Annotated in this window: 53 protein-coding genes (1 of these 53 running past the window's edge); 21 read left to right on the top strand and 32 right to left on the bottom strand. The window is 70.7% G+C overall.

Going from position 1 to position 56,999, the window contains the following annotated elements; translation table 11 throughout:
- Together IMZ11_RS05710 and IMZ11_RS05705 are read right to left on the bottom strand one after the other, a co-directional pair.
- A protein-coding gene (locus tag IMZ11_RS05710; protein ID WP_228638183.1) for a DNA translocase FtsK crosses the window boundary here: on the bottom strand, positions 1 to 397 show its 5' end (the start). Its footprint begins 2,144 nt before the window's first position; 397 of the gene's 2,541 nt are visible here — the first part of the coding sequence; it begins with the start codon at positions 395 to 397; its stop codon lies off the left edge, out of view.
- A gap of 65 nt (positions 398 to 462) precedes the next feature.
- Positions 463 to 1,224, bottom strand: a complete 762-nt coding sequence (locus tag IMZ11_RS05705; protein ID WP_228638182.1) for an NAD(P)-dependent oxidoreductase — start codon at positions 1,222 to 1,224, stop codon at positions 463 to 465.
- Positions 1,225 to 1,390: 166 nt separating this feature from the next.
- Between IMZ11_RS05705 and IMZ11_RS05700 the strand changes: the two genes are divergently transcribed.
- From IMZ11_RS05700 to IMZ11_RS05690, 3 genes are all read left to right on the top strand, one after another.
- Complete coding sequence (locus tag IMZ11_RS05700) at positions 1,391 to 2,908, top strand: aldehyde dehydrogenase (NADP(+)) (protein ID WP_228638179.1); 1,518 nt, start codon at positions 1,391 to 1,393, stop codon at positions 2,906 to 2,908.
- A gap of 110 nt (positions 2,909 to 3,018) precedes the next feature.
- Positions 3,019 to 6,255, top strand: a complete 3,237-nt coding sequence (locus IMZ11_RS05695; protein ID WP_228638177.1) for a BTAD domain-containing putative transcriptional regulator — start codon at positions 3,019 to 3,021, stop codon at positions 6,253 to 6,255.
- Positions 6,256 to 6,425: 170 nt separating this feature from the next.
- On the top strand, positions 6,426 to 7,982 hold the full coding sequence (locus IMZ11_RS05690; protein ID WP_228638176.1) for a DHA2 family efflux MFS transporter permease subunit: 1,557 nt from the start codon (positions 6,426 to 6,428) through the stop codon (positions 7,980 to 7,982).
- Here the strand turns inward: IMZ11_RS05690 and IMZ11_RS05685 are convergent.
- The 4 genes from IMZ11_RS05685 to IMZ11_RS05670 all read right to left on the bottom strand — a co-directional run bounded on the left by IMZ11_RS05685 (position 7,975) and on the right by IMZ11_RS05670 (position 11,801).
- Entirely contained in the window at positions 7,975 to 8,484 is a 510-nt protein-coding gene (locus IMZ11_RS05685) for a DUF402 domain-containing protein (RefSeq protein ID WP_228638174.1), read from the bottom strand. The two genes, IMZ11_RS05690 and IMZ11_RS05685, sit on opposite strands and share 8 nt — an antisense overlap.
- Before the next feature lie 114 nt (positions 8,485 to 8,598).
- On the bottom strand, positions 8,599 to 10,284 hold the full coding sequence (locus IMZ11_RS05680; protein ID WP_228638172.1) for a ribonuclease J: 1,686 nt from the start codon (positions 10,282 to 10,284) through the stop codon (positions 8,599 to 8,601).
- 136 nt (positions 10,285 to 10,420) lie between these two features.
- Positions 10,421 to 11,338: a 4-hydroxy-tetrahydrodipicolinate synthase gene (gene dapA, locus IMZ11_RS05675; protein ID WP_228638170.1), complete on the bottom strand. Its 918-nt coding sequence runs from the start codon at positions 11,336 to 11,338 to the stop codon at positions 10,421 to 10,423.
- Positions 11,339 to 11,564: 226 nt separating this feature from the next.
- The gene (locus IMZ11_RS05670) at positions 11,565 to 11,801 is read right to left on the bottom strand and encodes a hypothetical protein (RefSeq protein WP_228638168.1); all 237 of its coding nucleotides are present in this window, start codon (positions 11,799 to 11,801) and stop codon (positions 11,565 to 11,567) included.
- Positions 11,802 to 12,006: 205 nt separating this feature from the next.
- Here IMZ11_RS05670 and IMZ11_RS05665 point away from each other — a divergent pair, with 205 nt between their 5' ends.
- The 5 genes from IMZ11_RS05665 to IMZ11_RS05645 all read left to right on the top strand — a co-directional run bounded on the left by IMZ11_RS05665 (position 12,007) and on the right by IMZ11_RS05645 (position 15,438).
- Positions 12,007 to 12,747, top strand: coding sequence for a GntR family transcriptional regulator (locus IMZ11_RS05665; RefSeq protein ID WP_228638166.1), 741 nt, complete (start codon positions 12,007 to 12,009; stop codon positions 12,745 to 12,747).
- Positions 12,748 to 12,799: 52 nt separating this feature from the next.
- Entirely contained in the window at positions 12,800 to 13,474 is a 675-nt protein-coding gene (locus tag IMZ11_RS05660; RefSeq protein WP_228638164.1) for a RadC family protein, read from the top strand.
- A 111-nt stretch (positions 13,475 to 13,585) separates the two neighbouring features.
- The gene (locus IMZ11_RS05655) at positions 13,586 to 14,065 is read left to right on the top strand and encodes a GntR family transcriptional regulator (RefSeq protein ID WP_228638162.1); all 480 of its coding nucleotides are present in this window, start codon (positions 13,586 to 13,588) and stop codon (positions 14,063 to 14,065) included.
- 68 nt (positions 14,066 to 14,133) lie between these two features.
- Entirely contained in the window at positions 14,134 to 14,616 is a 483-nt protein-coding gene (locus IMZ11_RS05650; protein ID WP_228638160.1) for a GntR family transcriptional regulator, read from the top strand.
- A gap of 345 nt (positions 14,617 to 14,961) precedes the next feature.
- Complete coding sequence (locus tag IMZ11_RS05645) at positions 14,962 to 15,438, top strand: DUF4142 domain-containing protein (RefSeq protein WP_228638158.1); 477 nt, start codon at positions 14,962 to 14,964, stop codon at positions 15,436 to 15,438.
- Between the two features lie 362 nt (positions 15,439 to 15,800).
- On the opposite strand, the gene IMZ11_RS05640 is transcribed toward IMZ11_RS05645, so the two are convergent.
- Positions 15,801 to 16,673, bottom strand: coding sequence for a DMT family transporter (locus IMZ11_RS05640; RefSeq protein ID WP_308066754.1), 873 nt, complete (start codon positions 16,671 to 16,673; stop codon positions 15,801 to 15,803).
- A gap of 124 nt (positions 16,674 to 16,797) precedes the next feature.
- Between IMZ11_RS05640 and IMZ11_RS05635 the strand changes: the two genes are divergently transcribed.
- The 4 genes from IMZ11_RS05635 (at position 16,798) to IMZ11_RS05620 (ending at position 20,612) form a co-directional block, all read left to right on the top strand.
- Complete coding sequence (locus tag IMZ11_RS05635; protein ID WP_228638153.1) at positions 16,798 to 18,237, top strand: PLP-dependent aminotransferase family protein; 1,440 nt, start codon at positions 16,798 to 16,800, stop codon at positions 18,235 to 18,237.
- 85 nt (positions 18,238 to 18,322) lie between these two features.
- The gene (locus IMZ11_RS05630) at positions 18,323 to 18,919 is read left to right on the top strand and encodes a CGNR zinc finger domain-containing protein (RefSeq protein WP_228638151.1); all 597 of its coding nucleotides are present in this window, start codon (positions 18,323 to 18,325) and stop codon (positions 18,917 to 18,919) included.
- 38 nt (positions 18,920 to 18,957) lie between these two features.
- Complete coding sequence (locus tag IMZ11_RS05625; RefSeq protein ID WP_061257650.1) at positions 18,958 to 19,560, top strand: GNAT family N-acetyltransferase; 603 nt, start codon at positions 18,958 to 18,960, stop codon at positions 19,558 to 19,560.
- Positions 19,561 to 19,742: 182 nt separating this feature from the next.
- Positions 19,743 to 20,612: a 1,4-dihydroxy-2-naphthoate polyprenyltransferase gene (locus tag IMZ11_RS05620; protein ID WP_228638149.1), complete on the top strand. Its 870-nt coding sequence runs from the start codon at positions 19,743 to 19,745 to the stop codon at positions 20,610 to 20,612.
- Positions 20,613 to 20,644: 32 nt separating this feature from the next.
- Here IMZ11_RS05620 and dapB read toward each other — a convergent pair whose 3' ends face one another.
- The 13 genes from dapB to rimP all read right to left on the bottom strand — a co-directional run bounded on the left by dapB (position 20,645) and on the right by rimP (position 34,990).
- Positions 20,645 to 21,382, bottom strand: coding sequence for a 4-hydroxy-tetrahydrodipicolinate reductase (gene dapB, locus IMZ11_RS05615; RefSeq protein ID WP_082777092.1), 738 nt, complete (start codon positions 21,380 to 21,382; stop codon positions 20,645 to 20,647).
- 98 nt (positions 21,383 to 21,480) lie between these two features.
- On the bottom strand, positions 21,481 to 22,791 hold the full coding sequence (locus IMZ11_RS05610; RefSeq protein ID WP_228638147.1) for a pitrilysin family protein: 1,311 nt from the start codon (positions 22,789 to 22,791) through the stop codon (positions 21,481 to 21,483).
- On the bottom strand, positions 22,788 to 25,085 hold the full coding sequence (locus tag IMZ11_RS05605) for a polyribonucleotide nucleotidyltransferase (RefSeq protein ID WP_061257654.1): 2,298 nt from the start codon (positions 25,083 to 25,085) through the stop codon (positions 22,788 to 22,790). The genes IMZ11_RS05610 and IMZ11_RS05605 overlap by 4 nt, the downstream gene beginning before the upstream one ends.
- A 387-nt stretch (positions 25,086 to 25,472) precedes the next feature.
- The gene (gene rpsO / locus IMZ11_RS05600) at positions 25,473 to 25,742 is read right to left on the bottom strand and encodes a 30S ribosomal protein S15 (RefSeq protein ID WP_061257655.1); all 270 of its coding nucleotides are present in this window, start codon (positions 25,740 to 25,742) and stop codon (positions 25,473 to 25,475) included.
- 180 nt (positions 25,743 to 25,922) lie between these two features.
- A complete protein-coding gene (locus IMZ11_RS05595; RefSeq protein WP_228638311.1) occupies positions 25,923 to 26,870 on the bottom strand; it encodes a bifunctional riboflavin kinase/FAD synthetase in 948 nt (315 codons plus the stop codon).
- 93 nt (positions 26,871 to 26,963) lie between these two features.
- Positions 26,964 to 27,863 (bottom strand): tRNA pseudouridine(55) synthase TruB, encoded by a 900-nt coding sequence (gene truB / locus IMZ11_RS05590; protein ID WP_228638145.1) that lies wholly within the window; start codon positions 27,861 to 27,863, stop codon positions 26,964 to 26,966.
- A gap of 60 nt (positions 27,864 to 27,923) precedes the next feature.
- Positions 27,924 to 28,952, bottom strand: coding sequence for a bifunctional oligoribonuclease/PAP phosphatase NrnA (locus IMZ11_RS05585; protein ID WP_228638143.1), 1,029 nt, complete (start codon positions 28,950 to 28,952; stop codon positions 27,924 to 27,926).
- A 20-nt stretch (positions 28,953 to 28,972) separates the two neighbouring features.
- Entirely contained in the window at positions 28,973 to 29,458 is a 486-nt protein-coding gene (gene rbfA / locus IMZ11_RS05580; RefSeq protein WP_061257658.1) for a 30S ribosome-binding factor RbfA, read from the bottom strand.
- Between the two features lie 53 nt (positions 29,459 to 29,511).
- On the bottom strand, positions 29,512 to 29,811 hold the full coding sequence (locus tag IMZ11_RS05575; RefSeq protein WP_061257659.1) for a DUF503 domain-containing protein: 300 nt from the start codon (positions 29,809 to 29,811) through the stop codon (positions 29,512 to 29,514).
- 70 nt (positions 29,812 to 29,881) lie between these two features.
- Positions 29,882 to 33,004: a translation initiation factor IF-2 gene (gene infB, locus IMZ11_RS05570; protein WP_228638141.1), complete on the bottom strand. Its 3,123-nt coding sequence runs from the start codon at positions 33,002 to 33,004 to the stop codon at positions 29,882 to 29,884.
- Positions 33,005 to 33,196: 192 nt separating this feature from the next.
- Positions 33,197 to 33,436: a YlxR family protein gene (locus tag IMZ11_RS05565; RefSeq protein ID WP_308066753.1), complete on the bottom strand. Its 240-nt coding sequence runs from the start codon at positions 33,434 to 33,436 to the stop codon at positions 33,197 to 33,199.
- A 40-nt stretch (positions 33,437 to 33,476) separates the two neighbouring features.
- Positions 33,477 to 34,478, bottom strand: a complete 1,002-nt coding sequence (gene nusA, locus IMZ11_RS05560) for a transcription termination factor NusA (RefSeq protein ID WP_082777093.1) — start codon at positions 34,476 to 34,478, stop codon at positions 33,477 to 33,479.
- Between the two features lie 11 nt (positions 34,479 to 34,489).
- Complete coding sequence (gene rimP, locus IMZ11_RS05555; RefSeq protein WP_228638137.1) at positions 34,490 to 34,990, bottom strand: ribosome maturation factor RimP; 501 nt, start codon at positions 34,988 to 34,990, stop codon at positions 34,490 to 34,492.
- 124 nt (positions 34,991 to 35,114) lie between these two features.
- Here rimP and IMZ11_RS05550 point away from each other — a divergent pair, with 124 nt between their 5' ends.
- Together IMZ11_RS05550 and IMZ11_RS05545 are read left to right on the top strand one after the other, a co-directional pair.
- The gene (locus IMZ11_RS05550) at positions 35,115 to 35,651 is read left to right on the top strand and encodes a hypothetical protein (RefSeq protein WP_228638135.1); all 537 of its coding nucleotides are present in this window, start codon (positions 35,115 to 35,117) and stop codon (positions 35,649 to 35,651) included.
- Positions 35,648 to 36,115, top strand: a complete 468-nt coding sequence (locus tag IMZ11_RS05545) for a ferritin-like domain-containing protein (protein WP_228638133.1) — start codon at positions 35,648 to 35,650, stop codon at positions 36,113 to 36,115. The genes IMZ11_RS05550 and IMZ11_RS05545 overlap by 4 nt, the downstream gene beginning before the upstream one ends.
- A 174-nt stretch (positions 36,116 to 36,289) precedes the next feature.
- On the opposite strand, the gene IMZ11_RS05540 is transcribed toward IMZ11_RS05545, so the two are convergent.
- Positions 36,290 to 38,032: a proline--tRNA ligase gene (locus tag IMZ11_RS05540; RefSeq protein ID WP_228638131.1), complete on the bottom strand. Its 1,743-nt coding sequence runs from the start codon at positions 38,030 to 38,032 to the stop codon at positions 36,290 to 36,292.
- A gap of 82 nt (positions 38,033 to 38,114) precedes the next feature.
- A complete protein-coding gene (locus tag IMZ11_RS05535) occupies positions 38,115 to 38,774 on the bottom strand; it encodes a hypothetical protein (protein ID WP_228638128.1) in 660 nt (219 codons plus the stop codon).
- Between the two features lie 121 nt (positions 38,775 to 38,895).
- Here IMZ11_RS05535 and IMZ11_RS05530 point away from each other — a divergent pair, with 121 nt between their 5' ends.
- Positions 38,896 to 39,876, top strand: a complete 981-nt coding sequence (locus tag IMZ11_RS05530) for an acyl-CoA dehydrogenase family protein (protein ID WP_228638126.1) — start codon at positions 38,896 to 38,898, stop codon at positions 39,874 to 39,876.
- A gap of 37 nt (positions 39,877 to 39,913) precedes the next feature.
- Here IMZ11_RS05530 and IMZ11_RS05525 read toward each other — a convergent pair whose 3' ends face one another.
- Complete coding sequence (locus tag IMZ11_RS05525; protein WP_228638124.1) at positions 39,914 to 40,384, bottom strand: hypothetical protein; 471 nt, start codon at positions 40,382 to 40,384, stop codon at positions 39,914 to 39,916.
- A 273-nt stretch (positions 40,385 to 40,657) separates the two neighbouring features.
- On the opposite strand from IMZ11_RS05525, the gene IMZ11_RS05520 reads away from it, so the two are divergent.
- Both IMZ11_RS05520 and IMZ11_RS05515 read left to right on the top strand, forming a co-directional pair.
- The gene (locus IMZ11_RS05520; protein WP_228638309.1) at positions 40,658 to 41,992 is read left to right on the top strand and encodes an FAD-dependent oxidoreductase; all 1,335 of its coding nucleotides are present in this window, start codon (positions 40,658 to 40,660) and stop codon (positions 41,990 to 41,992) included.
- A gap of 31 nt (positions 41,993 to 42,023) precedes the next feature.
- Positions 42,024 to 43,205, top strand: coding sequence for an aldolase (locus IMZ11_RS05515; RefSeq protein WP_228638122.1), 1,182 nt, complete (start codon positions 42,024 to 42,026; stop codon positions 43,203 to 43,205).
- 24 nt (positions 43,206 to 43,229) lie between these two features.
- On the opposite strand, the gene IMZ11_RS05510 is transcribed toward IMZ11_RS05515, so the two are convergent.
- The 3 genes from IMZ11_RS05510 to IMZ11_RS05500 all read right to left on the bottom strand — a co-directional run bounded on the left by IMZ11_RS05510 (position 43,230) and on the right by IMZ11_RS05500 (position 45,527).
- Positions 43,230 to 43,910 carry a copper homeostasis protein CutC gene (locus IMZ11_RS05510; RefSeq protein ID WP_061257669.1) on the bottom strand — a complete coding sequence of 227 codons (681 nt, stop codon included), beginning with the start codon at positions 43,908 to 43,910 and terminating at the stop codon, positions 43,230 to 43,232.
- Between the two features lie 62 nt (positions 43,911 to 43,972).
- The gene (locus tag IMZ11_RS05505; RefSeq protein ID WP_228638120.1) at positions 43,973 to 44,527 is read right to left on the bottom strand and encodes a GNAT family N-acetyltransferase; all 555 of its coding nucleotides are present in this window, start codon (positions 44,525 to 44,527) and stop codon (positions 43,973 to 43,975) included.
- A gap of 247 nt (positions 44,528 to 44,774) precedes the next feature.
- Positions 44,775 to 45,527, bottom strand: a complete 753-nt coding sequence (locus tag IMZ11_RS05500; protein WP_228638118.1) for a GntR family transcriptional regulator — start codon at positions 45,525 to 45,527, stop codon at positions 44,775 to 44,777.
- 991 nt (positions 45,528 to 46,518) lie between these two features.
- On the opposite strand from IMZ11_RS05500, the gene IMZ11_RS05495 reads away from it, so the two are divergent.
- Together IMZ11_RS05495 and IMZ11_RS05490 are read left to right on the top strand one after the other, a co-directional pair.
- On the top strand, positions 46,519 to 47,169 hold the full coding sequence (locus IMZ11_RS05495; protein WP_228638116.1) for a flavin reductase family protein: 651 nt from the start codon (positions 46,519 to 46,521) through the stop codon (positions 47,167 to 47,169).
- On the top strand, positions 47,166 to 48,320 hold the full coding sequence (locus tag IMZ11_RS05490) for an acyl-CoA dehydrogenase family protein (RefSeq protein WP_228638114.1): 1,155 nt from the start codon (positions 47,166 to 47,168) through the stop codon (positions 48,318 to 48,320). The genes IMZ11_RS05495 and IMZ11_RS05490 overlap by 4 nt, the downstream gene beginning before the upstream one ends.
- Here IMZ11_RS05490 and IMZ11_RS05485 read toward each other — a convergent pair.
- The 4 genes from IMZ11_RS05485 to IMZ11_RS05470 all read right to left on the bottom strand — a co-directional run bounded on the left by IMZ11_RS05485 (position 48,317) and on the right by IMZ11_RS05470 (position 53,160).
- Positions 48,317 to 49,138: a RimK family alpha-L-glutamate ligase gene (locus tag IMZ11_RS05485; RefSeq protein ID WP_228638112.1), complete on the bottom strand. Its 822-nt coding sequence runs from the start codon at positions 49,136 to 49,138 to the stop codon at positions 48,317 to 48,319. The genes IMZ11_RS05490 and IMZ11_RS05485 overlap by 4 nt on opposite strands.
- A 76-nt stretch (positions 49,139 to 49,214) precedes the next feature.
- Positions 49,215 to 50,120, bottom strand: a complete 906-nt coding sequence (locus tag IMZ11_RS05480) for an SDR family oxidoreductase (RefSeq protein WP_228638110.1) — start codon at positions 50,118 to 50,120, stop codon at positions 49,215 to 49,217.
- A 113-nt stretch (positions 50,121 to 50,233) separates the two neighbouring features.
- Entirely contained in the window at positions 50,234 to 51,751 is a 1,518-nt protein-coding gene (locus IMZ11_RS05475; RefSeq protein ID WP_228638108.1) for a glycoside hydrolase family 3 protein, read from the bottom strand.
- A 32-nt stretch (positions 51,752 to 51,783) separates the two neighbouring features.
- Positions 51,784 to 53,160, bottom strand: a complete 1,377-nt coding sequence (locus IMZ11_RS05470; RefSeq protein WP_228638106.1) for an alkaline phosphatase — start codon at positions 53,158 to 53,160, stop codon at positions 51,784 to 51,786.
- Between the two features lie 167 nt (positions 53,161 to 53,327).
- Here IMZ11_RS05470 and IMZ11_RS05465 point away from each other — a divergent pair, with 167 nt between their 5' ends.
- Positions 53,328 to 54,017, top strand: coding sequence for a TetR/AcrR family transcriptional regulator (locus IMZ11_RS05465; RefSeq protein WP_061257676.1), 690 nt, complete (start codon positions 53,328 to 53,330; stop codon positions 54,015 to 54,017).
- Positions 54,014 to 54,694, top strand: coding sequence for a DNA alkylation repair protein (locus IMZ11_RS05460; RefSeq protein WP_228638104.1), 681 nt, complete (start codon positions 54,014 to 54,016; stop codon positions 54,692 to 54,694). The genes IMZ11_RS05465 and IMZ11_RS05460 overlap by 4 nt, the downstream gene beginning before the upstream one ends.
- Positions 54,695 to 54,761: 67 nt before the next feature.
- Here IMZ11_RS05460 and IMZ11_RS05455 read toward each other — a convergent pair whose 3' ends face one another.
- Both IMZ11_RS05455 and IMZ11_RS05450 read right to left on the bottom strand, forming a co-directional pair.
- Positions 54,762 to 55,451: a hypothetical protein gene (locus IMZ11_RS05455; RefSeq protein ID WP_228638102.1), complete on the bottom strand. Its 690-nt coding sequence runs from the start codon at positions 55,449 to 55,451 to the stop codon at positions 54,762 to 54,764.
- Between the two features lie 521 nt (positions 55,452 to 55,972).
- Complete coding sequence (locus IMZ11_RS05450; protein WP_228638100.1) at positions 55,973 to 56,845, bottom strand: hypothetical protein; 873 nt, start codon at positions 56,843 to 56,845, stop codon at positions 55,973 to 55,975.
- Between the last annotated feature and the right edge of the window lie 154 nt (positions 56,846 to 56,999).

Here is a 56,999-nt window from a genome sequence, read left to right as displayed (position 1 = left end):
CGTGCACCACCGCGTCGACCACCGCGGCGACGCCGGTCTTGGTGTCCCGCCAGGTCATCGCCGCGAGCACGATCGCGCCCGCGAGCACGGAGAGGCCGAGGCCGTCGCGGCGGTGCGCCGGATCGAGATCGCGTGCGCCCTGCCCGAGAGCGCGTACGGCACCGCCCATGCCGTGGGCGAGCAGCAGCCAGAATCCGATGACCAGCTTGCCGATCATCATGAAGACCCAGCTGACCGGATCCTGGCCGGTCGCGACCTGACGATTGCGGGCCGGACGTGAACCCGACCCGGATCGGCTGCGGGATCCCGCCGGAGTCCGCTTGGCGGGAGCCGGGCGGGACCCGGTCCGCGGCGTGGGACGCTTCCCTGAACCCTTGCCGGACGTACGGGTGGCCATGATGCCGAAGGTACTCGCGAGACTCACCGATATCCCGGAGGCACGCCGAAGGGAGCTCCAGCCCGTCAGCTCTCCACGGTGCGACCGCCGAGCCAGGCGTGATCCGGATCGGCGGGGTCGAGCACGGGCAGTCCGGCGGCGTGGACCTCGGCGTCGTCCCGCGGGTGGTAACCCAGCGCTCGGCCCGGCTCCAGATCGAGCCACCCACGGGTGTTGGCTGAGACGCCCCACACCAGGGCGTAGGTCAGGTCGGGCGCCGTCAGGCAGGCGTGCGCCAGCCGCACCATGTCGCCGGGGCTGAGCCAGGTGGACAACGCCCTGGCGTCCGGCGGGCGCGGCTCGAAGGAGCCGATGCGCAGGCACGCCACCCGCATGCCGTACCTGTCGGCGTAATACCGCCCGAGCGCCTCCCCGTACGCCTTGGAGACGCCGTACAGCGAGTCGGGGCGTACGGGGGTGTCGGCGGGCGCCGACTCCTGGCGGGGGGTGAATCCGGCCGCGTGGTTGCTGCTGGCGAAGACGACCCGCTCCACACCCGCGAGGCGCGCCGCCTCGAAGACCCGGTAGGTGCCCTCGATGTTGGCGCCGAGCACGCTCTCGAAGGACGCCGACGTCGAGGGGTCGCCCGCCAGGTGCACGACGGCGTGGACGCCTTCCATCGCGCGGGCGAGCGCTCCCGGGTCCGTGATGTCGCCGACGACCTGATCGATGCCGGTGCCCTCGACGCGGACCCGGTCCATGAGACGCAGCCGGTGGCCGAGTCCGGGCAGCTCCTGGTGCAGGCAGGTGCCGATGCGCCCGGCGGCGCCGGTGATAAGGGTGAGCATGAAGGGACGGTAGCGGCGCGCACCGACATGATCCTCCTCGGAGGGCGCCATGGCCCCGGTGCCGTCCGGTCCCCCACCTCGGGCAGGATGGTGGCCAGCCGACCCCGGGCGGCCTCTCCGCCCTGCGCCGGACCACGCGAGAACGTGCGATTGGAGAGCAGCACCGATGACCGTCTGGAGCGTCGACGCCCGCACCGGCGACCGCCGCGGCGAGTTCGCCGAGTCAACCGCCGAGCAGGTCGATCAGGCCTGCCGTACCGCCCAGGCGACCCTGCGTGAGCTGGACGCGGCGGGCCCGCGCGGCCGGGCGGAACTGCTCGACGCGATGGCCGCCGAACTCGAGGCCGCGGGCGACGCGCTGATCGCCGCCGCCGACGCGGAGACCGCGCTCGGCGTGCCCAGGCTCACCGGCGAGGTGGCCCGCTCCGCCGGGCAGTTCCGGCTGTTCGCCGAGGCGTTGCGCGAGGGCTCCTACCTCGACGTGCGGATCGACCGGGCCGACCCGTCGGCCGCGCCGCCGCGGCCGGACCTGCGCCGGATGAACGTGCCGATCGGCGTGGTCGCCGTCTTCTCCGCCAGCAACTTCCCGCTGGCCTTCAGCGTCAGCGGCGGCGACACGGCGAGCGCGCTCGCGGCGGGCTGCCCGGTCGTGGTCAAGGCCCACCCGCTGCACCCCGAGACCTCGGAGATCGCCCTGGCCGCGCTGCGCGCCGGGGCGCGCGCGGCGGGCCTGCCCGAGGACGTCGTCCAGCTCGTCCACGGCCAGGACGCCGGGATCGCGCTGGTCCGCCATCCCGTCGTGAAGGCCGTCGGCTTCACCGGATCGGTGCCCGGCGGGCGCTACCTGCATGACGTGGCGAAGTCGCGGCCGGAGCCGATCCCCTTCTACGGCGAGCTCGGCAGCCTCAACCCGCTGGTGATCACCCCCGGCGCGGCCGAGGCGCGGACCACGGCCATCGCGTCCGGTCTCGCGGCGTCCGCGACGCAGGGGTCGGGCCAGTTCTGCACCAAGCCGGGCCTCGTCCTCGCCCCCGCCACGGAAGCGGGCCGCGCGCTGGTCGAGGCGATGGCCGGTCACTTCACCGAGATGGGCCCGCAGGTGCTTCTCGGCGACGGCATCCGCGGCGGGTTCCTCTCCGGGGCGGACGCCCGTGCCTCGCTGCCCGGCGTGACCGTGGCCGCCACCGGCAAGCCCGGCGACGACCGGCAGGTGACCGCGCGGCTGCTGACCGCGCCCGCCGCGCTGCTCGCCGACGAGAACGCGGCGGAACTGCTCCTCGAAGAGTGCTTCGGCCCGCTGACCGTCGTGCTGACGTACGCGGACGAGGAGGAGCTGGCGGCGACGCTGGCCGCCGTCCCCGGCAACCTGACCGCCACCCTGCACAGCGAGCCGGGCGAGGAGGAACTGGCCGCGCGGCTGGTGACCGTCCTGCGCGACCGCGCCGGCCGGCTGATCTTCAACGGCTACCCCACGGGCGTCGCCGTCACATGGGCCCAGCAGCACGGCGGGCCGTACCCGTCGGCCACCGAGCCGGCCACCACCTCGGTCGGCACGGCCGCGATCTTCCGTTTCCTGCGGCCGGTCGCCTACCAGGACACCCCGGCGGCCCTGCTGCCCGAGGCCCTGCGCGACGGCAACCCGCTGGGGCTGCCCCGCCACGTGGACGGCGTCCTGGAACTGTGACCCCCCGGGGCCGCCGGCTTGTCCGTACCCGGCTCCTCCGTGCCCCGCATATCCGTACCCCGGCTTCTCCCGGCGCCCGGAATGCCGGACCGTAGGCGAGAATCGATCCCATGCGGTTCGGCATCCTGGGGCCCACTGAGGTACGGCGGGGCGACGGGCGTGCGGTTCCCGTGGGCGGGCCGCGCCTGCGCGCCCTCCTCGCGCTGCTGCTTTTGGACGCCGGCCGGGTCGTCACCACCGAGCGGCTGATCGACGGCCTCTACGGCACCGCGCCGCCGGCGGGGGCGGTCAACGCCCTCCAGGCGCAGATCTCCCGGCTCCGCAGCCTCCTCTCCGGGTCCCCGTCGGCCGACGGGGACCCGGTGGTGCGCCATCCCGCGGGCTACCTGCTGGCGGTCGATCCCGCGGACGTCGACGCGTACCGGTTCGAGCGGCTCGCGGCCGAGGGCCGGGACGCCCTGGCGTCCGATGACCCGGCACGCGCCGCCACGACGCTGCGCGCGGCTCTCGACCTGTGGCGCGGGCCCGCGTTCGCCGATGTCGGCGACGCGCCGTTCGCGGCGGCCCAGGCGGCCCGGCTGGACGAGATGCGCCTCACCGCCGCCGAGGACCACGCGGAGGCCCGGCTCACGCTCGGCGGGCACCGCGAGCTGGTCGCGGAGCTCCAGGACCTGGTGGCCGCGCATCCGCTGCGCGAACGGCTGTGCGGCCAGCTCATGCGGGCGCTGTACGCGTCGGGACGGCAGGCGCAGGCCCTCGCCGTCTACGAGGAGCTGCGGCGGCGGCTCGCCGACGAGCTCGGCGCCGACCCGTCGGCCGAGCTCGCCGCCGTCCACGTCGCCGTGCTCCGGGCCGATCCCTCCCTCGACGCCTCCCCCGCGCCGACCCGGCTGGGCCTGCCCGCCCAGATCACCGCACTGGTGGGCCGTACGGAGGAGCTGGACCGGGTGGGCAGGCTGCTCGCGGAGGCGCGGCTGGTCACGCTCACGGGCCCCGGCGGCACCGGCAAGACCCGGCTCGCGGCGGAGGCGGCGGCACGGCAGGACGGCGACGTCTGCTTCGTCGAGCTCGCCCCTCTCGGCGACGGCGCGGACCTGCCGCAGGCCGTGCTCGGCGCGCTCGGGCTGCGCCAGTCGGGGTCGATCACAGCCGCTCCCGGCAGGCAGGCTCCCGATCCCTCGGCCAGGCTCGCGGCGGCGCTCGCGGGCCGTTCCCTGCTGCTCGTCCTGGACAACTGCGAACACGTCGTCGACGCTGCGGCGCGGCTCGTCGCGCTGCTGCTCGGCTCCTGTCCCGGCCTGCGCGTCCTCACCACCGGCCGGGAGGCACTCGGCATCACGGGGGAACGGCTCTGCCCGGTGTCGCCCCTCGCGCTGCCGCCGCCGGGCACATCCACCTCCGAGACGCTCAGCTATCCCGCGCTGCGGCTCTTCGCGGAGCGCGCCGTGGCCGTACGACCGGACTTCCTGATGGAGACGGACGAGGCGGAGGCCGCCCTGCGGATCTGCGAGACGCTCGACGGGCTGCCGCTGGCGATCGAGCTGGCCGCGGCCAGGCTGCGCTCCCTGACCGCGGCGGAGGTGGCCACCCGGCTCGGCGCCGTCGGGGAGGGGACGCGGCGGGACAGGTTCGAACTGCTGTCCCGCGGCAGCCGTACGGCACAGCCCCGGCACCGCACGCTGCGCGCGGTGGTGCAGTGGAGTTGGGACCTGCTCGACGGGAGCGAGCAGGTGCTCGCCAGGCGGCTGACGGTCTTCGCGGGCGGGGCGACCCTGGAGGCCGCCGACCGGGTCTGCGGCCTGCCGGACACCGACGGCGTTCTCGCCTCCCTCGTGGACAAGTCACTGGTCGAGGTCGTGGGCGGCCGCTACCGGATGCTGGAGACGATCCGTGCCTTCTGCGCCGAGCGGCTCCGCGAGGCGGACGAGGAGGAACGGCTGCGCCGGGCGCACATCGCCTATTTCACCGAGCTGGCCGAGACCGCCGATCCGTACCTGCGGCGCACGGAGCAGCTTGAGTGGCTCCGACGGCTGGACCAGGAACACGACAACCTCCACGCCGCCCTCCACCGGGCCACGGAGGCAGAGGATCTGGAGGACGCCCTGCGGCTCCTCTCCGCCCTGGCGGGGTACTGGTTCCTACGCGGCCTGCGTGCCGAAGGAGCGGCGTTGGGCGTGACCCTCCTCAGGAAGATCGGGCCGGAACCTCCTCCCGGCCTCGACGAGGAGCACGCGCTCTGCGCGCTGACCGCCGCCTCGTCCGGCATCGACGCCCCCGAGATCGGCCCGTCGCTGGAGCGCGCCATCCGGTTCGTCGACCAGGTGGAGACCTCGCCCCGCCAGCTGTTCGTCACCGTGCTGCGCGCCGTCGTCGTGGGGCCTCCGCCGGACTGGGACACCACCGCCGAGCTCCAGTACCGGCTCGAACGCATCTCCCCGGATCCGTGGATGCACGCGCTGGGCCAGTTCAGCCGGGGATACCTCCATGTCTTCCGCGGGCGCCCGGCCGACGCGGAGCGGGAGCTGACCTCGGCGCTCGGCGCCTTCCGGTCCATCGGTGATCGCTGGGGAATGGTAGCGACCCTGTCCGGGCTCGCGGACCTGGCCACCTGGCGAGGGGACTGGGCACGATCGGCGGCGCTGACCGACGAGGCGCTCGATCTCGCGGAACGGCTGGAGGCCACCATCGACGTGGCCGAGATGCTGTGCCGACGGGCGGAGGGCCGGAGCCGGAACGGTGACGAGGCCGGAGCCCTGGCCGACTACGAACGCGCCGCCGAGCTGGCACTCGGGGCGGGCGCTCCCGAGGTCGTCGCGGCGGCTCACCTCGGGCTCGGCGAGTTGGCCCGGCTGCGCGGCGACCTGACCGAGGCGTCCCGCAGGTGTGAGTTCGCGCTGGAGAGCTGCACCACGGACGCGTTCGCCGCCGAGGAGACCCGGGCGCGCGTGTACGTCGCGCTGGGCTGGATCTCCGAGGCGGAGGGCGACGCCGACATGGCGCTGGCCTGGCACCGACGGGCGCTGACGGTCGCGCACGATATCCGCAACCTGCCGCTCATGGCCCTCGTCGCCGAGGGCCTCGCCGGGGTGACACTCCTCTCCGGTGACGGGGAGCGGGCCGCGCTGCTTCTGGGATCGGGCACGGCACTGCGCGGCTGCGACCGGGCCGGGCACCCCGACCTCGTCCGCGTCATGACCGCGGCCAGGTCCATGCTCGGGACCGCCGCGTACGAGTCGGCCCGCGCGCGGGGCGAGGAGATGGCGCGCGGCGGTATCCGCGCGATCGGCGCCTCTCCCCATCCGGTGCTGACCGTCATGGAGGAGCACCTCATGACGCTCGGCCGCTAGAGCGGGCGCGTACGGCCCTGGCTGGGCCTGTGGGCCCGTGTGCGGCCCGCAGGAGCCACCCGGCACGGGACGCGGGTGAGGGACCCCTTGACGGCCCGCTGACGGGGTGCCGCGCCCGCCGTCAGCGTCTCGTCTGCGTTCCGTCAGCGGTCCCGGCGAATCTGCCGGACATGGAGAACATCACCCCTGGACGCCGCTGGGGCACGCTGGCGATCGCGTGCCTGGCCGTACTGCTGCTGTCCATCGATCTCACCGTGCTGCACCTCGCCGTGCCCAAGCTGGTCACGGACATGAACCCGTCGGCCACCCAGCTGCTGTGGATCACGGACATCTACGGCTTCGCGCTGGCCGGGCTGCTGATCAGCATGGGCAACCTCGGCGACCGGATCGGGCGCAAACGGCTGCTGCTCATCGGCGCCGTGACGTTCGGGGCGGCCTCCCTGGTGACGGCGTACGCTCCGAACCCCGAGCTGCTCATCGCCGCCCGAGCGGTGCTCGGCGTCGCCGGCGCCACGATCATGCCGTCCACGCTGTCGCTCATCCGCAACGTCTTCACCGATCCCAAGGAACGGACCTCCGCGGTCGGCATCTGGAGCAGCGTCACGGCCGTCGGCTTCGCCCTCGGACCCATCGTGGGCGGCGCGCTGCTCGAGAGGTTCTGGTGGGGATCCGTCTTCCTGATCAATCTGCCCGTTGTCGCGGTGATCCTGGTGGCGGGCCTCGTGGTGCTGCCGGAGTCGCGCAACCCCCGGCCGGGACGCCTCGACGTCATCAGCGTCCCGCTGTCGGTCGTCAGTGTGCTCGCGCTCGTCTACGCCCTCAAGGAGGCCGCGCACAACGGCGTCGCCCACGCCCCCGTCGTCACCGCGGCTCTGATCGGGGTGGTCGCCCTCGCCGTTTTCATCCGGCGGCAGACCCGGATCGCCGAACCGCTCATCGATGTACGGCTGTTCCGGCGCAGGGCCTTCTCCGTCTCGGTCGGCGCCGAGCTCATCGCGATGTTCGCGATGCTCGCCATGTCCCTGGTGTTCGCGCAGTACTTCCAGCTCGTCGCGGGCCTGTCACCGCTGGTCGCCGCGCTCGCGAGCATGCCGGGCGGTCTCGCCGGAGGCGTGGGAGGCGCGCTCGCCGGGACGCTGGTGCACCGCTGGGGGCGGGCCAGGGTCGTCGCGCTGGGGCTCGCCATGACCGCTGTCGCGTTCGCCATGTTCCGCGGGCTCGGGACCGAGTTCGACTACCCCTATGTCCTGGCCGCGATGATCCTCCAGGGCGTCGGCATCGGCTTCACCTTCGCCGTCACCAACGACACGGTGCTCGCCTCCGCCCCGAAGGAGCGTGCGGGCGCGGCCGGCGCGATCTCCGAGACCGCGCACGAGATGGGCGGCGCCCTGGGCATCGCCGTACTGGGCAGCGTGCTGAACAGCGTCTACAGCAGCGGGCTGCGGCTCCCCGCGAACCTTCCGCCCGGAGCGGAGGACCGGATCCGCGAGACGCTCGCGGGCGCGTTCGAGGTGGCGGCCACGCTGCCCGGCGACGTCGCGGGAGCCGTCACGACCGCGGCCGAGCGCGCCTTCGTCGAGGGCGTCCACACCACCGTGCTGACCGGCGCGGGCATCCTGCTCGCCCTCGCGCTGGCGGCCCTGTACGCGCTGCGCGGCGTCCCGAAGGTCATCCCCGAGCAGGAGGAGGAGCCGGCGGCCGGCCCCGTCCCGGAGAAGATCAGCTGACCAGGGAGAGCCACCGGTGGTGGGCACCGCCGAAGGGCTCGGTCCTGCGGTTCACTGCGTCCATCAGCCAGGCGGCCGACCGCTCCGCCTGGCTGATGATCTCCGCGGGATAGCCGTACAGCACCTGGTGCTCGGCGAACTCGTCCTCGTCGTCGAGATGCAGACGGCCGTCGCGCATCCGCAGCACGTCGAGATCGAGATCGACCATGGTGACCTCACCGTCGCGCCACTCCGGCACGGTGGTGACGTCGCAGTAGATCTCCGCCTTGTGATCGTCGGGGTTGAACGTCGCCGTCCACCACGCGGCACGGGGGAAGAGGATCACGAACGGCCGCTTCCACACGACCGGCGGCTCCGTACCCCTGCTGCCACTGGTCCCGGCCGGACACCCCACCCAGACACCGAACTCGTCGTCACCGAGCAGCCGCGCCGAATGGTTCCAGTGCAACGACCCGCCGTATTTGCGGTAGACGACCCTCACCTGATCCGCGTCGGCCGCCACGCCGGTCCTTTCCTCCGGAGGAAGATGATCGAACCGAACGTACGCGGTCCCGCGCCGCGGGCACAAGGCACGAGGAGCACCGGGGAACGCGTGGTTCCCCGGTGCTCCTCGCCGCTATACCTCGACCACCACAGGGATGATCATCGGACGGCGGCGGTAGGTGTCGCTCACCCACCGGCCGACCGTACGGCGGACCGCGCGGCGGATCTGCTGCACGTCCGCCACACCGTCCGCGGCCGCCTCCTGGAGGGCGATCTCGATCTGCGGGATCACTCCGTCGAGCGCCTCCGGGTCGATGCCCGAACCGCGTGCGGTGATCTCCGGGCCGCCGGTCAGCTTGCCCGTGGTCGAGTCGACCACCACGACGACGGAGATGAAGCCCTCGTCGCCGAGGATGCGCCGGTCCTTGAGCGCGATGTCCGTGATGTCGCCGACCGAGGTGCCGTCGACGAACACGTAACCGCAGGGGACGGCGCCGCTGATCCGCGCCTGCCCGTCGACGAGGTCGACCACCACGCCGTCCTCGGCGATGACGATGTTCTCGTCCGGGACACCGGTCAGCCGCGCGAGCTGCGCGTGCGCCCGAAGGTGCCGCCACTCCCCGTGCACCGGCATGAAGTTCGACGGTTTGGTGAGGTTCAGCACGTACAGCAGCTCACCGGCCGCCGCGTGGCCGGAGACGTGAACGCGGGCGTTGCCCTTGTGCACGACCTTGGCACCCCAGCGGCTGAGGCCGTTGATGACCTTGTTGACCGCGGTCTCGTTGCCGGGGACCAGGGAGGACGCCAGCAGCACGGTGTCGCCGGCGGCGATCCGGATGGGGTGGTCGCGGTTGGCCATCCGGGACAGCGCGGCCATCGGCTCGCCCTGGGAGCCGGTGCAGATCAGCACCACGTCCTCCGGCGGCCGCTCCTCGATCTCCCGGGAGTCGACCAGGAGCCCGGCCGGCACCCGGAGGTAGCCGAGCTCGCGGGCCACGCCCATGTTGCGGACCATGGACCGGCCGATCAACGCCACCTTGCGCCCGTGCTTCTCCGCCGCGTCCATGATCTGCTGTACGCGGTGGATGTGCGAGGCGAAGCTCGCCACGATGATGCGCTTCTCCGCGGTGCGGAAGACGTCGTCGATGACCGGGGCGATGTCCCGCTCGCTGGTGACGAAGCCGGGCACCTCGGAGTTGGTGGAGTCCGACATCAGCAGGTCGACGCCCTCGGCTCCGAGCCGCGCGAAGCCGCCGAGGTCGGTCAGCCGCCCGTCCATCGGCAGCTGGTCCATCTTGAAGTCGCCGGTGTGCAGCACGATGCCGGCCGGCGTCCTGATGGCGACCGCCAGCGCGTCCGGGATCGAGTGGTTGACCGCGAAGAACTCGCACTCGAACGGGCCGAACCGGCGCCGCTCCCCCTCGACGACCTCGACCTTGACCGGCTGCATCCGGTGTTCGGAGAGCTTGCTCTCGATCAGGCCCAGGGTCAGCCGCGACCCGACCAGCGGCAGGTCCCTGCGCTCCCGCAGGAGGTACGGCACCGCACCGATGTGGTCCTCGTGGGCATGGGTCAGGACGACCGCTTCAATGTCGTCCAGGCGGTCCCTGATGTAGTCGAAATCGGGCAGGATCAGGTCGATGCCCGGCTGCTCGGGATCGGGGAACAACACCCCGCAGTCGACCACGAGCAGACGGCCGTCGAACTCGAAGACCGCCATGTTGCGGCCGATCTCCCCCAGTCCGCCCAGCGCGACGATGCGCAGGCCGCCCACGGGCAGTGATGGCGGAGGCCCGAGCTCGGGATGCGGATGGCTCATGCGAACTCCTCGATCCGCGCGCCGCGGTTCCCGATCACTCCCCCGCTCACCGGGTCTCCCCGCCGGTCGGCTGGGTTCCCCGGGAATCGCGACAGTTATGTCTGGTGATGCGCTCGCTCATTCGTCTCCATTGTCACTAGCTATCTGCAAGCTTCAGGCCGCCCGCGACGAGGTCCACGCGCAGCATCGCGATCTGCTCTTCCGTCGCGTCGACGAGCGGCAGTCGTACGTGACCGGCGTCCTGGCCGATCAACCTCAACGCGGCCTTCGTCGCGATCGCACCCTGGGTCCGCGTCATGACACCCGCGACCACGGAGAGCAGGCGGCGGTGCACGTCCAGGGCACCGGCGACGTTTCCGGACCGGTAGCGCTCGATCATGGAGGCGAGGTCCGCGCCGACCACGTGGCCGACCACGCTGACGAACCCCACCGCACCGACGGACAGCCACGCCAGGTTCACCAGGTCGTCACCCGAATAGAACGCCAGGTCGGTGGCCGCCATCACCTGCGATCCCGCGAAAAGGTCACCCTTGGCGTCCTTGACCGCGACGATCCGCGGATGCTGGGCCAGCCGTATGAGGGTCACGGTCTCGATCGGCACCCCGGTCCGGGCGGGAATGTCGTAAAGCATCGCCGGAAGGCCGGTCGCGTCAGCCACAGCCGTGAAATGACGATAAAGGCCCTCTTGCGGCGGTTTATTGTAATAGGGAGTCACCACCAGGAGGCCATGCGCCCCCGCACGCTCCGCGGCCCGGGCCAGCTCCACGCTGTGGTGGGTGTCATTGCTGCCCGCTCCGGCCACCACCGTGGCCCGATCGCCCACCGCCTCGATCACCGCGCGGAGGATGCGATCCTTCTCAGCGTCGGTGGTGGTGGGGGACTCTCCCGTCGTGCCGCTCACGACCAGTCCGTCGTTGCGCTGCTCGTCGACCAGATAGGTGGCGAGACGCTGGACTCCCTCGTAGTCGACCGCCCCATCCTGGGTGAACGGGGTGACCATGGCGGTCAGCATGCGGCCGAAGGGGGCGTCAGAGGTTCCAGTTGGCGATGCCATAGACCGAACGCTACCTGGATCCACCGAATCGGTGGACCTCGCCACCCCGTTATACGGACGGCACCGCCCGGGGCCGGTGAGGACGGGATGGAAAGAGGCCGCCGATATGTGCTCGGGGGTACACAGATCAGCGGCCTCTACCGATGAATCGCCGCATCTTACGAGCGCGTTACACGCAGCCGACGAGAATTTTCCGAACTTCGGGGCCGGCGGGCGTTCTCCCAGCTCACCGCACCTCCCCGATGAGCAGCCTGAGCCACAGGATCTCCATTCTCGCCGTGACGAGCCGCTCGCTCTCGTGGACCCTGGACCCGTCGGGCCCGCGTACGGTCCGGCGGATGAACACCAGGCCGCCCGAGTGGCACAGCTCGTAGATCGTCGCCTTGCACTCGCAGGTATGCCTGCGTACGCGGACCCGGTCGCTGCGCTGGACCGGCACGAGCCAGTTGATCTTTTCGTGCATTTTCTGCAACGGAGCCACGTGAACACCGTGGTACGGCCCGGGAATCGGACTTTCCGGTACCGCCGTAGGGGGCGAATCCATCGCCGGCGCACCTTTCACCATCTGATCCGCAAAGTTGGAATCACAGACATGGGCCATTACTCTGGGTTGTCCATCGGATACGCCAAGATTGGGCGACCGCATCAAGGCCCACCCCCAGGGATGGATGATGGCCAATTCCGACCCGGTCTACCTGCGCGTAGTTGAGGACATCCGACGCCAGATCGTCGATGGCACTCTGCCGCCGGGCGCACCGATCCCCTCACGGCACCAGATCACGCGGAAGTACAGCGTCGGCGAGACCGCGGCACGGCACGCGTTGCGCGTGCTCGCGCACGAAGGGCTCATCGTCGGACGTGTCGGCTCCGGCCACCGCGTCCGCGAGAAACCGACACTGCTTCCGCTCTATCGAAGTCGCCTGCCCGACACGCTCGCGACGTTGCCGTCGGACGTACAGGGCGGCGGATATCGCCCCACATGGAGCTGGCGGAGCGAGCTCTCGGAGGCGCCTCCGGAGATCGCCCAGCGGCTGAGACTCGGCCACGGCAGCCAGGTGACCAAGGTCTGGCACGTGGTCCGCGGCGACGGCCGGCCCATACAGCTCGCCACCTCCTATGAGCTGGTGGAGTTCAGCCAGGGCCACGGCCCCGACGAAGGCACCGCCGAACGCAGGAGCGTCCTGGAACGGATGGCGGTCTCCGGGACGAAGATCACCGAGATCACCGAGAGCGTGCACATCAGAGTGCCGCAGCCGATCGAGAGCGACCTGCTCGAACTGCCGGCCGGGGTCCAGGTGATGCACGTCGAGCGCACCCACTGGACCGGCGACCGTCCCGTGGAGACCAGCGACATCGTGATCCCCGGCGACCGGTTCCGCCTGGTCTACGGGATTCCGGTCCAGCTCTGACTGTCGGTGGCCGCTGGTAGAACCGATCCGGATTCCCCATCCGGAGGTGGCGATGCGCGTCAAGGATCTGCCGGCGACCGACCAGCCCCGAGAGCGCCTGCTCGCCTCGGGTCCGACCGCGCTCGCCGACCGGGAGTTGCTCGCGCTGCTGCTCGGCTCGGGCAGCAAGGGCGCCAACGCCGTCGAGCTGGCCTCACGGCTGATCGCGCACTGCGGCGACCTGGGAGAGCTGGGCCGGTCCGAGCCCCATCGCCTGCTTGCGGTTCCCGGCGTGGGTCCCGCCAAAGCGGCCCGCGTCGCCGCCGCCTTCCAGCTCGTACGGCGTGCGCAGGCCGAGCCGGAGCGCACCCGCATCACCTGTTCGGGTGACCTGGCCGCCGCCGCGGCGCCACTCCTGCACGGCCAGGCGAAGGAACGCCTGGTCGTGCTGGTCTGCGACGCCAGAGGCAACGTCCTGCGGCGGACCCTGGCCAGCGAAGGGGGAAGCGACCACACCCCCGCGCCCGTTCGCGACATCATCACCACCGTCCTCGTCTGTGGCGGGGCCGCTTTCGGCCTCGCCCACAACCACCCCAGCGGCTCGCTGGAGCCCAGCCACGCCGACCTCGAAGTCACCGCCCGCCTCCACACGGCGGCCGAGACCGTCGGCCTGCGCTTCCTCGACCACGTGATCGTCACCGACACGCGCTGGCGCCGGATCCCGCTCCCCCCTCCGGAAGACGCCTGAACGCACGATCAACCCTAATCGACTCGATCCTATTGGTCTAGCACACGTATATATTGGTTAAGCAGGTGTCTGTTTTGTGGGTAGACGTACCTTTTCGTCTATCATGCGAATGTGCTTGACCGTGAGGGACCCGTACCCGTCTACAAGCAGATCGCCGAAATCATCCGCGAGCAGATCGACCACGGCGATCTCACGCTCGGCGACGCCGTTCCCAGTGAGGCGGAACTGGAGGCCGAGTACGGCATCGCCCGGATGACAGCGCGGCGTGTGGCGCGCGAACTCCGCGAGCAGGGCCTCGTTTACACCGTTCAAGGAGAAGGCACATTCGTCGGGCAGCCGGGAACGCCCCGATCCGCCGAGCGCACGCCCATCTATCACCAGATCGCGGCCGATATCAGCGCCCGCATCCGCAAGGGCGAGCTTCAGACCAACAAACCGATCCCCAGCGAGAAGTCGCTCATGCGCCAGTACGGCGTGGCGAAGGCCACCGTCCGACAGGCCGTGGCGCTGTTGCGCACACAGGGATGGACCTTCACCGTCGCCTACCGCGGGACTTATGTCTCACCTCGGGATGAATGGCCGTCAGACTAGAGGTGCACATGCCGTCTACGGTGGTGGACTCCGCCATCTATGACGTACCCGTCGTCCATCTTGGCTGAATGCTCGACCGCGACGGCGACACTCATGTGTACCTTCAAATCGCCGAGATCCTTCGGCGGCAGATCATGGACGGAGCGCTCCGACCCGGTCAGCCCGTCCCAAGCGAGGCGATGATCCAACGGGAGTTCGGTGTCGCCAGGACCACAGCCCGGCGATCGATGGGCCTACTCCGGGACGAGGGCCTGGTCCACGCCATACGAGGCGAGGGCACGTTCGTGGGCTCCCCGGGCGACGCCCCTCGGGTGTTCCGCAAGACCCCGCTCTTCCGCCAGATCGCGGACGACGTCATCGGACGCATCCGCCGAGGCGAACTACGCCCGCGCCGGCCGATCCCGAGCGAAACCACGCTGCTGCAGCAGTACGACGTGGCACGCGAGACGGTGCGCAGGGCCATCGCGCTCCTCCGAGAGGAGAAGTGGGTCTACACCGTCCCGCAGCGCGGGAGCTTCGTCTCGCCCGAGGAGAACTGGCCGGCGGACTAGCGGTCCCGTCCATGACGGTGAACTCAACCGTTCCCTCCCTCGGACAGATGGCCGGATCCCTGACTTCTCGCGGCCATCTCGGGCGTCGCCACGAGGGGGTATGCGACGTTCCTGGCAATTCGCGACGTTTTCCGACGGTTTGAGGGTAGTCACCATGTGCGGGACGGCCTATTCCTGCCGTGCCGTGATCGTCCCGACAAGAGGTCCGGGGGGGATCTCATGGTGAGACGGATTGTCCTACTGTTCGCCGTCATGATCACCGCCCTCGTGGCGGGGACCGCCGGCGCTGTCGCGCAACCCAGCCCCAGTCCCACTCACAGCCCCACGCGCAGTCCCAGTCCCGGTGTGAGCGAGCAGGACCGTACGTTCCTGATCGAGGCCCATCAGGGCAATCTGGCGGAGATCCGAGCCGGAAGGCTGGCGGAATCGAAGGCGACCACAGCGTCCCTGCGCCAACTGGGCACCAGGCTGATCAAGGATCACACGAAGCTCGACACGAAGGTACGGCAGGTGGCCAAGGAGGTCGGCGTCCAACTGCCCAGGGAACCGACCAAGCAGCAGCAGTCCAGCCTCAAGCAGGTGAGCGGGCTGAGCGGCACCAACTTCAACCGCGCATGGGTCCACATGCAGCAGATCGCCCACCGCCGGACCCTGGCAGCCGTCAACAAGGAACTCTCGAGCGGCTCCTCGGAACCGGTCAAGAAGGTGGCGCAGCAGGCGAAGCCCATCATCCAGGAGCACCTGGCGCTCCTGAAGCAGCAGCAGGCGAGCATGTCTCCGCGCCCGCGCACGAGCACGCCGACCGCGCGCCCCACTCACTGATGAGCGGGCCACTCGGCGCCTCACCGGCGCTTGACTGAACGGCGCTTCACTGAACGGCGGAGCGGTACAGCCGTCTCCGGCGGTCCCGCCTCCGGGGGCGTCCGCGCGAGGGAACTCGCGGCGACTCAAGGACGACCTCGGAGGCGAAAACCGTCAGCCGACTCAGAACGCGGGCCCCGACACACGGGGCAAGACACACGGGGGCCAGACACACGGGGGCCAGACACACGGGGCCAGACACGCGGGGTCCGGCCCGACGGGCCCCCGACACGCGGGGCCAACCAGACAGCCAGACTGCCGGACGCTGTTTGAACCCCGGGTGGACGGCGCCGGCCCCAACCTGAACCCCGCCGTTACACGATTCACGCGCTGTCCGGAGGCCTCGTCCCGGCTCCGCGGCTCACCTGTGTGACCGCCACGCACACCAGCACGGCGAACGCCGCCGCCACCGTGGCCCAGCCGAACCGCTCGCCCATCAGCAGCCAGGCCCAGAGCAGCGTCAGCAGCGGCTGCGCGAGCTGGACCTGCCCCGCGCGGGCGATGCCGCCCATGGCCAGCCCGGCGTACCAGGGGACGAAGCCGAGGAACATCGACACCAGCCCCACGTAGGCCAAGCCGGCCAGCGAGACGCCGCTCGGCCGCGGATCGGTGGTGACCGCCAGCACGGCCGTCACCGGCACGGTGATCGGAGCCGCCACGACGAGGGAGTACGAGATGACGCGCCAGCCCGGGGTCTCCCTCGCCAGCCGGCCTCCCTCGGTGTAGCCCGCGGCGGCACCCACCAGCGCAAGCACCAGGAGGAGGTCGGCCCCCGCGAAACGGCCGCTTCCCCGGGTGAGGACGAAGACCGTGATGGACAACGCCCCGGCCGCGCAGGCGATCCAGAACAGCGCTTTCGGCCGCTCCCCCGCACGGAGGACGGCGCCGACGGCCGTCGCTGCGGGCAGCAGGCCGGTGAGGACCGCGGCATGGGCCGTGCTCGCCCCGCCGTGCAGTGCCAAGGCGCTGAACAGCGGAAAGCCGAAGACCACGCCCACCGCGATCACGAGGTACGCGCGCAGATGTTCCCTGGGCGGGAGCAGTGGGGCACCGGCCGCGGCGAGGCAGACGACGGCGACCAGGGTCGCGATGCCGGCGCGCGAGAAGGTGACGAAGTACGGGTCGAACCCCCGCATCGCGAAGACGGTGCCAGGAAACGAGCCGGAGAACGACACGACGCCCAAGCCGGCGAGCACCGTCCCCAGCCATGCGTGCCGCGTGACCGGCCGAACCGCGGCGCCTCGCCTATCCCCAGGCCGCCCGGCGCCGCCCCGGCCTGCCGCTACCGACGCCAACTCGATAGCGCTATTGTCATCTCTCATGAATGACGATAGCAGTATCGTCCGTCTGGCCGCGATCCTCCGTGGCGAGGCGGAGCGGTCCCGGCCGGGCGATCGGCTGCCGTCGAGCCGCGAGTTGATGCGGCGGCACGGCGTCAGCCCCGTGACGGTGTCCCGTGCCATCGCGCAGCTGACCGCCGAAGGCCGGATCGTGACCAGGCCGGGCAGCGGGGCCTTCGTGGCCCCCGCGCGCGGGTACGCCGCCGAGGCGCCCGACCTGTCGTGGCAGACGGTGGCACTCGGAGATCGGGTGGTCGACGACTCCGCGATCGCCGGGTTGCTCGCCCGGCCGGCCGACGGTGTGATCCCGCTGACCGGCGGCTATCTCACCCCCGACCTGCGCCCGATGAAGGCCCTGTCGGCCGCCGCCGCGAGAGCCGTACGCCGTCCGGAGTCGTGGTCGCTGCCCCCGCTGAACGGCATCGCCGGCCTGCGGCGATGGTTCGCGAGCGAGGCGGGCGGCGCGGCGACGCCGGACGACGTCCTCGTGGCCAGCGGCGGCCAGGCCGGGCTCACCCATGCCTTCCGATCGCTGGCCGCCCCCGGCGAGCCCGTCCTGGTCGAGACCCCCACCTACCCGGGGGCGCTGGCGGCGGCCAAGGCCGCAGGGTTGCGGCCGACCGCCGTGCCGATCGACCAGGACGGCGTACGGCCCGACCTGCTGGCGGAGGCGTTCGCCGTCACGGGGGCGCGGGTCTTCCTCTGCCAGCCCACCCTGCACAACCCCACCGGCGCGACTCTCACCCCCGAGCGCAGGCAGCAGGTGCTCGCGGTCGCGCGGGCGGCGGGGGCGTTCGTGATCGAGGACGACTACGCCCGCTATCTCGGAGACGGTCCCGCCCCGCCCTCCCTGGGGTCGATGGACACGCACGGCACGGTCGTGCACATCATCTCGCTGAGCAAGATCTCCGCGCCGAGCATGCGGGTGGCGGGCGTCGTGGCCCACGGCCCGGCGGCGCACCGCCTCCGGGCGAGCCAGGTGGTGGAGTCGTTCTTCGTGGCCCGCCCGCTCCAGGAGACCGCGCTGGAGTTCGTCACCTCGCCGGGCTGGCGGCGACACCTCGCCGCCGTGCGGCAGGAGATCGCCGCCAGGCAGGAGGCGCTTCTCACCGGCCTGGCCCGGCATGTGCCGGAGGCGGAGGTCCACCTCCGGCCGCGCGGTGGCCTGCACGCCTGGCTCCGGCTCCCCCAGGGGACGGACGAGGCGGCGGTCGTGGAGGCCGCACAACGCCGGGGGGTGACGGTCAGCCCGGGCCGCATCTACTACCCGTCGGAACCGCCAGGAGCGCGCCTCAGGGTCACCCACATCGCGGCGACCGGCCTGGCCGAACTCGACGAGGGGATACGCCGCCTCGGTGCCGCGTTCCGGGACCAGACGGGATCGCCGGCCGGATGGCAGGAGCGCCGCGGACATCCATGACGACGCCGGTCGTACGCCCGTGAAGGTGCTGGTTATCACGCAACCTCCGCCTCCCATACAGTGGTCACAGGAGGGGATCACGCAGATGACAGGCCCCGCGGAACTGCTCCGCGACTTCGTGAACACCTACGATGTCGAGTCGGACGTCGACGATCTCGCCTCACCGGCCGAGCTGGCCGTGTGGCTGCGCGAGCACGGCCTGACCCAGGAGGGGGATCGCGCGGTCGACGGCGACCTCGCCCTCGCCGTCCGGCTGCGCGAGGGCCTCCGTGACGCGCTGCGCCACAATCACGACGCGACGCTGTCCGAGATCGGGGAGGGTCTCGACGCGGCCCTGGCGGCGCTCCCGCTGCGCGTGACGCTGTCCGGAGGGGTGCCCGCGCTTGAACCCGCCGCGTCCACGGCATCGGTGTCCGAGCCATCCGGCGGGTCCGATATTTCTGGGGCGTCCGGGATGTCCGGCGCACTCGCCCGGATCGCGGCCTCGATCCCGGCCGCACACGCCGACGGGATGTGGCCCCGACTGAAGGTGTGTGCGGAGAGCACATGTCAGTGGGCCTTCATAGACTCGTCCAAGAACCGCTCGCGGTCCTGGTGTTCCATGCGTGTTTGTGGAAACCGCACAAAAACTCGGGCATATCGGGCACGACGCCAGACGGACGGTTCGTCCCGCGTCTCCTGACCAGTACGGTGATACATGCACAGAGAGGAGCCGGCCGAATGGGTGTTAGATCTGCCCGTCTGGAAGACGTCGACGCGGTAACGAGCACCCAGATCAGGGCGTGGAAGTGCGGTTATCGCGACTTCCTCCCTCCCGGCCCGCTGGAGCAGATGACCGGTCCCGCCGCGGAGAAGATGTGGCGCCGCCAGTGGGACGAGGCGATCCTCTCGCCGCCCACACCGCGTCACCGCGTCCTCGTCGCGGTCGAGCGCGTGGTCCCCGACACGGACGCCTTCGCGGCGCTCGGGCCCGGCGGCATCCTCGCCAGCGCGGCGTCCCGGGCGTCCGACCGGGTCGTGGGGCTCGCCTCGCACGGCCCCGCCGAGGACCCCGACCTCCGCCCCTCCACGACCGCGGAGCTGCTGACCCTGCTCGTCGATCCCAACCACATCCGCCGTGGCCACGGGAGCCGCCTGCTCAACGCCACCGTCGACCATCTGCGCGAGGACGGCTACAGCACCGTCGTCACCTGGGTGTTCGCCGACAACCACCCGATGCTCGGCTTCCTCGAGTCGGCGGGCTGGGGCGAGGACGACGCGGAGCGCGTGCTCGACATGGGCCGTCCCATCAGGATGATCCGGCTCGGCACCGACATCAGCTGACCTGCCTCAGGCATGATCAGGATTACCCGCCGGTCTCTCCGTCGCCATGGGCGTGGCGCGGCCGGCGGCGCACGCCCCATCCGCCCGTGGCCGGTACGCGGCCGCGCGGGCGATCTCGCCGGCCCACGGTTCGTGACCGTGCACAGGCTCCCACCCTCACGTGATCTCGCAAAGGTATAGACGTGGCCACACCAGCTCAATGGGTCGCGGGAGCGCGCCCTCGTACTCTTCCCGCCGCGGTCGTCCCGGTCGCCGTCGGCACCGGTGTCGCCGTGGCCGAGGGCGGAGCCGTCTGGTGGCGGGCCCTCCTCGCCCTGTTCGTGGCGCTCGCGCTGCAGATCGGGGTCAACTACGCCAACGACTACAGCGACGGCGTCCGGGGCACCGACAAGGAGCGGGTCGGTCCGATGCGCCTCGTCGGGTCCGGCGTGGCCACGCCAAAGAAGGTGCTCGCCGCGGCCCTGGGATGCTTCCTCGCCGCCGCTGTCGCCGGCCTGGCGCTCGTGGTGGCCACCCGCGCCTGGTGGCTCCTGCTGGTGGGCCTCCTGTCGATCCTGGCCGCGTGGTTCTACACCGGCGGATCCCGCCCGTACGGCTACCGCGCCATGGGCGAGATCTCGGTGTTCGTGTTCTTCGGCCCCGTCGCGGTGGCCGGGACGACGTACGTCCAGCTTGAGCGGCTGCCCTGGCTCGCCCTGGCCGCCGCCGTCCCGGTGGGACTGCTCGCCTGCGCGCTCCTCGTCGTCAACAACCTGCGCGACATCGTGACGGACGGACCGTCGGGCAAGCGCACGCTCGCCGTCGTCCTCGGCGACGGCCGCACCCGGCTGCTCTACGCGGCCGCGCTGATCGTGCCCTTCGTGATCGCGCTCGCCGTCGTCCCTGACCGGCCCTTCGCCGCCATCGCCGTGCTCGCGCTCCCGTTCGCCGTCGCGCCCATCCAGACCGTCCGCTCGGGAGCGACCGGTCCCGCGCTCATCACGACGCTGCAGCAGACCGGCCGCCTGCAACTCGCGTTCGGCGCCCTGTTCACCCTCGGCCTCGCCCTCTGAGCACGCCGCCCGGGGCTACCCGCGGGTGACGCTCACAGGTCGAGGAGGTTCTCCAGGCCGACCGTCAGCCCGGGAAGCTCACGCACCCTGCGCACACCGAGAAGCACGCCCGGCGTGAACGAGGACCGGTTCATGGTGTCGTGCCGGATGGTGAGGATCTCTCCGTCTCCACCGAGCAGCACCTCCTGATGGGCGATCAGACCGGCCAGCCGTACGGCGTGGACGTGCACGCCGTCCACGTCGGCGCCTCGCGCGCCGTCCAGCTCCGAGCTCGTGGCGTCGGGCGAGGGACCGATGCCCGCCTTCCTGCGGGCCTCCGCCACCAGCTCCGCCGTACGGCGTGCCGTGCCCGAGGGAGCGTCCGCCTTGTTGGGGTGGTGGAGCTCGACGATCTCGACCGACTCGAAGTACTTGGCGGCCTGCTGGGCGAAGTGCATCATCAGCACGGCCGCGATGCCGAAGTTGGGGGCGATCAGGGCGTTCGTCCCCGGATTGGCCGCGAGCAGGGCGCGTACGGCGTCCAGCCGCTCGGCGGTCCAGCCCGTGGTCCCGACCACCGGATGGATGCCGTGCGTGACGCACCACTCGACGTTGTCCATGACCACGTCGGGATGCGTGAAGTCGACGACCACCTCGGCGCCGATCAAGGCGTCGAGCGGATCGTCCTTGTCGACGGCCGCCACAAGCTCCAGGTCGTCGGCCGCTTCCACGGCCTTGCAGACTTCCACACCCACACGGCCACGCGCGCCGAGAACACCCACCTTAATCACGGGCCAAGGCTATACCCGGCGATGCCGCCGATCTTCACGCGCTGTCCGCGGACGCGCGAGGGGCCCGGATCATCCCGATCCGGGCCCCTCGTGTGCTCTCAGCTGATCGCCGCGCTGAAGTCCTTGTCGGCGTACGGACCGATGACGGCGAGCGTCAGCGGCCGGTTGAGGATGTCCTGCGCGACGGCGTTGATGTCGTCGGGCGTGACCCCCTCGATCCGGGTCAGGACCTCGTCCACGGACATGAGCTGCTCGTAGACGAGCTCGCTCTTGCCGATCCGCGACATGCGGGAACCGGTGTCCTCGAGGCCGAGGACGAGCCCACCGCGCATCTGGCCCTTGCCGCGGGCGATCTCCTCGGCCGTGATGCCCTCGGCGACGACCCGCGCCACCTCGTCCCGGCAGATCTTCAGAACATCGTCGATCTTCGAGGGGAGGCAGCCGACGTAGATGCCGAACTGGCCCGTGTCCGCGTACTGCGAGGTGTAGCTGTAGGCGCTGTAGGCCAGGCCGCGCTTCTCACGGATCTCCTGGAACAGCCGGGACGACATTCCGCCGCCCAGCGCCGCGTTCAGCACGCCCAGGGCGAACCTGCGGTCGTCCCCGCGGGAGACACCGGTCGTGCCCAGCACCAGGTTGGCCTGCTCGGTGGGCCGGTCGATGACCCGGACACCGGATCGCTGCTCGACACCGGGGCCGTCGAGACGGGGAGAAGCGGGGGTCGCGGGACCCGTCAGGGCGCCCGCGCGCTGGTACGCCGTGGCGACGAGTTCCACGACACGCTCGTGGTTCACGTTGCCCGCCACCGAGACGACCGTCGTCGGGGGAAGGTAGTACCGCTGGTAGTACTCGTGGATGCGGTCGCGGGTGAGCGCGTTGATCGAGTCGTCGTTGCCCAGGATGGGCCGCCCGATCGGCGTGTCGCCGTACAACTCGGCGGAGAACTGCTCGTGCACGACGTCGGACGGGTCGTCGTCGTGCATCGCGATCTCCTCCAGGATCACGCCGCGCTCGGACTCCACGTCCTCCGGGGTGATGAGGGAAGAGGTGACGACGTCGGCCAGGACGTCGATCGCCAGGGGAAGGTCCTCGTCGAGCACCCGCGCGTAGTAGCAGGTGTACTCCTTGGCGGTGAAAGCGTTGATCTCTCCGCCGATGCCCTCGATGGACGCCGAGATCTCCATCGCGTCCCTCGTGGGCGTGCCCTTGAAGAGCAGATGCTCGAGGAAGTGGGTGGCCCCCGTGTGCTCGGGGGCCTCGTCACGGGAGCCGATGCCGACCCACATGCCGACGGCGACACTGCGCACCGTCGGCATGGTCTCGGTCACCACTCGGAGACCTCCGGGAAGGACGGTGCGGCGGATGACCCCCGCACCGTCCTTACCGGGATAGAGGATGGTGGTCGTCACGAGTTGCGGTCGTCCCGTCCACCACGGGTGCGCCGACGCGGCCGCTCGGTGCGCTCCTCCTGCTGCTGCGGCGCCTCGGCGGGCTCCGCCGCCTCGTCGCCGCCGGCGGCCTTCTCCGCGGCCTCCTTCTCGACGACCTCGACGGGCACGAGCGACAGCTTGCCGCGGGAGTCGATCTCGGCGATCTCCACCTGGATCTTCTCGCCGACGTTCATGACGTCCTCGACGTTCTCGATGCGCTTGCCGCCGTGCAGCTTACGGATCTGGGAGACGTGCAGCAGGCCGTCCTTGCCGGGCAGCAGCGAGATGAACGCGCCGAAGGCGGCGATCTTCACGACGGTGCCCAGGTAGCGCTCGCCGACCTCGGGCATGTGCGGGTTCGCGATGCCGTTGATCAGGGACCTGGCCGCCTCCGCGGACGGGCCGTCGGTCGCGCCGATGTAGATCGTGCCGTCGTCCTCGATGGTGATCTCGGCGCCGGTGTCGTCCTGGATCTGGTTGATCATCTTGCCCTTGGGGCCGATGACCTCGCCGATCTTGTCGACCGGGACCTTGATCGTGATGATGCGCGGCGCCGTCGGGTTCATCTCCGCCGGAGAGTCGATGGCCTCCTGCATCACGTCGAGGATCGCCAGGCGGGCGGCCTTGGCCTGCTTGAGCGCCGCGGCCAGGACCGACGCCGGAATGCCGTCGAGCTTGGTGTCGAGCTGCAGAGCGGTGATGACGTCCTTGGTGCCGGCGACCTTGAAGTCCATGTCGCCCATGGCGTCCTCGGCTCCGAGGATGTCCGTCAGCGTCACGTACTGGTCGCCCTCGCCGATGAGGCCCATGGCGATGCCCGCGACCATCTCCTTGAGCGGGACACCCGCGTCGAGGAGCGCCATGGTCGAGGCGCAGACCGAGCCCATCGAGGTCGAGCCGTTGGACCCGAGGGCCTCCGACACCTGGCGGATCGCGTACGGGAACTCCTCGCGGCTCGGCAGCACGGGGATCAGCGCCCGCTCGGCGAGCGCGCCGTGCCCGATCTCGCGCCGCTTCGGCGAGCCGACGCGGCCCGTCTCACCGGTGGAGTACGGCGGGAAGTTGTAGTTGTGCATGTACCGCTTAGTCCGCTCGGGGTTGAGCGTGTCGATCATCTGCTCCATGCGCAGCATGTTGAGCGTGGTGATGCCCAGGATCTGGGTCTCGCCGCGCTCGAACAGGGCCGAACCGTGGACGCGCGGCACGACGTGGACCTCGGCGTTGAGCTGCCGGATGTCCTTGGTGCCACGTCCGTCGATGCGGACGCCCTCGCTGATGACCCGCTCGCGCATGAGCTTCTTGGTCAGCGACCGGAACGCGGCGCCGACCTCCTTCTCACGCCCCTCGAAGTCCGCGAGCAGCTTCTCGGCCGCGAGCGCCTTGACGCGGTCGATCTCGGTCTCGCGCTCCTGCTTGCCGGCGATGGTCAGGGCGGCGGCGAGCTCGCTGCGCACCGCGCCGGTGACCGCCTCCAGGACGTCGTCCTGGTAGTCGAGGAAGATCGGGTACTCGGCGGTCTCCTTGGCGGCGACCTTCGCGAGCCTCGACTGCGCCTCGCACAGGACCTTGATGAACGGCTTGGCCGCCTCGAGGCCCTGGGCCACGGTCTCCTCGTTGGGCGCGACGGCGCCCTCGGCGACCAGCTTGAGCGTGTCACGGGTGGACTCGGCCTCGACCATCATGATCGCGACGTCACCGTCCTGCAGGACCCGGCCGGCGACCACCATGTCGAAGGTGGCGCCCTCCAGCTCGGCGTGCGTCGGGAACGCCACCCACTGGCCGTTGATCAGCGCGACGCGGACGCCGCCGATCGGGCCGGAGAACGGCAGCCCGGCGAGCTGGGTCGACAAGCTCGCCGCGTTGATGGCGACCACGTCGTACAGGTGCTCCGGGTGCAGCGACATGACGGTCGCCACGACCTGGATCTCGTTGCGCAGGCCCTTGACGAACGACGGGCGCAGCGGGCGGTCGATCAGGCGGCAGGTGAGGATCGCGTCCTCGGACGGCCGGCCCTCGCGACGGAAGAACGAGCCGGGGATCCGGCCCGCGGCGTACATCCGCTCCTCGACGTCGACGGTGAGCGGGAAGAAGTCCAAGTTCTCCTTGGGATGCTTGGACGCGGTGGTGGCGGAAAGGACCATCGTCTCCTCGTCGAGGTAGACGACGGCGCTTCCGGCCGCCTGGCGCGCGAGCCTGCCGGTCTCGAACCGGATCGTACGCGTGCCGAACGAGCCGTTGTCGATAACGGCTTCCGTGCTGTGGACACCCTCCACGGGGGACCTCCTTCTCGGGTCGGTCTCCCCACGTCCGTGTGCTGCGGTCGAGGCAGCCTGACCGGCTTTCCCCTTCCTTGCCGGCTCCCCGTCAGGTGCAGCGCCGGTCTTCGATCGAAGCGCCCGGTTCCCTCCGCGGCTTGCGCCGCATGACCGGGGGCCACTACCGAGGACCGGCCCTCTCACGCCGCGGATCGCGCGTGTTGTTTGCTTGCGGACGCGGGGCACTGTCTGTCGGGTCGAAGGAGCCTGCTCGGCTCCCTCCTCCCTTTCGGCTATTAAGTTTGCGCGGTGTCGCAGCCGCTCCCATGGCGACTCGCCGAACCGTAGGCCTATTTTGACCTGATATGTGAAAGGAGCGGCGTTGGATCGCCGCTCCTTTCCACCCTATCGACGAAGGCCGAGCCGCTCGATCAGCGAGCGGTAGCGGGTGATGTCCTTGGCCTGAAGGTACTTCAGGAGCCGGCGGCGACGGCCGACCAGCAGGAGAAGCCCGCGACGGCTGTGGTGGTCGTGCTTGTGGGTCTTCAGGTGCTCCGTCAGGTCGCTGATGCGCTTGCTGAGCAGAGCGATCTGAACCTCGGGGGACCCGGTGTCACCCTCGGTGGTGCCGTACTCGGCGACGATGGCCTTCGTGGTGGCGGTGTCGAGCGACACTGCATCTCCTTCTCTGGGAGGCACGCGTGACGATGGTTCCAGCCCGCGAACGACCGTGCGTGCCTACAGTCGCCGTGACAGTCCGGCCATGCGGCGGGTATGCCCGTATGGATGGCCGACATGCAAGGCTACCATCGCATTCCGGCAACCAGGACTGGCCGAATGCCGATCACTCCCTGGTCAGCCGCTGGTCAGGCGCCGCGCCTCGTCCACGTCGGCGTGCATCTGCTCGATGAGCGCGTCGATCGACTCGAACTTGAGGTTGTCGCGGAGCCGCGCCGTGAAGTCGACGGCCACGTGCAAGCCGTACAGGTCGAGATCGTCCCGGTCCAGCGCGTACGCCTCGACGGTGCGGGTGACGTTCTCGAAGGTGGGATTGGTGCCGATCGAGATCGCGGCGGGCCAGAGTTGTCCCTCGTAACGCGACGGCGACTGGGTGCACTGCAGGTAGCCGGCGTAGACGCCGTCGGCCGGGATGGCCGTGTGCTGCGGCGACTCGACGTTGGCGGTCGGGAAGCCGAGCGCCCTCCCCCGCTGGTGGCCCCGCACGACCACACCCTCCACCCGGTGCGGACGGCCGAGCGCGGCGGCGGCGCCCTCGACGTCGCCCGAGGCGAGCCGCTCGCGGATCTGGGTGGACGAGATCGTCTCGCCGTCGCTCACCAGGGGGACACCTTCCACCACGAAGTCGTACTTCTCGCCCAGCGTGCGCAGGGTGTCGAGATCGCCGGAGGCCTTGTGGCCGAAGCGGAAGTTCTCCCCCACGACGACCCCCGCCGCGTGCAACCGGTCGACGAGCGCGGTCTGCACGAACTCGTCCGGCGACATGCGGGAGAACTCCAGCGTGAACGGCAGCACGCACACCGCGTCGACGCCCAGCGACGCCAGCAGGTCGGTGCGGCGGCGCGTGTCGGAGAGCTGTGGCGGGTGGCTGCCGGGGCGGACCACCTCGTCGGGATGGGGATCGAAGGTGACGGCGACGGAGGGAAGTCCGAGATTCGCGGCCATGTCCACCGCACGGGCCACCATCTGCTGGTGACCGCGATGCACACCGTCGAACACGCCGATCGTGACGACGGACCTGCCCCAGTTCTCGGGCACGTCGTCCAGTCCGTGCCAGCCCTGCACCTCGACCTCGATTCCTTTACGCGCCATCCGGCAGTAGACAAGACTGCCATGCCCGGACACCTGCCCGGGAACCAGCCCCCGCAGATCCACTTCTCACGGCACGAAGACGGCCAGTGGCCGGGCCGTCCGCCCCCGCTCCTCGACGAGCGCGAGGAGCGTACCGTCGGGGGCGAAGACTCCGATGGGCCCGGAGCCGAGCCCCTCGGCGGGCAGGCGGCCCCCGTGCGCGACCAGGCGGGCCTCCTCCTCGGTCACGTCCCGGCGCGGGAAGGCCGCCGCCACCGCGTCCGCCATGGGGAGGATCGCGCATTCCTCCGCCAGCTGATCGATCGTCCGCGCCGACTCGATCGTGTACGGCCCGACGCGGGTACGGCGCAGCCGGGTGAGGTGCCCCCCGACCCCGAGCCCGTTCCCGAGGTCCCGGGCGAGCGCCCGGATGTAGGTGCCGCTGGAGCAGGTGATGACGGCGTCGATGTCCACGACGTCGCCCTCGCGGCGGATCGCGGTCACCTCGAACCCGTACACGGTGACGGGACGGGCGGCCAGCTCCACCTCCTCACCCGCGCGAGCCAGCTTGTAGGCGCGTTCGCCGTTCACCTTGATCGCGCTCACCTGCGGAGGGACCTGCGTGATCTCCCCCGTGAGCGCCGCGATGCCCTTGCGGACGTCCTCGTCGGGAATGTGCCCCGCGGGCGTCGTGACGACGGTCTCACCATCGGCGTCGTCGGTGTTGGTGCTCACGCCCAGCCGGATCGTGGCGTCGTACACCTTCTCGGTCAGTGCGAGATGGCCGAGCAGGCGGGTGGCCTTCTCGATGCCGACCACCAGCACGCCGGTCGCCATGGGGTCGAGGGTGCCCGCGTGGCCCACCTTGCGGGTGCCGGCGATGCCCCGCATTTTGCCGACCACGTCGTGCGAGGTCCACTCGGCGGGCTTGTCCACGATGATGAGCCCGCTCGGAGGCGGGGTTCGCCTGGCCTTGGCCGTGCGCATGAAGGTGATCCTCCGCAGGATGGTCGAGAGGTCGAATCGGCCCGGAGCGGGGCCGGGCGCTCAGGGCGAGAGCAGGGGCCGGAGTGCCGCCATGATGTCCGCCGGGGACTCCCGGGACGAGAAGCCGGCGGCACGGGGATGGCCTCCCCCACCGAGCGCGGAACAGGCCCGCGCCACGTCCACGGCCCCCTTGGACCGCGTGGACACGTTCCAGGCGCCCACGTCGTCCTCCTTCAGCACCACGGCGACGTCCGCCTCGTCGACTCGGCGGATGACGTCGATCATGCCCTCCACCTCGTCGTACGGCAGAGCGGCCGCGGCGCGGTCCGCCCGCGAGACGTAGGTCCAGACCAGGCCGTGACCGGCCGCGGCGGCGGGTTCGAGCGTGACCCTGCCGATCGCGACGCCGAGCACGGTGAGGTAGGCGAACGGCGAGCCGTCCCACAGCTCCCGCGCGATCTCGTCGGGTCGCAGCCCGGCCCCGATCAGCCTCGCGGCCAGCTCGTGGACCTCGGGGGTGGTGGAGTACTTGAACGAGCCCGTGTCGGTCACCAGGGCGGTGTAGAGGCATGTCGCGACGTCGCGGTCCACGGCGAGCCCCAGCCGCCGGATGAGCTCGTCCGCCAGCACGGACGTGGCGGCGGCGGTGGGGTCCACCAGGCACAGCGACCCGAACCCGGTGTTCGACGCGTGATGGTCCACCACGATCAGTTCGCCGGCTCGACCGGCGTGGGGGGCGAGCAGACCCAGCCGCTCCATGGTGGACGCGTCGAACGTCATCATCACGCCCGGGTCGGCGGGATATTCCGAAGGCTCCACGAGCAGGTCCTGGCCGGGCAGGAAGCACAGCAGCCGGGGTACGGCGAAGCGGCGGTCACCGAAGGAGGCGACCACCGCCTTCCCCGCCCTCCTGAGGGCGAGGCCGAACCCGAGCATGGATCCGAGAGCGTCGCCGTCCGGCGACACGTGACAGGCCAGCGCGACCCGGTCGGCCGCGGCGATCAGCTCGACCGCGCGCGTCCAGTCCTCCTCGGAGGGGCCCTGCGGGGCGGACGGCCCCGTGCCTCGCTCGCCCACGTCCTGCGTCACGTTCCGCGTCACATCCCGGGTCAGATCGCCTGGCGGCCGGGGCGCCCGGAGTCGTCGTCGCCCTCGTCGCCGGCCACCTCGCCGTCATAGGTCTCCTCGAAGCGGTACGGGTCGGCGTCCCCGGCGTGCACCGCGCCCTCGGCCTTCTTCGCGATCTCCGCGTCCTTGGCCCTGGCCACGGCGAACAGGTCGTCCATGTGGCGGGCGCTGTCCGGCAGCGGGTCGTGCACGAACGTCAGCGAGGGAGTGTGCCGCAGACCGGTCTGCCTGCCCACCTCGGAACGGATGATCCCCTTGGCGCTCTCCAGCGCCGCGGCCGTACCGGCTCGCTCGACCTCCGAACCGAAGACGGTGTAGTAGACCGTCGCGTCGCCGAGATCGGCGGTGATCCGGGCGTCGGTCACCGTCACGAAGCCGAGACGCGGATCCTTGATCCGTCGCTCCAGCATTTCGGCGACCACCTGCTGAATGCGGTCGGCCAGCTTCCTGGCGCGCGCTGCGTCCATGGTCGCGCTCCCCCTTCTCGGTTCATGTACGGCCGGCGCTCGGGCGCGGCCGTCTATTCTTCGTCGTCGTTGAAAAGCCGCTGTCGCGCGGACAGCAGCTCGATCTCCGGGCGGAAGGCGACGAGCCGCTCGCAGGCGTCGAGCACCTCGCCGCAGTTGGCCGCCGACGCCGACACCACGGCCACGCCGATCTCGGCACGACGATGCAGGTCGAGATGGCCGGTCTCGGCCACGGCAACCCCGGGAAACCGCCGTTGCACCTCGGCGACGAGGGGGCGGACCAGGGAGCGCTTCTGCTTCAGCGAATGCACGTCGCCGAGCAGGATGTCCAGAGTTAGTGCACCGATATACATCGATATTTCACCGCGAACCAGACGGTCGCGCCGCCGCCCCCGCACAGGGCGAGGGCGGCGGCGGAACGCGTCACACGCGCGGCTTCTCCTGCATCTCGAACGTCTCGATGACGTCATCGATCTTGATGTCGCTGTAACCGACACCGATACCGCACTCGAAGCCCTCGCGGACCTCGGTCGCGTCGTCCTTGAAGCGGCGCAGCGACGAGACGGTGAGGTTGTCGGCCACCACGACACCGTCGCGGATGAGCCGTGCCTTGCTGTTGCGGGTGATCGTGCCCGAGCGGACCAGAGCACCGGCGATGTTGCCGATCTTCGGAACCTTGAAGACCTCGCGGACCTCGGCGGTACCGGTCCTGACCTCCTCGAACTCCGGCTTCAGCATGCCCTTGAGGGCAGCCTCGATCTCCTCGATCGCCTGGTAGATGACCGAGTAGTACCGGATGTCGACGCCCTCGCGCTCGGCCAGATCGCGTGCCCGGACCTCCGGACGCACGTTGAAGCCGATGATGACGGCGTTGTCGTCGGCGATCGCCAGGTTGACGTCGTACTCGGTGATCGCACCGACGGCGCGGTGCAGAACCCGGAGGTTGACCTCTTCGCCCACGTCGATCTTGAGCAGCGCGTCCTCCAGGGCTTCCACCGAACCGGAGACGTCACCCTTGATGATGAGCTTGAGCTCGTCGACCTGGCCCTTCTCGAGGTCCTTGAACAGTTCCTCGAGCGTGCGCCGGCGGCCGGACTTCGCCATGTCGGCGATGCGCTGGCGGGCCGCCCGCTGCTGGGCGATCTGCCGCGCCATCCGGTCGTCGGAGACGACGATGAAGTTGTCGCCCGCGCGCGGGACGGCGGTCAGACCCAGCACCAGGACCGGACGCGACGGGTCGGCCTCTTCGACCGTCTCGCCGTTGTCGTCCAGCATCGCCCGGACGCGGCCGAACGCCTCGCCACAGACGATGGAGTCGCCCACCCGGAGCGTGCCGCGCTGCACCAGCACGGTCGCCACCGGACCACGGCCCTTGTCGAGGTGCGCCTCGATCGCCAGACCCTGGGCGTCCATGTCGGGGTTCGCCCGGAGGTCGAGCTCGGCGTCCGCGGTCAGCAGGATCGCCTCGAGCAGGTTGTCGATGCCGAGGCCCTGCTTGGCGGAGATGTCCACGAACATCGTGGATCCGCCGAACTCCTCGGCCACCAGGCCGTACTCGGTCAGCTGGGCCCGGACCTTGGTCGGGTCCGCACCCTCCTTGTCGATCTTGTTGACGGCGACCACGACCGGCACGTCCGCCGCCTGCGCGTGGTTCAGCGCCTCGATCGTCTGCGGCTTGACGCCGTCGTCGGCGGCGACGACCAGCACCGCGATGTCGGTGGCCTGGGCACCACGGGCACGCATGGCGGTGAACGCCTCGTGACCGGGGGTGTCGATGAAGGTGATCTTGCGCTCTTCACCCTCGTGCTCGGTGGCCACCTGGTAAGCGCCGATGTGCTGGGTGATGCCACCCGCCTCGCGCGCGACCACGTTGGTGTGCCGGATCGCGTCGAGCAGCTTCGTCTTACCGTGGTCGACGTGACCCATGACGGTCACGACCGGCGGCCGCGGCGCGAGATCGGCCTCGTCGCCCTCGTCCTCACCGAACTCGATCTTGAAGGACTCGAGAAGCTCGCGGTCCTCCTCCTCGGGGCTGACGACCTGGATGATGTAGTCCAGCTCGGCGCCGAGCAGCTGCAGCGTCTCCTCGTTGACCGACTGGGTCGCGGTCACCATCTCGCCGAGGTGCAGCATGATCTGCACCAGCGACGCGGGGTTCGCACCGATCCGGTCGGCGAAGTCCGACAGGGACGCGCCGCGCGGCAGGCGGATGGTCTGCCCGCCACCGCGAGGAGCCTGGACGCCTCCGATCGTCGGAGCCGACATGTTGTCGAACTCCTGACGCCTCTGACGCTTCGACTTGCGACCACGGGTCGGACGGCCACCGGGACGACCGAACGCGCCGGCCGTGCCGCCGCCACGGCCGCGGCCACCGCCGCCACCGGGACGACCGGCGAAACCGCCGCCGCCACCCGGACCGCCACCGGCGCCACCGGGGCGGCCACCGCCACCGGTGCCCGTACGGGCGCCGCCGAAGCCGCCACCCCCACCGGGACGACCGGCACCGCCGCCGGGACGGCCACCGCCGCCACCCGGACGACCGGCGCCACCGCCGGGACGACCGGCACCGCCGCCACCGGGACCGGCCGGGCGGCCCTGCGGCATCATCATCGGGTTCGGACGCGGACCACCGGGACGCGGACCACCGGCACCGGGACCCGGACGGGGCCCACCGGCACCGGGACCGGGACGCGGACCACCCGCTCCGGGACCCGGACGCGGGCCACCGGCACCGGGAGCACCGGTGCGGGCGCCGGGCGGACGCGGCATGGCGCCGTCACGAGCGCCGTCGCGACGCGGCTCGCGGGGACCACGGTCACCGCGGTCACCACGGTCACCACGGTCGGGACGCTCGCCGCCGTCGCGTGCGCCGGGACGCGGAGGCCGCTGTCCCATGCCGCTCGCGGTCGACGAGAACGGGTTGTTACCCGGACGCGGGCCACGCGGGCCCGGCTTCGGCGCACCGGGACGCGACCCCTGGCCCGCCGGAGCGGCGGGACGCGCACCCTGACCCGAGGGCGCACCGGGAGCCGCGGGGCCACCCGGAGCGGCCGCGGGACGCGGCGCGGGCGCCGGACGCGGGCCGGGCTTCGGCGCACCGCCACCCGGACGAGGACCGGACGCGGCCGGACGCGGAGTCTCGGGACGCGGGACTTCCGGACGCGGAGCCTGAGGACGCGCAGCCTCAGGCGCGGGCTGCGTCGGGTGAGGCATCGGAACCGGACGGGGCGCGGGCCTCGGGCCCGGCTTGGGGACCGGCCTGACGCCGGCGTCCGGAGACTGGGAAACAGGCGCCGCCGCGCCACCGGCCTGGCCTTCGGCCGGCCTGGGCGCAGGCCTCGGCTGCGCCGGACGGGGAGACGGCTTGCCGCCACCCCTGGAGGAGTCGCCCTTACCGAACGCCTCCGTAAGTTTGCGGACAACCGGCGCCTCTATTGTTGAAGACGCCGATCGCACGAACTCGCCCATCTCGGTGAGCTTGGCCATCACGACCTTGCTCTCTACTCCGAACTCCTTGGCGAGCTCGTAAACCCGGACCTTCGCCACTGCACTCCCTAACTCGGCCCGGGAGGCTGGCAGTGCCGCCGGACCGTCGCTACCTAGACGTACTCATCGCCGCGTGCTCATCAGGCGCTCATAGCAATCTGACTCCGCCCATCAACTCGGCGTCCCTTACATGACAGTTTCTTCCGACCTCATGCCGACTCTGAGATCAGCAATTGGTAACCCTTCACCCGGTCAACGCCGGGCGTCAAGCCCCGCGAGGAAGTCACGCAGACGCACCACATCGAGCGTCCTCCCGGTGCGGAAAGCACGGGAGAACGCCCGGCGACGCATCGCGAGCTCCAGACAGCCCAGCGCGGGATGCAGTGAAGCACCCCGCCCAGGAAGCCGTCCTCGCAGGTCGGGGACGATGACGTCCTCGACCACGACCAGGCGGAGCAGCTCGGACTTGACCGTGCGAACCCGGCAGCCCACACATGTTCTCAGCGGGGCCGCCCGGCCACCATATTCCAGCTTACCTTGCCGACGCATCTGCGGGATCGGCCGGAGCCTCCTGGGTGTCCGGCCGGATGTCGATGCGCCATCCCGTGAGCCGGTTGGCGAGGCGGGCGTTCTGGCCCTCCTTGCCGATCGCCAGCGAGAGCTGGTAGTCCGGCACGATCACCCTGGCGACGCGGGCCTCCGGATCGACGACCTCGACTCGGGAAACGCGGGCGGGCGACAGGGCATTCCCCACGAACTCCGCCGGGTCCTCCGACCAGTCGATGATGTCGATCTTCTCGCCGTGCAGCTCGGTCATCACGTTACGCACCCGCGAGCCCATCGGGCCGATGCAGGCGCCCTTGGCGTTGACCCCGCCCTTGCGGGAGCGCACGGCGATCTTCGTGCGATGGCCTGCCTCCCTCGCGATGGCTGCGATCTCCACGGTGCCGTCGGCGATCTCGGGCACCTCCAGCGCGAAGAGCTTCTTCACCAGGTTGGGGTGGGTCCGGGACAGGGTCACGGACGGGCCCTTCGGCCCCTTCTTCACCTGCACCACATAGCAGCGGATCCGCTCGCCGTGGCTGTATTCCTCGCCGGGGACCTGCTCGTTGTGCGGGAGGATCGCCTCGATCTTCCCCAGGTCGACCAGGACGACCCGCGGGTCCTTGCCCTGCTGGATGATGCCGGCGACGAGCTCGCCCTCACGGCTCGCGAACTCGCCGAAGTTGATCTCGTCCTCGGCGTCGCGCAGCTGCTGCAGGATCACCTGCTTGGCGGTGGTCGCGGCGATGCGGCTGAAGTTGCCGGGGGTGTCGTCGTACTCCCTGATCACCTCACCGCCCTCGCCCAGCTCGGCCGCCCAGATGCTGACGTGGCCGGAGGTCCGGTCCAACTCGGCCCTGGCCTTCTGCGCCGCGCCCTCCGTGCGGAAATAGGCGATCAGAAGCGCGTCCTCGATCGCCTTCACGACAAGGTCGAAGGAGATGTCCTTCTCCCGCTCAAGGCTGCGCAGGACGCTCATGTCAATGTCCACAAGGCTCCCCCTTAGCCCTCGTCCTCGATGTCGCCATCGAGGTCATCGCCGTGGCCGTCGTCCGCCCGGCTGAACTCCACCTGGACCCGGCCGCGAGCCAGGTCCGCAAGATCGATGCGGCGCGCGCCGTCCAGTTCCACGCCGGACTCGTCGACACCGGTCACCCGTCCCTCGACGGAAGTGCCGTCCCGCAGGTCGGCCTTGACCAGCCGGCCACGGGCGCGCCGCCAGTGGCGCGGCTCCGTGAGAGGCCGGTCGACTCCCGGCGAGGTGACCTCCAGAACGTACGGACTTCCGCCCAGCACGTCGGTCTGGTCAAGCTCCTTGGAGACGGACTGGCTGACCTCGGCCACGTCATCGAGGCTCACGCCGCCGTCGCGATCCACCACCACACGGACCAGCCGTCGCTTGCCCGCCGGAGTGATCGTCACGTCCTCCAGATCGAGCCCCTCGGCGGCGATCACCGGGCCGAGCAGCTCCAAAAGGCGGCCGCGTCGAGCATCGTCGCCCATGCCGACCTCCCGATTCAATTGGCGTACCTCGCCGAATGTGCCAACAGCCTATCGACACCACGGGGCGGAAAGAGCGCCACGCCTGGCGGCGAGTACCGCACCTTCCCCCTTACGATGCTGTGTCGTGGACGGAGGATCGACGCTGACGAGACGCTCCCTGCTGGGCGCCACCGCGGCCGGCATGCTCGTCTCGGGCTGCTCGTCTACCCCCGCCGCGAAACCCCGCCCGTCGGGGCCTCCCGATCCCGAGACGGTGCTGCTCAGGTCGCTGATCGCGGACAAGGAGAAGACGGTCGCCCTCTACCGGCGGGCCGCGCTCTCTCTGACCGACCTGGCCACCGCGCTTCAGCCGTTCGAGCAGCGCCACCTGGCCCACCTGGCGGCCATGCGCCGCATGCTTCCGGAGGGAGCGGAATCGTCCGCACCCGCACCGTCCACGCCTTCGACGGCCGGGCCCTCCGCGTCCACGACCGCCACGGCCACGCCGTCCGCGTCGCACTCGTCCGACGTCTCGCTGGCAGATCTGCGCGGCGCGGAACGCCGGGCCGCGGCAGCCAGGCCCGGACAGATGGCGGGGGCGTCCCCTGTCCTGTCCCAGCTCCTTGCCAGCGTCGGCGCGTGCGAGGCCGTGCACGTCATCGCCCTCGGGAGGCTGCGATGAACGACCCGCTCGGAAAGGTGCTCTCCGCCGAGCACGCCGCCGTGTACGCCTACGGAGTGGTCGGGGCAAGGACCAAGGGCGCGCTGCGTACCAGGGCCACGGCCGGGTTCGACGCCCACAGAGCACGGAGGGATCGGCTGCGCGCGCTGATCGTGCAGCGGGGCGGCACGCCGCCCGAGCCGGCCCCGACCTATCCGCTTCCTTTCGAGGTGAAGGACCAGTCGGACGCCGTGCGGCTCGCCACGCTCATCGAGGAGCGGGTCGTCACCGCCTATCTGGAGCTGGCCGCCGACGAGGACGCGTCGCTGCGGCGGCTCGCCGCCCAGGCGATGCAGGAGGGCGCGACCCGCGCGTACGGCTGGCACCCTGCGGTCGGCGCGTTTCCGGGAATGCCGGCGGAGAGGACCTCGGGCTCTCCCCTGGTGAAGATCGAGCCCACACCGGTCCCCGCGGCCTCCCCGTAAGGCATGCCGGTCCCTGCGGCTTCCCAGTAGGGCATACCGGTCGCTCCGGTCTCCCAGTAGGCGGGTCCGCAGGGCAGGGGAGGTTGTCCCGTCGGGCCCGTCGGCCCGGGCCCGATGAAGGCGTCAGGCCCAGCGGGCCCGACAAAGGTGCGGGCCCGGCGGGCCTGTGCCGTGTCAGGCCCGGCAGGCCGCGAGGACGCGGTCCATGGCCTCGGCGAGCGGGATCTCCTCCTTGGTCCCGGTCGCGCGGTCGCGCAGCTCGACCACGCCCTGCGCGAGGCCCCGGCCGATGATCAGCACGGTGGGCAGGCCGAGCAGCTCGGAGTCCTTGAACTTCACGCCCGGCGAGACGCCGGGGCGGTCGTCCACCAGGACGCGCAGGCCGCGTGACTCGAGCTCCTCGGCGAGCTGGGTCGCCACCTCGATCTGGTTCTCCTTGCCGGTGCCCACGATGTGCACGTCGGCGGGCGCGATCTCGCGCGGCCACACGAGGCCGAGCGCGTCGTACCGCTGCTCGGCCACCACGGCCACCGCGCGCGAGACGCCCACGCCGTAGGACCCCATGGTGACGCGGATCGGCTTGCCGTCAGGGCCGAGGGCGTCGAGCCCGGCGGCGTCGGCGTACTTGCGGCCGAGCTGGAAGATGTGGCCGATCTCGATGCCGCGGTCGATGGACAGCGGGTGGGCGCAGCGCGGGCAGAGGTCGCCGGCCCGGATCTCCGCGGCCTCGATGGTTCCGTCGGGCTGGAAGTCGCGGCCGGCGACGACGTGGGCGGCGTGCTTGCCGGGCTCGTTCGCGCCGGTGACCCACGCGGAGCCGGTGACCACCCGGGGGTCGACGAGGTAGGTGATGCCCAGGGACGCGAGGACCTGCGGGCCGATGTAGCCGCGGACGAGTCCGGGGTGGCGGGCGAAGTCCTCGCCTTCGAAGATCTCCGGGATGCCGGGGGCGACCGCGGCCTCGAGCCGCTTGAAGTCGACCTCGCGGTCTCCGGGTACGCCGATGACGAGGGTCTCGACCTTGTCCGATCCGGGCGTGCGCACCTTCACGACGATGTTCTTGAGGGTGTCGGCCGCGGTGATCCCGAGACCGAAGTGCTCGTTGACGTGGTCGACCAGCGACTCGATGGTCGGCGTGTTCGGCGTGTCCAGGACCTCGAGGGCGGGATGCTCCTCCGTCACCGCGGGCGGCGCGGACGTGGTGACCGCCTCGGCGTTCGCCGCGTATCCGCAGTTGTGGCAGGCGACGAAGGTGTCCTCTCCGGTGGGGCAGGGCGCGAGGAACTCCTCCGACGCCGAGCCGCCCATCGCTCCGGACATGGCGAAGCAGATCCGGTAGTCGATGCCGAGCCGGTCGAAGATGCGGATGTAGGCGTCGCGGTGCTGCTCGTAGGAGTGCTTGAGACCGTCGTCGTCGAGGTCGAAGGAGTAGGAGTCCTTCATGACGAACTCGCGGCCGCGCAGGATGCCCGCCCTCGGACGGGCCTCGTCACGGTACTTCGTCTGGATCTGGTAGAGGGTGACCGGATAGTCCTTATAGGAGGAGTACTCCCCCTTGACCATGTCGGTGAACATCTCCTCGTGGGTGGGCCCGAGGAGGTAGTCGGAGCCCTTGCGGTCCTTGAGCCGGAAGAGCGTGTCGCCGTACTCGGTCCAGCGGCCGGTCGGCTCGTAGAAGTCGCGGGGCAGCAGCGCGGGGAAGAGCACCTCCTGGGCGCCCATCCGGTCCATCTCCTCGCGCACCACGCGTGCGACGTTCTCCAGGACGATCTTGCCGAGCGGCAGCCAGGAGTAGATGCCCGGGGCGACCCGGCGGATGTAGCCGGCGCGGACGAGCAGCTTGTGGCTCGGCACTTCCGCGTCCGCCGGATCCTCACGCAGGGTGCGCAGGAACAGGGTCGACATACGCAGCAGCACGGCTACTCCTCGGTCGCGATGGGTGATCTCATGAGAGACGATGTGCTAAGGCTATCGACTCCTGGCCGCGGACCGCCCGCTCTTATACGGCGACGGCCAGTGTGTAGACCACGCCGAGCACGAGCGCGATCCCGGAGGCGTGCAGCCGGCACGACAGGCTGGGCCTCAGACACAGGGCGCAGATCAGGCCGAGGGCGACCGCCGCGGCGGCGGCCCACTCCCAGGTCGGGAGCACCGTGCCGTTGATCCGGTCCATGTAGCTGTCGACGACGTCGATGATGAAGAAGACGGCGAGCCCGCCCGCCGCGGCGTCACCCCACACGCCGCGCAGCCGGGTGAGCGAGGCCAGCACGCCGCTCAGCACCATGAGGAACAGCAGGCGGTTGAGCGAGTCGGCGGCCACCCCGTCCAGCGGGGACTGTCCCCCGAAGATCGCCGCGCCCAGGATCAGGGAGATCATCAGGCCGAACGCGGTGAGCGCGCAGTTGACCAGCGCCCAGCCGAACCCGAGCGACAGGCGCCCGGCCAGGATCACCACGGCCAGGTAGAGATAGGGGTCGGCGGCCGCGAACACCTGCGCGGGAGCACGCCCGCCACCCAGCGCGGCGAGTGCTCCGACGACCACGCCCAAGGCGAGTCCGAGCAGCATGTCACGCTGGATACGGCGTTCCCACCGTTCCAGGTCGGCGAAGTCGCCGGGCAGTCCGCCCGACATTCGACGCCGGAACTTGTCCAAGGCCACAGCCACTCGATCCCCCGAAATCATACGAAAGTGGCAATAGCGAGTATATATCCACCCCAAAACAGGACAAAATACTCCCCAGGTCAGGGATAACAAGCAACCGCTTGTTATGCTGCCGGGCGTGACCTCAACTGATGAACTGCGCGAGCTGCGCGCCGCCGTACGATCCTTCCTCGACGCCCACCCCGGCGCGGCGGACCAGGCCGCATGGCACCGGTTCGCCGGAGAGCTCGGGGTCGCCGGGCTCGCCGTCCCCGAGGAGTACGGCGGCGCCGGCTGCGGTCTCGCCGAAGTGGCGGTCGTCTGCGAGGAGATCGGCCGGGCCCTGTCCTCACTTCCCTACCTTCCCACCGCCGTGCTCGCCGTATCCGCGATCAACGAGTCGGGAGACGACGAGGCCAAGGAGCGGCTGCTCCCCGGCATCGCCGACGGGACCGTGACGGCCACCGTCATCTTCCCCGGCGACGCCGAGCTCACCCTGGAAGGGGGACGCCTGAGCGGCGTCGCGCCGTACACGCTGGACGGGGACGTGGTCCTCGCCTACGTCGGCGACGCCCTGGTCGAGGCGGTCCCCTCCGCTCGCAGGCCGCACGTCACGATGGACGAGACCCGCCCGCTGGTCGAGCTGACCTTCGACGGCGTTCCGGCCCGGCGAATCGGGGACGCCGGGCCGTGCGACCGGGTCCGCGACCTCGGCGTCGCCGCCCTGGCCGCCGAGCAGGTCGGCGGGGCGGCGCGCTGCCTGGAGTCGGCCGTGGACTACGCCAAGCAGCGGCACCAGTTCGGCCGTCCGATCGGCTCGTTCCAGGCGATCAAGCACAAGCTGGCCGACATGCTGCTCCAGGTGGAGTCGGCCAGGTCGGCCGCCTACCAGGCCTGTGCGGCTCCCGCCGACGAGTTGCCGGTCTATGCGGCGATCGCGGGGTCGTACTGCACGGAGGCGTACCTGGCGGCGGCCGGGGAGAGCATCCAGATCCACGGCGGCATCGGCGTCACCTGGGAGCACGACGCCCACCGCTACTTCAAGCGCGCGACCTCCGACGCCCAGCTCTTCGGGCCGCCGCAGGCGCACCGGGCACGGCTGGCCCAGACCGTGCTCTGACCGACGGGAGCCGACGGTCGGGCATGTGACTCGGGCGTCAGCCGCCGAGCAGTTCCTCCCAGTCCCGCCGGGAGCCGGTCCGGCCCCCCGGCTCCCCGCCGCCCTCGATCGAGGCGGACATCCGCCACAGACCGGGAGTCGTGCGCAGGCGCTCCAGCCCGAGGGGGTCGACCGCGCGCAGCAGGAAGCCGACGCCCATGACGTCGAGGTTCGCCGTCGTGGGCGTGACCAGGCCGGACGGACCGGCCAGGCCGCCCTCTACCCCCGGCTCGCGGACCCGCTCGATGACCAGGTCCGCCACCTCCGAGGCGTAGGGGCCGTCGCCCCACTCCACGTGCCAGCTCTCGTCCGCCGCCCGCCACCACATGAGATCGCGGCAGGCGTCGCGCACCTCCGCCTCGCTGGACAGCGCCGCCATCACCCGGCCGAGCGCCTCGTAGCGCCGGGCGTTCGGCACCGGCTCGACCTCCGCATGCCCTTCGGGCTGCCTCCTACGGAATCCCCTCATGTCTGGGAGCGTGCCATCCGGCTGCTGGTGCGTCCCCGGGTTTCTCCGCCTTTTGCCCACGAGGATCAACTTTGATCGTCACGGCAACCCCGCGCAACCCCTCATTCGCGACATTCCACCCGTACGGGCGGCGCCACGCCGTACATCGGGGGCGGCCGGAACGGGCTCCGGCGCGGCCCGGGAAAAGAGATCACCGAGCGGTGGCGCGGCCGACCTGGCCCTATGGGGCCCTCGTGGTAAAGAATCACGTAAAGGACGCCTGCTTTGGAGGCGATGGTGACGTTGCGCGTGGCGATCGTGGGATCAGGCCCGGCCGGGATCTACACCGCCGAGGCCCTGACCAAGCAGTCAGGCGAGCCGATCGAGATCGACGTACTCGAACGGCTGCCCACCCCCTACGGGCTCGTCCGGTACGGCGTGGCCCCCGACCACACATCGATCAAGTCGATCGCGGGCTACCTGCGGCGGGTGCTCGAATCCCCCGGGGTGCGTTTCCTCGGCGGCGTCGAGCTCGGCGCGGACGTCTCCGTCGACGACCTGCTGGCCTGCTATGACGCGATCGTCTACTGCACCGGCGCGATGGTCGACCGGCACCTCGGCATCCCGGGCGAGGACCTGCCGGGCAGCGTCGCGGCGACCGACTTCGTCAACTGGTACTGCGGCCACCCGGACGTCCCCGCCGACATGTTCACGCTGGACGCCGAGGATGTGGCGGTGATCGGCGTCGGCAACGTCGCGGTCGACGTGGTGCGCATCCTCGCCAAGACCGCCGACGAACTTCGCGGCACGGACGTACCGGAGGAGGTGCTCGACCGGCTCGCCGCCTCACGGGTCAAGCGGATCCACATGATCGGGCGCCGGGGCGCGGAGCACGCCAAGTTCACCCTCAAGGAGCTGCGCGAGCTCGGCGAGGTACCGAACGCCGACGTCCTGACCTACCCCGACGAGGTCGAGGTGGGTGACCTCGACGCGCTCTCCCGCCAGATCAGGGGCAACGTCGACGTACTGCGCTCGTGGTCGGAGCGGGTCCCCGCGAACCGGCCGCGCAGGCTGGACGTGCGCTTCTGGCTGCGCCCGGTGGAGATCCTGGGCACGGCGCACGTCGAGGGCCTCCGCCTCGAACGGACCCACCTCGTGGAGGGGCGGGTCACGGGCACCGGCGAGTACGAGACCATCCCGGTGGGCATGGTGCTCCGTTCGGTGGGCTATCGGAGCGTGGCGCTTCCCGGCGTGCCGTTCGACGGCGCGACCAGCACCGTGCCCAACGTCGCGGGCAAGGTGACGGGAACCGACCGCCAGTACGTCGCCGGATGGCTCAAACGCGGCCCGACCGGCGTGATCGGCACCAACAAGTCCGACGCCGCCGAGACCGTCCGCACGCTGCTCGCGGAGGTCGCTCCCGGGACGGCGGGCACCAAGCTGGACGACGTCCTGAGCGCGCGGAGCCTCACCCCGGTGACGTACGAGGACTGGCTCGCGATCGAGGCGGCGGAGACCGACCTCGCCAGGACCCTGGGCAGGGGCGAACGCGTCAAGATCGTCGGACGTCCCGCCATGCTCACCGCCTGCGGTCGCGTCCCGCGGGACACGGCGGGCGCCTCGTCCTGACCCCTCCGGACGATTTTGCGAGGATCAGAGTATGAAGACGACCCTGCCCGCACCGTCCGCGCTCATCGGAGCGTTCGAGGAGACCTACCGCGAGCAGTCGGAACGATTCACCGGGGACGAACCCACCTGGCAGCCGGTGCACACGGTGTACGTCCCCGCCGACCAGGTCTCCGCGGACACCGTCGACGCCTGGGGACGCACGGCGACCGAGCTCCTCCACGAGCATCTCTTCTCCCCCGGCGAGCTGCCGCCGCTGTGCGGGCTCGATCCCGACCTGGCGGCGCCCGTACACGAGCGGGTCCGCAGAAAGCTGCGGATCGAGCCGGTCGAGGACCTCCGGATCGACTTCGAGGACGGGTACGGCCGGCGCCCGGACGCCGAGGAGGACCGGCACGTCGAGAGCGCCGCGGCGGCCGTGGCCGCGATGGCGCGGGCGGGCACGCTGCCGCGCCGCTGGGGGCTGCGGGTGAAGTCGTTCGCCGACGGCGACCCCGTACGGAGCGTCAGGACGCTCGACGGGTTCCTCACCGAGGTGGTCGGTCAGGTGGGGAGTCTGCCCGCGGGTTTCACCGTGACGTTCCCCAAGGTGCTCATGGAGGCCTACCTCGGGCAGTTCGCGGCCTGCCTGGAGACTCTGGAGGGCGCGCTGGGCCTGCCGGAGCGCACCCTGCGGTTCGAGATCCAGGTCGAGGCGCCGCAGACCGTGGCCTTCCTGCTGCGCTCCCCCGACCTGGTGCGGTCGCTCAAGGGGCGCCTGGCCGCGGCGCACTTCGGGGTGTTCGACTACACGGCTTCCTGCGGGTTGCCGCCGCACGAGCAGCGGCTGGACCACCCGGTGTGCGATCACGCCAGGGAGGTCATGCGCGTCGCGTTCGCCGGGACCGGCGTGGAGCTGTCCGACGGCTCGCTGGCCGCCCACCCCGCCTCCGACCGGACCGAGGACGTGCGCGCGCTGTGGGCCCGGCACGCCGCGCTGGTGGCCCACTCCCTGTCGAACGGCTTCTACCAGGGCTGGGACATGCATCCCTCACATCTGGTCAGCCGTTACGCGGCCGTGTACGCGTTCCATCTGGCCAACTACGAGGAGTACTGCGCCCGGGTCGAGGCGTGGGAGCAGCGACGGGACGCGGGCGGCGGCGTGATGGACGAACCCGCCACGATCAGGAGCCTGATGGCCGCCCTGCGCCGGGCCGACCACGCCCTGTCTCTCTGACCCGCCTCCGAAGTGCGGGGTCGATCAGGCGCGATCGAGGAGGTGGCGCCAAGCGCGGACCCGGGTCCGGTCCACGGGGTCGATCCAGGATTCGCGTACGGCGCTGCCGACGTGGAAGGCGCGCACGCCGCGGTCTTTCAGCACGGGGACGTGCTCCTGCTTCAGCCCGCCTCCCGCCATGATGATCTCGCCGTCTCCGGCGTCGGTGCGTTCGCGCAGCACCGGCAGGCCGTCGCCGACCCCCTTCGGGGAGCCGGACGTGAGAATGGTGGCCAGGTTCGGCAGCAGCCGTACGGCACGCCAGGCGGCCCGGACGTCGGCGGCGTGGTCGACCGCCCGGTGAAAGGTCCACGGCAACGGGGCGACCGCGTGGATGAGCGCCTCGGTCGCCTCCATGTCGACCGCGCCCTCGGCGGTCAGGAAGCCGAACACGAAGCCGCCCGCCCCCGCCCTGGCCAGTTCCTTGGCGTCGTCGCGGAGCCGGTCGAGCTCCTCGGGGGTCGCCGTGAAGCCCGCGTTGCACCGCAACATCACCATCTGGGGCAGCGCGCACGCGCTGGAGATCGCGGCCACCACGTCCGCCGAGGGGGTGAGCCCACCGGAGGCCATGTCGGACACGATCTCCAGGCGGTCGGCTCCTCCCTCCTCGGCGGCGACGGCGTCACGCACATCCAGCGCGATCACTTCCAGCAGCGGTGCGGTCATGTACCGAACAGTAGCCGGTCCGTTTGCCACGCTGTACGGCATGCGCCCTGTTCAGCATGCGATCAGTACCTTGTGCGGGCGGATGTCACGGTGGCGCCCGCCTGCCGTTCGAAGAGCGCCCCCGACGCCCTGTGGGCCAGGTCGACGGTCCTGACGTGCCGGAATCCCAGTTCGGCGTAGTAGCGCTGGAGCCGGAGGTTGTCCTTCGAGCAGTCCAGCCGGAGCCAGCGCCTGCCCTCGGCGGCCGCGCGCAGCCCGGCCCAGTCGAGGAGCGCCTCGCCCAGCCCCTTTCCGGCGTACGTCCGGCTTACCGCCAGCTTGTGGACGTAGCGCGCGCTGTCGGGACGATCTGCCCGTCCCCAGAACTCGGGATCGGCGTGGCCGTCGAGCGCGACCGTCGCGGCGGTGCCCGCCCCGTCGTCGAGGACGTACATGACGCCCGCGTCGATGAGCGGCTCGATCCGGGAGGCGGGGAAGCCCGCCGCCGGCCACTGCCGTACCCCCTGGGAGTCGAGCCACTTCGCGGCGTCGGCGAGCAGGGCGAGCACGGACGGAAGGTCGCCGTGGGTGGCCCGGCGGAGGGTGAACTTCGCGGGCAGCATGATGTGGGACGGCATGGTCGATTCCTTTCAGTGGTGCGATGAACACGGAAAGTCACCGATGGAGGGTGTACGCCTCCGCGCGGCCTCGACAGGCGTCTAGCGGGAACGGCCTTCCAGCGGCGTTCGCCCGCCGGATGGCGGCCTTCTCCAGCGCATGGAGGGGGCAGGCCTGGACTCGTGCGACGGCGAGCGGGCCCCGCGGTCGCCCACGGGGAGGAACGAGGGGGAACGCCCCGTCAGTCGACGGGGGATCCGTGGCGCGTCAACGGGCTTCCAGCTCGTACCTGATGAGGTGTTTGTCGGCGGGAAGCACCGACACCGCGACGCGGACGGGCACGTCCTCCGGGTCGTATCCGACCCGGACATAGACGACGACGGGCGTACCCGGCTCCAGTTGGAGGCGCGCGGACTCGTCGGGAGTCGGCATCCGGGCGGAGATGTCGTCGATGACGCGGACCTGGGGGTGCCCGAGTTCTTCGAGCACCCGGTTCGCGCCCCTTCTGATGTCGCGGGGCCGGGCGATCTCGGACTCGGCGACGAAGGCGTACGGGAAGTAGGAGTCGTTCGTGTTGTACGGCTGGCCGTCCACGAAGCGGAGCCGGCGCCTGACGACGGCGAGGGCCCGGCCGGCGAGGGCGAGCCGGGTCGCCACGTCCTCCGGAGGCTGGACGATGGCGACCTCGATGTCCTGGCCCGCCTCGCGCCCCTCGGAGGTGACGGCGTGCACGAAGGCGTCGATGCGGGGCTCGCCCGCGCGAAGGGACGACAGTTCGTCCTGCGGGCGGATGAGGAGCGGGCGGCGCTCGCGTACGAACGTTCCACGACGGCGCATCCTGAGGATGAGGCCCTCGTTCTCAAGCTCTCCCAGCGCCAGCCGCACGGTGTTGCGGCTGACCGAGTGGGCCTCCATGAGCTCGGCCTCGGTGGGGATCTGGTCTCCTGGCCCGAGCGCTCCCACGTAGATGGCCTTCCGCAACTCGGCGGCCACCTGCTGGTAGAGCGACGATCGTGCCATTTTCCCTCAATCTACCCTTTTGTGCCAACAAATTTAGACGATCTCTGTCTTGCTGCAAACAACCACTTGACCTGAGCGCGCGGACCGCGCATTATCCAAACGTTGGTACAAATACATCCAATGGGAGCGGGGGCGCCGCAAGCGGTCCCTCACACCTACCAGAGCAGCGGAAGCGGGATGTCAGTGCCGTCGGTATCTACCGAACTGACCGTCTGGTGCGAGAACGGGGTCTTCGCCTGGAATGAGGGCGATGTCGTCGTGACGCATCCGGCGGACGATCCGGCCGGCGCCGCACTGCTGATCAGGCGTTACCAGACAGGACCGGCCGGTCCCGGCGAGGACGACCGGCCGCCACGGACTCCGCGCGATCAAAGACGGCCACGACCCCAACCCTCGCCGGGGTCGTGACCGTCTCGCCCGGAGCGTGACGTGTCCTGGCGGGCCCCCCACGCCCGCCAGGACGCGTCACGTCATCTCCAGGCCGCTGGAGCGGTCCTTCCAGACACTCCCCGCCCGCGCACTCCCACGCGGACGCCTCTCTTCCTCGCGTCTTCCTCGTGAAGGACGGTTCCCCTTCCGCCTTCCTCGTGCGGGCCGGATCGCCTTCCTCGCCTTCGTCGTGCGGGCCGGTTCGCCTTCCTCGCCTTCGTCGCACCGGGAGACACCCACGCCGCCTCTTGCGCGGCCGTTCCCGTGCCGCCTCTTCCGCGATCTTCCGCGCCTTCCCTTTCGCGCTCCCACTCAGCGGGATTCCTCCAGCGCACGGCAGGCCACTCGACCCACGCTTTCAGCGAGGAGCGGCGAGAGCCGCGCGCGGCGTTCTCCCTGGTCACGTGCACGCACCTGCTGCCACAGACCACCACATAGAGGTCATCGGGAATGACGAAGCCCGTATCCGGCTTGACACTCATCAGGGGTCGCCATTGCGCCCTACCAAGCGCTTGCTAAGGTGTGCGCAGGACACGGACGGGACTGAGGAGGAAGCGCCAGGATGAGCACCGACGCGGCCCGGCTGATCGCGCCGGACACCGTACGTCCCGCGTCGCACGGCCCCGCGCCCCGCCATCCCGCGAGCGAGCCCGCCCTGCCGTCGGCCGACGGACGCCCCGGCCACCGGAGCGGCCGTCCCGGCCGAATCGGGCAGCGCGCCTCCCTCTCCGATCCCTCCGACGGAAAGCACTTCAGGAACGTGCTCGGCCGGTTCGCCACCGGAGTCGTCGCCGTCACCGCGATCGACGCCGAGACCGGCCTGCCGTACGGCCTCGTGGCCAACTCCTTCACCTCGGTCAGCCTGGATCCGCCGCTGGTGGCGTTCTGCGTGGCCCACACCAGCACGAGCTGGCCCCGGGTCAAGGCGGCGGGACCGCTGTGTGTCACCGTGCTCGCCGACACGCAACGGCAGGTGTGCGACCAGCTCGCGGCCAGGGGCGGCGACAAGTTCGCCGGCCTGTCCTGGAGCCTCTCGCCCGCGGGCGGCCCCGTCTTCGACGGGGCGCTCGCATGGCTCGACTGCACGATCGAGGCGGAGCATCCGGCTGGAGACCACGTCATCGTGGTGGCCCGTGTCCATGGGCTCGACAAGCACGAGGACGGCAATCCGCTCGTCTTCTTCCGCGGAGATTACGGACGGTTCCACGCATGACGCTGGAGAGCTTCAGAGAAAAGGTCAGGGACTGGCTGGAGGCCAACCTGACCGGCGAGTTCGCCGACGCCCGCGGCCTGGGCGGCCCCGGGCGCGAGCACGAGGGCCACGACCTGCGGGTCGCCTGGGAGCGCCACCTCGGCGCAGCGGGCTGGACCTGCCTCGGCTGGCCGGGCAAGTACGGCGGCCGTGACGCGACGCTGGACGAGCAGGTCGTGTTCTACGAGGAGTACGCCCGGGCGAACGCACCGGCGCGGGTCGGCCACATCGGCGAGGGCCTGATCGGCCCGACCATCCTCGACTTCGGCACGCCGGAGCAGAAGGACCGCTTCCTCCCACCCATCCAGCGGGGCGAGGAGCTGTGGTGCCAGGGCTACTCGGAACCGGACGCCGGTTCCGACCTCGCGAACGTGCAGACCAAGGCCGTGCTCGAAGGCGATGAGTGGGTCATCACCGGGCAGAAGGTCTGGACCTCACTCGCCCACGTCGCCGACTGGTGCTTCGTGGTGTGCCGTACCGAAGCGGGCTCCCAGCGGCACGCCGGCCTGTCCTACCTGCTCGTCCCGATGGACCAGCCGGGGATCGAGATCAGGCCCATCACGCAGATGACCGGCACCGGAGAGTTCAACGAGGTCTTCTTCGACGGCGCCCGTACGGCCGCCGCGAACATCCTGGGCGAGCCCGGCGACGGCTGGCGGGTCGCGATGGCCACGCTCGGCTACGAGCGCGGCGCGTCCACGCTGGGCCAGCAGATCGGCTTCCGGCGCGAGCTCGCCGCGGTGATCGAGGCGGCCCGCGGGTCCGGCGCGATCGACGACCCCGTGCTGCGGGACCGGCTGACCCAGTCCTGGCTGGAGCTGGAGATCATGCGCCTCAACGCCCTGCGCACGATGACCTCGCTGAGCGCGGGCGAGCCGGGCCCCGAGGTGTCGATCGGGAAGCTCTACTGGTCCGAGTGGCACCGCAGGCTGGGCGAGCTGGCGCAGGCCGTCCAGGGACGGGCGGGTCTGGTCGCCGACGGCGAGCCGTACGACCTGAACGACCTGCAGCGGCTGTACCTCTTCAGCCGGGCCGACACGATCTATGCCGGTTCGAGCGAGATCCAGCGCAACATCATCGCCGAGCGCACCCTCGGCCTGCCCCGGGGTTAACCCCGGAGCATCGAGACCAGGGCGTTCGCGAAGAGATCGGGGGCGTCCAGCTCGTAGCGGAGGAACAGGTACGGCTCGGTGAGCTCAAGCTCGATCAGCACGGGCTCACCGTCCGGCATCCTGACGAGGTCGACCCGCGCGTAGAGCAGTTCCTCGGATACCTTGCTGAGCACGAGCTCGGCGACCTCGAACTGGTCGGTGTCCGGGTCGCGCAGGGTCGCCCTGTTGTTCAGGTCGAGCTCCTGGCCGCCCCCCGCCAGCATCGGATGCCGCCGTACGGCATGGCTGAACTGGCCGCCGAAGTAGAGCAGGGACAACTCGCCCTCGTGTTCGACGGTGTCGAGGTACGGCTGCACCATGACGGTCCGCCCCTGGCGGACGAGTTCGGCGGCGTGCGCCTCCGCCACGGCCCGGTCGGCGGTCCTGATGGTGTGGCGCGCGCCCGCCGAGATCGCGGGCTTGACCACGTACTCGTCCCACTCGGGAATGCCCTCGTCGCTCCAGTGCGTGGGGACGGTCGGCACGCCGAGGTCGCGCAGGTAGGTCTTGTCGGTGTTCCACTCCAGCACGGTCGCGGGGTTCAGCAGCCGGGTCCCCTCCCCGGTCCGGTGGGCCCAGGCGACGAACTCGTCCCGGCGGTCGATGTAGTCCCACGTGGACCGGACCACCGCGGCGTCGAAGGAGGACCAGTCGACGTCCTGATCGTCCCATCGCACCGGTGTGCCCTCGACGCCCGCTCCCAGCCAGGCCGCGAGCGCGGTCTCCCGCTCGTCGTCGTGGCCCAGTGGATCGGCGAAGGTGACGTAGGCGACCTTCATCGCACTCCCATCATGTCGTGTCAGTACCTAAAAATCGTACGGACATGTCGACGAAGAGGCGGCACGCGGGTGGACGTCAGGCGAAGCCGTACACGGGAACGGGGACGGGCGCGTGGGCGAGGAGCCCGGCGACGGCGGCGCCCACGTCGGCGCGGTCCCATTCGCCACGGCCGGCCCGTGGGCCGTGCCGCCACCCGGTCGCCAGGGAGATCGCCCCGCCTCCCACCTCGAAGACGCGGCCGGTGACATGCCGCGCCCCGGCGGAGCCGAGCCAGACGGCGAGGGACGCGGCATCGGCCGGATCCACGGCGTCGGCGTCCCCTCTGTCCGCCGCGCCTCCGTCCGTCGTCCCGTCCGCCCCGGCCGCCGCGTTCGACGCGATCGGCGCGATCGCGTTGACGGTGACGCCGTACGCGTCCAGCTCCGCGGCGGCGACCTGGGTGAGCGCGGCGATCCCGGCCGTCGCGGCCGCGTAGTTGCCCTGTCCCGCGCGGCCGTACAGTCCGGCGCCCGACGACGTGTTGATCACGCGGGCGTCCACGGGGTGCCCCGCCGCCGCGCGCTCCCGCCAGTACGCGGCGGCGTGCCGAAGCGGCAGGAAGTGCCCCTTGAGGTGGACGCGGATCACGTCGTCCCAGTCCCGCTCGGTCATCGACACCAGCGCGCGGTCGCGGGTGAACCCGATGGTGCCGGCCAGGACGTCCAGCCCGCCGAAAGCGCTCAGCGCGGTCTTGACGAGCCGTGCCGCTCCGTCCCAGTCCGCGACGTCGTCGCCGTTGGCGACCGCCTGGCCACCCGCGGAGCGGATCTCGTCCACCACGTCGCGGGCCGGGCATCCGGAGCCGCCGGAGCCGTGTGGTCCGGCGCCGAGATCGTTGACGACGACCTTCGCCCCCTGCCGCGCGAACTCCAGGGCTTGCGCGCGCCCGATGCCGCGTCCCGCCCCGGTCACCACGACGACCCGACCCTCGCAGATGCCCATTCATCGACCCTTTCCACCGTGATCTCCGACAGTTTTCTCGGAGTCCACATGATCTGTCCAGGGTCCGAAGGCCCCTGTTGAGAACGGGCGTGACCCGCGGAAAGGGCGGGCGGTCAGGCGCGCCCGGTGAGCACCTCGGCGGCGGCCTGCCCGCAGACGCGCGCGGCCCCGTGAGTAGCGATGTGGACCGCCCCCAGGTCGGTACGGCCCGGCAGGCCCATCTCCACCACCACGCCGTCCGGACGGGCGGAGAGCAGGTGGGACACCGTGTCCATCTGCCACGGGTAGCGGTGGGCGTCCCGTACGACGACGACCAGGGGCCGACCGGCCGCCCCGCCGAGTGCCGCCGAGGGCACGCCGTCCGCCACGTCCGTCTCACGCAGGCGGGTGACGGTGGTCCCCGGAAGCATCCGGGTGAGCGGCTCGGCCGTTCCCCACGGCATGTGCTTGTCGATGGCGAGGTTGGTCTCCGGGGCGAGTTCGACCACGTGCGGCGCCTCCACCAGCGGCAGCAGGCCGGACGCCCCCGCGCGCCGAGTGACCCGGATCGCGCGCCGGGCCGCCACGAGACCGATGTCCGCCGGAGTCCCGGGACCGCTCCCGTTGGTCCCGGGACTCCCCGCCCGCCCGTCCGCCCGCTCTGCGGCCTGCCATGCCGCCAGGTCGCGGACCCTCCGGGCCGCCTCCGCGAGCCGTTCCTCGGGCAGCCGCCCCTCGACGACCGCGGCGACGATGGCGCGGCGGATGTGCTCGGCCGTCTCCTCGTCGCAGTTCTCCCCGCCGACGCACACGGCGTCCGCGCCCGCGGCGACGGCCATGGCGCTCGCGCCTCCCAGGCCGTGCACCCCGGCCACGGCGGCCATCTCGATGCCGTCGGTGACGATCAGGCCGTCGAAGCCGAGCTCGTTCCTGAGCAGCCCGGTCAGGATCCGCGGGCTGAGCGTCGCGGGCAGGCCGTCGTCGTACGCGGTGACCAGCAGGTGGCCGGTCATGATCGAGCGCACGCCCTCCTGGATCGCGGCGCGGAACGGCCACAGCTCCGCTTCGGCGAGTTCCTCACGGGAGACCGTGACCCGGGGGACGCCGTGGTGGGAGTCCACCGCGGTGTCCCCGTGCCCGGGGAAGTGCTTGGCGCAGGCCGCGACGCCGACGGACTGGAGGCCGCGGATCCAGGCGGCGGTGTGCCGGGCGACCAGGTCGGGGTCCGCGCCGAACGCCCGCAGCCCGATGACCGGGTTGTCCGGGTTGGAGTTGACGTCCGCCGCGGGCGCGAAGTCCAGGTTGATCCCCGCGGCGGCCAGGTCGCGCCCCACGTCGCGGGCGACCTGCTCGGTCAGCTCCACGTCGTCCACCACGCCGAGGGCGTAGTTGCCCGGCCGGGAGCTGCCCGTGCTGGCCTCCAGCCGGGTGACCTCGCCGGCCTCCTCGTCGATCCCGACCAGGACCTGCGGGTTCTCGGCGCGAAGCGCGGCGGTCAGGTCGGCGAGCTGCCCCGCGCTCTGGACGTTGCGTGAGAACAGCACGACTCCGGCCAGTCCCTCGGCGAGCCGCCCGCGCAGCCAGTCCGGGGGCGCCGTCCCGGGGAAGCCGGGCAGGATGACAGTGTCGGCGAGGCGCACCAGTTCACGCATGCCCGCAATCTAATAGGAAAGTTTCCTATTCGCTAGCCTGCCTCACCTCCTATTTGGCGGAGCTCGTTGTTCTCGACCGCGAAAGCGGCGACCGTGGAGGCGGGAGCCCCCGGTCGGTCCACGTACTCCACCGCCCGGTAGTCGGCCCGGAAGCCGTCCATGTCGGCCGTACAGGACATGTAGCCGCGGTGGCCGTCGAAGAACCGGAGGAGCGGGTTGAGTTCGAGGACGGCGCGGCCGTCGGTCTCCGGTGGCATGCTCGTCACCGAGGTGCCGGCGAACTCGACCCCCAGCGCCGTCGATCCCGGATCGGCCCAGTCGGCCCGCAGGTCGCCCGCCCAGCCACCCCGCTCGTCACCGCTCAGCACGACGAGTCCGTCTGGCGCCTCGGCCAGCACGCGGGCGCGGCTCTCCGGATAGGCGTCCCACGCGCCGGCACCCGCCGTCGGCTCCGGGAGGACCCGGCGGCCGAAGAACACCGCCTGGCCCAGGACCTTCCAGCGCGCGGTCGCGCTCCGCAGCCGCCCGATCAGCCACTCTTCCTGCGCCGCTCCGAGCATGTCGCCGCCGTCGCGGTACTGGCGCGTGTCGGCCAGCACGAAGTCCACGACCCGGCCGTACGGCCTCCAGCGGTAGACCTGCAGGGCCGCCCCGGTCGGCCGGGCCCGCAGCGGCATGTGCTCGTAGTACGCCTTGAACGCGGCCGTCCTCCGCTTGAGGAAGGCCGCCGGGCTGGTGCCGTTCCCGGGCAGCACGCCCGCGTAACCGTCGCGCACCTCGTGGTCGTCGGGTACGGGCAGCCATGGCGCGGCGGCGTGCGCGGCCTGCAGATCGGGATCCATCCGGTAACGCGCGTACCGGTCCCGGTAGGCCCCGAGCGTCGCGCACTCCGCCTCCGACTCCAGCGGGCGCACGTACCGGCCCGGTCCGGGATTCTTCGGCTTGCCGTACTCGTATATGTAGGAACCGAGGTGCAGGATCACCTCGGGCCGCTCGTCGGCGAGGTGCCGCAGGGCCGTGAAATGCCCGTGCTCGTAGCGTTGGCACGATACAACCCCGAACCGCACGGGTGCGGTGGACGCGGGATCGGGAGCGGTCCTGGTCCGGCCGACCGGGCTTCGGTGCGAGTCCACCGAGAACCGGTAGAAGTAGTCCGTGCCGGGCCGCAGGCCCGAGACTCTGACGTGCACGCTGTGCGCCCAGTCGGGCTGCGCCGCGACCGTGCCGGACTGGATCACGCGGGCGAGTTTCTCGTCCTCCGCGATCTCCCACTGAACTGTCGCCGTCTGGTTCGGCATGCCGCCCGGCCGCGTGGGATGCAGCGGCTCGGGGGCGAGACGGGTCCACAGGATGACCCCGTCGGGAAGCGGCTCCCCCGAGGCCACTCCCAAGGTAAACGGATACCCCAATTTCACCATAGGAAGGATCCTGCACAATAAGTGATGTTCGCGATGCCAGGTTGCGCAAGCCCGGGTTTGTAACAAGCGCTTGGCTATCGTCACCAAAGCGCGGTGAGCAGGTGACTCTCACGGGCATTGGGCGAGCAAGCCATTGCTCGGAGCCTCATAATGGTGGTGTGAACCAGCGAAAGAACTCCGGAGGCGCCACCGCTGCCCCGGTGAGACGCCAGGGCACGACCAAAAGGGCCGTCACCTCGGGCTCGGCGTCCGAGCGGCGTGACCATCTCGTCAAGCTCGCGGCGGAGCTCTTCGCACGGAAGGGCTTCCAGGCGACCACCGTCCGCCAGATCGCCGACGAGGCCGGCATCCTCTCAGGAAGCCTCTACCACCACTTCGACTCCAAGGAGACGATCGTCGACGAGGTGCTGCGCACCTTCCTCGAGGATCTCACCGCCCGTTACCGGGCCGTCCTGGAGAGCGGGGGCGACGCGCGCACCGTCCTGTCCGAGATGGTACGGATCGGGTTCGGCACACTGGAGCCGCACCGGGCGGCCATCACGGTGATGCAGAACGACTGGAACTACCTCCGCTCCATCCCCGGAGACCGCTTCGGCTACCTGGTCAAGGCCGAGGACGAGGTCGAGCGGATGTGGGTCGAGCAGATCAAGCGCGGCCAGGCCGAGGGGCTGTTCCGTGACGACCTCGATCCCAAGCTCACCTACCGGATGATCCGCGACACGATCTGGGTCGCGGTGCGCTGGTTCCGCCCGGGTGGCCGCCTCGACACCACCGGGCTGGCCGAGCACTACATCACCGTGCTGTTCGACGGCGTCTCCACCGGAGACCGCGCCAGCCAGCAGCCATGATGCTCCTCAAGGCCGTACGGCATGCCCTCACCGAGGCGGCCGACCCGGCCAAGGCGCCGGCCATGCAGGCGTACATGAAGTCCGGCATGCCGTTCCTCGGTGTGCAGGCCGTCCCCCGGCGCAACGCGTTGAAGCGGGTCTTCACCGAGCACCGCCTGGGCTCGGCCCCCGAGTGGCGCAAGGCGGTCCTCGCGCTCTGGCGCGAGGCGGAATACCGCGAGGAGCGGTACGCCGCGATCGAACTGTCCTCGCATCGCTACTACCGGTCCTGGCAGACGCTCTACACCATCCCGATGTACGAGGAGATGGTCGTCACCGGCGCCTGGTGGGACCTGGTCGACGACATCGCCGTCCACCGGGTCGGCACGCTGCTGCGGCTCTACCCCGAGACCATGCGCCCGCTGATGCTGGAGTGGGCGCACGACCCCGACCTGTGGAAACGGCGCACCGCGATCCTCTGCCAGAACTCCTTCAAGGAGCGGACCGACCCCGCGCTGCTGTACGCGTGCATCGAGCCGAGCCTGTCGGACATCGACTTCTTCGCGCGCAAGGCCATCGGCTGGGCCCTGCGCGAGTACGCGAAGACCAAGCCGGACGAGGTCGTCCGCTACGTCGACCACCACGGCATCTCCGGCCTGAGCCGCCGCGAGGCCCTCCGCAACCTCCCCACGCGCTAGCAGTACTTCGTGACCCAACGACGTACTACTGAGCCCCGGCGCGCGGGGCCCGGCACGATGAGAGGTTTCATCGGCCGGCCCACTTTCCCCGCTTGTTGGTGGCGTCGATGAGCAGTTGGCGGGCGGGGGCGCACTCATACCCTTGGCGGGTGAAATATTCCTCGATGCCCATCGGCAACCACGAGCCGTCCATCAGCTTGGGGTGAGTCTGGATGTAGTAGGCGGCGCCCATCAGAAAGCCCAGGCACGCCCAGTCGGATTGGATCCTGGTGGTCACCTGGCCGTCGATCAGTAGCAGGCTGCTGGTGCCCTCAAGGTCGATCCACGAGCATTCACCGAAGTCCCAGAACAGGTTCCGATGCCGGCCCAACTGGGGCAGGATCACGCGTCCGTTGGTGAACAGCGCGTGCCCGACGCCGTAGTTGAACCAGCGCGGAACCATGTCCTTCTTCGCCTGCCTGCGGCGCATTTCTGTGATCATGCTCTGGCTGAACTGGTTCCACGCGATATCGGATACCTTGCTCACGCCGATGCCGTCGGCGAAGCCTGCCGGGGTGTAGGAGCCGTTCCCCTTGGGCTTGAACTGGGAGACCGACGCGGGCCCCTGCGCCAGGATCCTCTCGTTCTCCAGTAATCGGACCGGCGATGGCACCGGTGGAACCGACAGCGCCCCCTTGTCGAGAACTTGGACAGCGATCTCGCAGGTATAGAGAAGCGCCCGCTCGTGAGGGGTCAAGCCATCCGGTTGATTGGTCACAGCGTTGCCCTCCTTGATGATGCGCTGTCCCGGACAGGGCGAAGCGAAAATACCGATGCGTGCTGTCGAATATGACGCTCCCCATGGAATTCGGGCTCGATCCGCTGCGTAGTGAGCTGCCGCGAAACAATCGGCCGATCAACCACTCCTGCACTGCCTCCTTCTGTTCTGCTGGTCCTCCCGTGGGTTGACGAGAGAGTGATCGTCGGTCCCGTCTCGCGACTGACTACGCTCCCTCCACCCCCGTGACACAGGCGACGGTCTTCGTGGCCATGAGGCCGTAGTGCGGCCCCCACGAGACACGGCCCCAGGCCAGTGCGCAGCCACGTCCGATGTCCCGCATGTGCTTGCTCACCCCCCACGTTGAAGCCGAGGAGTTGAGGAACGCGCAGACCTTCCCGCGCCCCGCGTCGTGGAAGACGTGGATGTACGCGGCCGCGCCCTTGAACCCCTTCGCCTACACCGGCACCCGGGCGACGCGGACCCCCCGCGCAGGTGGGCAGGGAAGAACCCGCCGCCGGTCACTGGAACGAGTGGATCACGAAGCCATACATCGTGCCGACGCTCATCTCGATCCGTGTCCAGCCGAGCGGGTTGGGGCCGAGCTGGAATGTGGAACGCTGCAGGTAGCGGTCCTCGTCGAACACAGAGGAGATCTTCGTCATCTCCAGACCGCTCAAGGCGTGCAGGCCGGTCGGCCCGAGCCTGGCGGCGAGTCCTTCGACGGCCTCGGAGCAGGAGGACGTGCCCTCCCTTTCGGCGAGCGCGTCATCCGCGCCATCGGACATCCGGTTGGAGCAGAAGTCATGCGGGTCGTCGGCCATCCTCGCCAGGGAATTCTGGGTCGCCGAAATCTCCCGGGCGGTCAGTTCGGCCTCCTCGCGCGACTCCTCGGCCGTGGTCCGCTTCTGGCCCTCCTCGTAGGACGACTGGAACCCGAAGCCGGTCATGCACAGGCAGCCGAGCGTGATCCAGGCCACCACTCCGAACACGAGAGGACGCCCACGGAGCCGGCCGCGCCGGTACAGGAGCACCCCGGCCACCGCCATGGCCAGCCAGCCGATCAACAGGATCCAGCGCAGCTGCCACAAAAAGATGACCAGCAGGAAGAACACCACGAAAAGACCGACGCCGCCGACTCCCACGACCGCGCCGCCGATCGCGGCGCCCCCGCCCCCGGACTCGCCCCCGGACCCGGCTGTGGGGCGCGTTCCCTCCCTGCGCGGCGGATCGACCCCCAGCAGCGGCGACGAGGACGGAGGCGACGAGACGGGAACATTTCCGTCTCTGCGGATCGTCCCGCCCGGGTCTCGGACGTACTCCGTCCATCTGCCGTTCTCACTCCAGCGGACCCGGCCCTGCGGGTCCCTCCTGAATCCCGGCCCGTACGACATCAAGGGCTTCCTCTGTTCTCCTGGTCCCCCGACGGTTGACGAGAAAGCGAGGGTCCGTTGCCGTCGGCCCCCCGCCGCTACTGACTACGCGCCCTCTGCCCCCCTTCCCCCGCGCCTTCTGCCCCCGTGACACAGGCGACGGTCTTCGTGGCCA

Source organism: Microtetraspora sp. AC03309, from assembly GCF_020826795.1.
GTDB lineage: Bacteria > Actinomycetota > Actinomycetes > Streptosporangiales > Streptosporangiaceae > Microtetraspora > Microtetraspora glauca.
The sequence above is the reverse complement of the archived record's forward strand: the minus strand, read 5'-3'. Positions and strand labels throughout refer to the sequence as shown.

Coding starts and splice junctions, on each gene's coding strand:
- IMZ11_RS05705 (WP_228638182.1), bottom strand. CDS start 1,224: ATGCTCACCCTTATCACCGGCGCCGCCGGGCGCATCGGCACCTGCCTG.
- IMZ11_RS05700 (WP_228638179.1), top strand. CDS start 1,391: ATGACCGTCTGGAGCGTCGACGCCCGCACCGGCGACCGCCGCGGCGAG.
- IMZ11_RS05695 (WP_228638177.1), top strand. CDS start 3,019: ATGCGGTTCGGCATCCTGGGGCCCACTGAGGTACGGCGGGGCGACGGG.
- IMZ11_RS05690 (WP_228638176.1), top strand. CDS start 6,426: ATGGAGAACATCACCCCTGGACGCCGCTGGGGCACGCTGGCGATCGCG.
- IMZ11_RS05680 (WP_228638172.1), bottom strand. CDS start 10,284: ATGAGCCATCCGCATCCCGAGCTCGGGCCTCCGCCATCACTGCCCGTG.
- dapA (WP_228638170.1), bottom strand. CDS start 11,338: ATGGCATCGCCAACTGGAACCTCTGACGCCCCCTTCGGCCGCATGCTG.
- IMZ11_RS05670 (WP_228638168.1), bottom strand. CDS start 11,801: ATGCACGAAAAGATCAACTGGCTCGTGCCGGTCCAGCGCAGCGACCGG.
- IMZ11_RS05665 (WP_228638166.1), top strand. CDS start 12,007: ATGATGGCCAATTCCGACCCGGTCTACCTGCGCGTAGTTGAGGACATC.
- IMZ11_RS05660 (WP_228638164.1), top strand. CDS start 12,800: ATGCGCGTCAAGGATCTGCCGGCGACCGACCAGCCCCGAGAGCGCCTG.
- IMZ11_RS05650 (WP_228638160.1), top strand. CDS start 14,134: ATGCTCGACCGCGACGGCGACACTCATGTGTACCTTCAAATCGCCGAG.
- IMZ11_RS05635 (WP_228638153.1), top strand. CDS start 16,798: ATGAATGACGATAGCAGTATCGTCCGTCTGGCCGCGATCCTCCGTGGC.
- IMZ11_RS05630 (WP_228638151.1), top strand. CDS start 18,323: ATGACAGGCCCCGCGGAACTGCTCCGCGACTTCGTGAACACCTACGAT.
- IMZ11_RS05625 (WP_061257650.1), top strand. CDS start 18,958: ATGGGTGTTAGATCTGCCCGTCTGGAAGACGTCGACGCGGTAACGAGC.
- truB (WP_228638145.1), bottom strand. CDS start 27,863: ATGCGCACGGCCAAGGCCAGGCGAACCCCGCCTCCGAGCGGGCTCATC.
- rbfA (WP_061257658.1), bottom strand. CDS start 29,458: ATGGACGCAGCGCGCGCCAGGAAGCTGGCCGACCGCATTCAGCAGGTG.
- IMZ11_RS05575 (WP_061257659.1), bottom strand. CDS start 29,811: ATGTATATCGGTGCACTAACTCTGGACATCCTGCTCGGCGACGTGCAT.
- rimP (WP_228638137.1), bottom strand. CDS start 34,990: ATGGGCGACGATGCTCGACGCGGCCGCCTTTTGGAGCTGCTCGGCCCG.
- IMZ11_RS05545 (WP_228638133.1), top strand. CDS start 35,648: ATGAACGACCCGCTCGGAAAGGTGCTCTCCGCCGAGCACGCCGCCGTG.
- IMZ11_RS05525 (WP_228638124.1), bottom strand. CDS start 40,384: ATGAGGGGATTCCGTAGGAGGCAGCCCGAAGGGCATGCGGAGGTCGAG.
- IMZ11_RS05520 (WP_228638309.1), top strand. CDS start 40,658: ATGGTGACGTTGCGCGTGGCGATCGTGGGATCAGGCCCGGCCGGGATC.
- IMZ11_RS05515 (WP_228638122.1), top strand. CDS start 42,024: ATGAAGACGACCCTGCCCGCACCGTCCGCGCTCATCGGAGCGTTCGAG.
- IMZ11_RS05510 (WP_061257669.1), bottom strand. CDS start 43,910: ATGACCGCACCGCTGCTGGAAGTGATCGCGCTGGATGTGCGTGACGCC.
- IMZ11_RS05505 (WP_228638120.1), bottom strand. CDS start 44,527: ATGCCGTCCCACATCATGCTGCCCGCGAAGTTCACCCTCCGCCGGGCC.
- IMZ11_RS05500 (WP_228638118.1), bottom strand. CDS start 45,527: ATGGCACGATCGTCGCTCTACCAGCAGGTGGCCGCCGAGTTGCGGAAG.
- IMZ11_RS05495 (WP_228638116.1), top strand. CDS start 46,519: ATGAGCACCGACGCGGCCCGGCTGATCGCGCCGGACACCGTACGTCCC.
- IMZ11_RS05490 (WP_228638114.1), top strand. CDS start 47,166: ATGACGCTGGAGAGCTTCAGAGAAAAGGTCAGGGACTGGCTGGAGGCC.
- IMZ11_RS05485 (WP_228638112.1), bottom strand. CDS start 49,138: ATGAAGGTCGCCTACGTCACCTTCGCCGATCCACTGGGCCACGACGAC.
- IMZ11_RS05480 (WP_228638110.1), bottom strand. CDS start 50,120: ATGGGCATCTGCGAGGGTCGGGTCGTCGTGGTGACCGGGGCGGGACGC.
- IMZ11_RS05475 (WP_228638108.1), bottom strand. CDS start 51,751: ATGCGTGAACTGGTGCGCCTCGCCGACACTGTCATCCTGCCCGGCTTC.
- IMZ11_RS05460 (WP_228638104.1), top strand. CDS start 54,014: ATGATGCTCCTCAAGGCCGTACGGCATGCCCTCACCGAGGCGGCCGAC.
- IMZ11_RS05450 (WP_228638100.1), bottom strand. CDS start 56,845: ATGTCGTACGGGCCGGGATTCAGGAGGGACCCGCAGGGCCGGGTCCGC.